The following is a 53,923-nucleotide window of genomic DNA, read 5'->3' on the forward strand; positions in this document are numbered from 1 at the left end:
GCGCAGGGGTTTATCGGCGTGGTGGCGGGTTCCCAGGCGCTGGTGGCGGACGCCATTCACTCCCTTTCCGATCTGGTTTCGGATTTCCTCGTGTTGTTCGCCGGGCATCACGGCAGCAAGGATCCGGATACCGATCACCCGTACGGGCATCAGCGCTTCGAGACCGCGGCGTCGCTGGCGCTGGGGGCCATCCTGCTGGCGGTGGGGGTGGGCATGCTCTGGGCGGCCATCGGCAAGATCCAGCATCCCGAARGAGTGCAGCCGGTGAAGGCGATTGCGCTATGGGTGGCCATCGCCACGCTGATCTTCAAGGAACTGCTGTTCCGCTACATGCTCCGCGTGGCGGAGCGCGTGCGCTCGAGCATGCTGGTGGCCAATGCCTGGCATGCGCGGTCCGATGCGGCGTCGTCGCTGGTGGTGGCGCTCGGCATCGGCGGGAATCTGCTCGGTTATCACATCCTGGACCCCGTGGCGGCCATCGTCGTCGGGCTGGTGGTGGCGCGCATGGGGCTGCAGTTCGGCTGGACGGCCCTGAGCGACCTGATGGACCGCGCCGCCGATGAYGACGTGGTGGCCGCCCTGCGCGCCGCCATGCTCGACACCCCCGGGGTGCTCGGCCTGCACGACCTCAAGACGCGCAAGATGGGGGATATGGTGCTGGTTGATGTCCACCTGGAGATCCGCGCCGACCTGACCGTGGAGCGCGGTCACGCCATCGCTACCGAGGCCCGCCGCCGCGCCATGCTGCGCGACGATGTCCTTAACGTGATGACCCACGTGGACCCGGTGCCGGCCCCGGACCCGGCCCCCTCGTCAGCGCAGGTCGCTGCGGCGGTAGAGGCTCAGGCCGACCGCCAGGAAGGCGAGCATGCCGGCGCAGCTCCGGTTGATCCACTGCACGGCGCGCGCTGACAGCGTGCGCATGGCGTGGCGTCCGCCGTACGCGTAGATCGACATCATCAGGATGTCCATCAGCGCGGCGATGACCGCCAGGATCGTGTATTGCAGCGCCACCGGCTTGTCCGCGTGGACGAACTGCGGCACGAAGGCCGAGGTAAACAGCAGCGTCTTGGGGTTGGAGAGCGCCACGAATAGCGCCCGGAAGAACGCCGCCCGGCCGCTGGCCGAGGCCGCGCCGGAGGTGGCCACCAGCGCCTGCGTTGGCGCGCGCCACATCCCCCACGCCAGGTAGAGCAGGTAGGCGGCGCCCATCCACTTGATGATGGTGAACCACTGCTCGGACGCCAGCAGCAAGGCGCCCAGCCCGCAGCCGACCGCGCCGATCAGGATCAGGTCGGCCAGCGCCGCGCCGGCGATGCCGCAGGCGGCCACCCGCATGCCCCGCGTGGCGCCGTTGCTCAGCGCGAGCAGCATGGTCGGGCCGGGCGTGACCATCACGGCGGCGACCGCAATCAGGTAGAGAAAGAGGGTAGTGGCATCCATCGCGGGGGCTCCTTCGGCAGCGAACCGCCAGTGTGCCCCGATCCCTGCCCGCATGCACGGGCCCTGTGGACATCTTCGCTACGCCTTGGGGACAACCACATGGATTGCCTGTGGCCTGCCTGGGGGCCGCATGTGGGCSGTATACGGATATCTCGGCGGCGTGGCGGGGGATGAAACCGGGCGCGAGGCGGTTGTCCACGTATACGCGGTGCGCCGCCCCTAGGGTTGTCTTTTTTCCAAGCCCCTGACGGGAAAGGGAAAAACCGGCTTATCAACGGCCAGGGGCGACGTTTACCTACTACTACTATTTATGTATACGTAAACAATATCTGTATACGTATACGCACCGTTGCCGAAACAGAAAAGCGCTGTGGATGGATCGGCTTCCAGCCAGCCTTCCGGCGAGGATCAGCGCGGCACCTTGAAGGCCTTGCGGGCCTTCAGCACCTCGGCGCGGGTCGCACAGCCTTCGAAATGATCGTTGACCAGGCCCATGGCCTGCATCAGCGCATACATCGTGGTCGGGCCGACGAACTTCCAGCCGCGCTTCTTCAGGTCCTTCGAGAGCGCCACGGACTCCGGCGACGTCGTCATCTCGCGCAGCACGGCCGGCGTGACTTTCTTCGGCCGCGACTTCGGGTCCGGCTCGAACTTCCAGAAATAGGCCGCCAGCGAGGGTTCGGTCTTCAGCAGATCCTGCGCGCGCTGGGCGTTGTGGATGGCGGCCTCGATCTTGCCCCGATGGCGGATGATGCCGGCGTCGCCCAGCAGCCGCTCCACGTCGCGCTCCGTAAACCGGGCGACCTTGTCGATCTCGAAATTGGCGAAYGCCTTGCGAAAATTCTCACGTTTACGCAGGATCGTCAGCCAGCTCAGCCCGGACTGGAAGCCCTCCAGGCACAGTTTCTCGAACAGGCGCCGATCGTTATCGACCGGGAAACCCCATTCGTGGTCGTGGTAGTGGCAATAATCCTCGATCGTCCCGCACCAGCTGCAGCGTACCCGGGGCTGTGAGGCGGTCTCTGTCGATGTCATGCGTGAAGCTCCTGATGGGGTGGACGGCGCGCGCTGGCGCTTTGGCTGGGATCATGCCCGCACCTGCGGATTTGCGGAAGCCGGAATCGGACATGTAAAGCGGACACAAAAAGCGGACACAAAAAAGGCCAAYCCGAGGGTTGGCCTTCTGACTTTCTACGACCCTGCAGCGCGCTCAGGCGAGCCGCTTGCCCGTGCGGTCGTGCATGAACGCCAGCGCCACGATGCTGATCATCGCGGCGGCAATCACGTAGTAGGCCGGCGCAAGCTTGTTTTGCGTCGACGTGATCAGCCACGTCACGATCAGGGGGGCGAAGCCGCCGAAGATCGTCACGGCGAAGTTATAGGCCAGCGAGAGGCCGGTGGAACGCACCTCGGTCGGGAACTGCTCGGCCAGCACGGCCGGGGCCGGGCCGGTGAACGCGGCCAGCAGGATGCCCAGCACGATCTGCACCTGGAGCAGCGTGGCCGTGGTCGGCGACACGTTGAGCCAGTGGAACAGCGGGTAGGCCAGCGCGCCGATGGCCACCGCCACCACGGTCAGCATGCGCTTGCGGCCGACGCGGTCGGACAGCATGCCCATCAGCGGGCACAGCACCAGGATGATGGCGCCGCAGATCGCGGTCGACTGGAACGTCGCGCCCAGCGGCAGGCCGAGCTGCTGCTTGGCGTACGACGGCATGTAGAACACCAGCACGTAGGTGCAGACCGTCCAGAGGATGGTCACGCCCAGGCCGGCCAGTACTTCGCGCGGATGGTCGCGCAGCACCTGCGAGAGCGGCGAGAACTTCACATTGTTCTTGCGACGTTCGGCCTGGCGCGCCTCGAACTCGGGCGGCTCTTCCAGATGCGAGCGGATGTACATGCCCACGGGACCGATCAGCAGCCCGAACAGGAACGGAATGCGCCAGCCCCAGGCATCGATCTGCTCCGGGCTCAGGCCATTGGTCACCAGCGCACCCATCRCCGCGCCGAGCATGAACGAGATGCCCTGGCTGGCCTGCTGCCAGCTGGCATAGGCGCCGCGCTCCTCGTCCGGTGCGTGCTCGATCAGGAACGCCGTGGCGCCCCCGACCTCGCCGCCGGCCGAGAAGCCCTGGATCAGCCGCGCCACCACGATCAGCGCCGGGGCCCAGAGGCCGATGCTGTCGTAAGTGGGCGCCAGGCCGATGATGGCCGTGCCGAGCGCCATCAGCAGGATGGTCAGCGTCAGCGCCGCCTTGCGGCCGACACGGTCGGCGTAGACGCCGAGCACGATGGCGCCCACGGGCCGCATGAAGAAGCCCACGCCGAAGGTGGCTACGGTCAGCAGGAACGAGGTGAGGTCGTCGCCGGTGGGGAAGAACAGCTTGGCGATGATGACCGCGAAGAAGCTGTAGACGGTGAAATCGAACCATTCCAGGCCGTTGCCGATGGTCGCGGCGAGGATCGCGCGTCGTCGGGTGGCTTTGGACAGGTCATTGGCAGTGGCAGCTGTGACGGACATTACACTTTTCTATGACGGTGAAAACAGCCGCCATCTTAAGCGAATCCTTACATTTGCCGGGTTTGCGTGTGCGGTTGGGAGGGATCAGGTACCGCCGTGACGGCGTCATTCTGCGCCGGCGGGGCCGGTTTCTTGCGCGTGAACCACAGCCAGAGCGCGCTGGCGATCCAGCCGGTGACGAAGACGGTGTCGCCGGCGTGGTTGAACAGTGCGGGGGCCAGCGGCGTGCCGAAGACGGCGGCCAGGGTGTCCGCCGGCAGCCGCGCCACGATCCACAACACCACGGCGGGCCCGCTGCCATAGACGCCCGGCTGCCACCACAGCGCGTGGGGCAGGGCGTGAAGGGGAGCGTGGGGCTTGAACACGATGTTCGCCGGTGGGCCGGTCCGAGGCAGCTTGGGGAGGCGATCCGGGGATCGCAGGCTTTTCGCCATCATAGGCCCAATCGCCATATGCCTGCCGTCAGGCGCGGGCCTACGCTGTCGGCCTGTGTGCGCTATCCAACGCGGTGGCGAGGCGGGTGTGACGCGCACGGTCCCATGTTCAGAAAATTTGCACGAGGTATCCGCAATCSGGGTRCGCCGGGGGCGGCCATTGTTGCCAAACTTCATGCAGTTGGACAAAAGGATTGAAGGCCATGAGCACGCTTCCCGCCATTTACGTGTCACACGGATCGCCGATGCTGGCGATCGACCCCGGCCCCACGGGCGCCGCATTCGATGCGCTGGGCGAACGCCTGCGCGCGCGCCAGCCCAAGGCGGTGCTGGTGATCTCGGCACACTGGATCTACAGCACGCTGGTCGTCGGCACGCGCACGCGCCAGGAGGCGTGGCACGACTTCGGCGGCTTTCCGCGCGAGTTGTACGCGCTCCGCTACGACGCCCCCGGCGCCCCGGACGTGGCGGCCCGGGTCAAGGTGCTGGTCGAAGCCGCCGGCGTGGMGGGCGTCTGCTACGTGGCCGAGGGCGCCGATCGTCCGCTCGACCACGGCGCCTGGATGCCGATGCGTCACTTTTTCCCGGACGCCGACCTGCCGGTCCTGCAGCTTGCGCTGAACCCGTACCTGAGCCCCGCCACGCAGATCGAAATCGGCCGTGCGCTGGCACCGTTGCGCGATGAAGGCGTGATCGTGATCGGCTCGGGCAGCTTCACGCATAACCTGCAGGAAGTGTTCGGCGGCGGGCGCAAGGCCCAGCATGGCCCGGAGACCGAGCCCTATGTCGACGCATTCCGCGATTGGATGAAAGACGCGCTGGACGAGGCGCTGGCCACCGGCGATACCAGCCGGATTGCCGGCTATCGGGACAACGCGCCATTCGCCCGCCGCGCGCACCCGACCGACGAACACCTGCTGCCGTTCTTCGTGGCGCTGGGCGCGGCGCTCGGCCCGGCATCCAAGGCCGATGGGCAGGCCCAGGTGGACCGCATCGCGGACGAGGTCACCTATGGCGTGCTTGCCATGGACACCTTCGTGTTCGAGGGGCAGGGCGCGGGCAGCGCCCCCGCTCGGCAGGCCGCCTGATCTTCCTTCGGGCTAGCGCGGCGTGAGATACCGCCGCGCGGCGCGCGCCCCGAATAGCGCGATCACCCCCATCGTCACCGCCACCACGGCCAGCCCGAAGCGCAGGTTGGCCAGGTGCGCCACCCCGCCGATCAGCACCGGCCCCAGCAGCAATCCCACATAGGCGAAGCGCGCCACGCGCGCGATGCCCTCGGCAGCGGTCACGCCGGGCAGGCGCGACGCCGCCACGAAGAAGATCGGCACCATATTGGCCGCGCCCAGCCCCATCAGGCTGAAGCCGATGAGCGTCGGCACCGGCCACGGCGCCGCGATGGCCAGCGCGATGCCGGCAAAGCCGAGCCAGGCGCTGCCGGTCAGCGTGCGGGCATCGCCAAAGCGCGCGCGCAGCAGGTCGCCGCCAAAGCGCCCACAGGCCATGCCGCCCGAGAACGTGGCGTAGCCAAAGCTGATCCAGCCGAGCGGGGCTTCCGCCACATCGCGCATATAGACCGCCGTCCAGTCGTACATCGCCCCTTCGCCGACCAGCCCGAGGAACGCCATCAGCCCAAGCAGCCAGAGCGCGCGGGAAGCGTGCGCGCGATGGTGATGGTCGGTCGTCGGCATGGCCGGATGATCGGCCAGCAGCCCGCCCGCAACGCCCACGGCGGTCAGCGCCGTCATGGCCGCGATCATCGCCGCATGGGCCAGCGGCGGCACGCCCAGCGTCAGCATCAGTCCGCCGAATGCCGCCCCGGCCATGCCGCCGAGGCTGAACATGCCGTGCAGGGCCGACATCACGGGCCGGGGGCGGCTGGCCTCCACCGTGGCGGCCTGCGCGTTCATCGACACGTCGAACGCGGCGTTGGCCATGCCGAAGAGGAGCAGCATCGGCAGCAGCAGCGTGAAGGCAGGCATGGCGAGGATGCCGAGCGTGCAGAGCGCGAACGCCACGCCGCCCAGCATCGAGGCCCGCCCGCTGCCCAGCCGCGCCACCCAGCGGCCGACCGGGCCCATCGCCAGGATGGCGCCGCCGGCCACGGCCAGCATGGCGAAGGAGAGCATGGCGTCCGATAGCCCGAAGCGCGCCTTGATGGTCGGGATGTGGACGCCCCAGGTGGCGAAGGTGGCGCCGTTGACGAAGAACAGCGCCATGGTGCCGCGCGTGGCGCGGGAGACATCGCTCATGCGGCGGCCTCCGGGCGCAGCAGCCCGCGCTTGTGCAGGGCGAAGCCGAACGCCAGCAGCGCGCCCACGGCCAGCGCCACCATCACCCACAGCATCAGCCAGTAACCGCCGGCGGCGCGCCACAGCAGCGCGCCGAACCACGGCGCGGCGGCCTGCATGATCAGGACCGGCGTCATCATCAGCCCGTTCAGCGTGGCGTAGTGGTGGCGGGAGATCAGCTCGGGCATGGCCATCGCGCGCAGCATGGTGTTGACGCCATTGGCGCAGCCATAGAGCACGGCGGCCAGCATCAGCCAGTAGCCGTGGCCGAGCGCGAAGCAGAGCAGCCCGGCACCCATCAGGCAGTAGACAGGCATCGACAGCCGCACCGGGTGGTGGATCGGCAGGCGCGCCATGGCCAGCCGGCCGGCCACCTGCGCGGGGCCGATCAGCGCCGCCACGATGAGCTGCTGTCCCACCGGCATGCCCTTCTCGGTCAGCATCGGGATCAGGTGCGCGCCGAGCAGCGAGGCGACTACGGCCGTCGCCGTGAAGGCCAGCACCACGGCCCAGAACACGGGCTGGCGCAGCGTCAGCCGCGCGATGCCGGGCCCGCCGGCGCCGGCAAGTGGCCCGCCAGCCTGCGCGGACGCGTAGGTGGCATGCGCCGTGTAGCGCAGCCGCGCATGCAGGGGCGCGCAGACGAACAGGTTCAGCGCGGCGAAGATCACCAGCGTGCCGCGCCAGCCCAGGTGCAGTACCAGCCACTGGCCGAGCGGGATAAAGATCGTGCTGGCGAAGCCGGCCAGCAGCGTCACGTGGACGATCGGCTTCTGGTAGCCATCGCCATACGCCTGSCGCAGCACCACGAAGGCGGGTTCATAGAGCGTGGACGCCATGGCCAGCCCGAGCGGAATCCACATCAGCAGGAACATCGTCGGCGAGGGCGACCACGCCCACAGCAACAGGCCGATGGCCGCCAGCACGGAGCCGCATCCCATCACGTTGCGCGCCGGCACGCGGTCCAGCAGCCGGCCCACGGCGAACGAGCACAGCGCCCAGACCAGCAGCCCGAGCGAGAACCCGCCGGCCAGGAACGGCTTGCCGAGGCCCAGCGACTGGTGCATCGGGTCGATGAAGACCGTGAACGTGAAATAGAGCGTGCCCCAGCTGATGATCTCGGTCAGGCCGAGCGTCCAGACGATATGACGGGGCGGGGGCGCAGCGGTGGGTACGGCGGGGGCGTCGATGGTGGTCATGGCGCGCCCGGCGCAGGGCGGGGGCGCGCCGGTGGCGATGCGATGGATGAAGCGGGAATTGTATCGGCGTGACGGGCGAATGCCTACGTCAGTGCACTTGCTCAGGGACTGCCATCGCCGGGCAGGTTGGGCGGGCCTTTCAGTTCGACGGTGTTGCCGTCCGGGTCCTTCACATAGATCGACGGACCGGTGCCTTCGGCCCCGTAGCGCTGTTCGACCGGCCCGGTATCRACGTRATGAATGCGCAGATGCTCAAATATCGCCTCCGCATCGAACGGATCGATACGCAGGCAGAAATGGTCGAGGTTGCGGCCCTCTGCCCCCGGTCCCGCGCCGCCGGCACGGCCGATCGGGCCGTCCAGCGAAACGAGGTCGATCAGCCCGTTGCCGGCGCGGAGCTGCGTCAGGCCGATGGCGGTCTGCTCAAGCTCCAGGGTGCAGCCGAGCACATCGATATAGAACCGCACGAGGCGCGGCACGTTGGCGGTGCGCAGTACGAGGTGGTCGATGCCGGCGATGCGGAGCATGGGCGGTCAGCCAGGATCAGGCGTGGAGGCCGTCGTACTCGATGACCTTGAGGCTGCCCAGATCGACGTTATCCACACAGCGCACGTTCACGGCGGCGGTGGGATTGCCCTTCGGGTCGGTCGCCTCGGCGTAAGGGCCGCAGCCGCAGACCGGGCAGAAGCGATGCGCGATCTTCATCGTGTTGAAGCGGTAGGTGGTGGCGTGCTCGTCCGGCGTCTTGAGCCGGAACTGCGCCTTGGGCACGAACCAGAGCAGATGCCCGCGCCGGCGGCAGATGGTGCAGTTGCACTGCAGCACCTGCGTGATCTCGCCATCCGCCTCGAAGGCGACGCGGCCGCAGTGGCAGCTTCCTTGATACGTGGTCATGGGGTCTCCTTGTCGGGGTCTTCCGCCCGATCACTGGTCCGGAATCAGCCGCTTGCCCAGGCTGACGGCMGCATCCCGGCCATAGCCGAGCTTCGCGTAGAACGCCATCACGGCGTCGTTGCCTTCGCGCACCTGCAGGTTGATCTTGGGGCAGCCGCGCTCGATCAGCAGCGCCTCGGCGCGCGCCATCAGCATACGCCCATAGCCGCGCCCCTGGCAGGCGGGCGCGACGGCGAGGTAGTAGACCCAGCCGCGATGCCCGTCGAAGCCGATCATCGCCGTGGCCACCACGTGGGCATCGACCTCGCCGACGAGGAACAGCTCGGGCTGCTCGGTCAGCTTGCGCGCGATGTCGCGGTGGGGATCGTTCCAGGGGCGGGTCAGGCCGCAGGCTTGCCACAGGGCAACCACGGTGGATTCGTCGGCGGGGCGGTAGGGGCGGATCTGCATGAGCGGAAGTAGAGAACAGGGGAAGACAGGGTGAACCCCAGTGTACCGAAAGCGACAGTCATCTACCCGACACACTTCCGGTTTAAATTTTCATTCGAACATCTAACATGATCGAATGAGCCTAACTCCGCGACAACGTGAAATCCTCGACTGGCTGCGCGATGCCAGCGAACTCAGCACCGACCAGCTTGCCGATCGCTTCCAGGTCAGCACGCAGACGATCCGGCGTGACATCAACGACCTGAGCGAACAGGGCCTGGTGCGGCGGCTGCATGGCGGGCTGAGCCTGCCGGCGGGCCAGCGCAACCTCAGTTTTTTGCAGCGCAGCACGGCGCAGATCGAACGCAAGCGGCGCATCGCCCATGCGGCCATCGCACTCGTGCCGGACAACGCCACGCTGTTCCTCGGCTACGGCACCACGGTGGCCGAGTTCGCGCGCGCGTTGCCGGCCGACCGGCCGCTGCGCGTGGTCACCAACAATCTGGACGCCGTGCACGCGCTGGCCGAGAAGCCCGCCATCGAGACCTGGGTGGCCGGCGGCCGGCTGCGTCCCGGTGACCGCGACGTGATGGGCAGCGCCACGCTCGACTTCATCCGCCGCTTTCGCGCGCATCTGTCGATCTGCGGCGCGGGCGCGGTGGATGCCGACGGCAGCCTGTTCGAGTTCCACCCGGACGAGGCGGAGTTCACCCAGGTGCTGTTCGCCAACAGCCACGTCCGCGCGGTGCTGGCCGACAGCAGCAAGTTCCTGCGCGACGCGCCCTGCCGCGTGGCCACGCTCGCCCAGATCGACCATTTCTTCACCGATGAGGAAGCCCGCACCGACGCTGGCGCGGACCTGCCCGCGCTGTGCGAACGCGCGGGTGTCTCGCTTCATATCTGCTGACGCAATCGACGACCCATACGCTGATAAGAACCCATGGCCTACCTGCGACTCGACAACCTGCAGCAGCGCTTCGGCGAGCAACACGTGCTCCGCGGCATCGACCTCGACGTGGCGCGTGGCGAGTTCATCGCGCTGCTCGGCGCCTCGGGCTGCGGCAAGACCACGCTGCTGCGGCTGATTGCCGGAYTGGACCGGCCGAGCGGCGGGCGGATCTGGTTCGATGGCGCGGACGTGACCGACGTGGACCCCGCCGCGCGCCACCTGAGCATGGTGTTCCAGTCGTACGCGCTGTTTCCGCACYTGAGCGTGGGCGAGAACATCGTCTTCGGCCTGCGCGCGCGCAAGCTGCCGCGCGAGGAGCAGGCGGCGCGGCTCAAGCAGGCCGCCGACATGCTCGGGCTGGACAAGCTCCTCGCGCGCAAGCCGGGTGAACTCTCGGGCGGGCAGCGGCAGCGCGTGGCGCTGGCACGCGCCATCGTCTCGCATCATCCGGTCTGCCTGATGGACGAGCCGCTCAGCAACCTTGACGCCCAGCTACGTGCCGAGATGCGCGCCGARCTGCGCAAGCTYCAGCGCGCGCTCGGGCTGACGGTGATCTACGTCACCCACGACCAGGTGGAAGCCATGAGCATGGCCGACCGCATCGTGCTGATGCATCAGGGCGAGATCGCCCAGGTCGGCACGCCCGAACAGCTCTACGAGCAGCCAGCCACGCCGGTCGTGGCGCGCTTTATCGGCCAGCCGCCGATGAATTTGCTGCGCGTGCCGGGGCTGGACGGGCTGGTGGGCATTCGTCCCGAACACATCGCGCTGGCGGCGACGGGCACYGCCGGCACGGATATTCACGATGGCGTCGTCGCGCGCAGCGAATATCACGGCGCAGACACGCTGATCGAGGTGCAGGTCTACGAGCAGCCCGTGCTGGTGCGCCATCCGGGCCGGCTTGCGCTGCAGACCGGCAGCCGGCTGGCGCTGGAATGGCCGGCCGCACGCGCCCACCGGTTTGCCGCGTGAGGGGCYTCCCTCCATCCCCATGACTTTCCCGATGTTTTGATTCGTCCTTCACCAGGAGCCTTCATGTCGTTCAAATCCCGTGGCCTCGCCCTCGCGCTGGGCGCCGTTCTCTCGATGGCCGCGCTCGGCGCGGCGGCACAGACGCAGGTGACCATGTACTACCCGGTCTCGGTCGGCGGCCCGCTGACGCAGGTGGTAGACAAGCTGGTCGACCAGTTCCAGCAGGCCAACCCGGACGTCAAGGTCAACGCCATCTACGCCGGCAACTACGACGACGCCCGCACCAAGGCGCTGGCCGCCCTCAAGGCCGGCACGCCGGTGCAGACCTCGGTGCTGTTCTCGATCGACCTGTTCGAACTGAAGGACCAGAACGTGATYCGSCCGTTCGACGACTTCGCCACCACGCCGGAAGACAAGGCGTGGCTCCAGAGCTTCTACCCGGGCCTGATGGACAACGGCCGCGCCGACGGCAAGACCTGGGGCATCCCGTTCCAGCGCTCGACCATCGTCATGTTCTACAACAAGGACGCCTTCAAGCAGGCCGGCCTGGATCCGAACAAGCCGCCGCGTACCTGGACCGAGATGCGCGAGGCTGCTGCCAAGCTGGTGAAGCAGGACGGYGGCGCCACGTCGCGCTGGGGCGTGATGATTCCGTCGACGGGCTACGCCTACTGGATGTTCGGCGCGCTGGCCAAGCAGAACGGCGCCACGCTGATGAACGCCGCCGGCTCGCACACCACCTTCGACACGCCCAAGACCGTGGAGGCGCTCCAGTACTGGACCTCGCTGGCCAAGGACGGCCTGAGCCCGAAGGGCCTGATCGAATGGGGCACGCTGCGCCAAAACTTTGTCGAGGGCAAGACGGCGATGATGTGGCACTCCACGGGCAACCTGACCGCCGTGCTCAAGGATGCCAAGTTCGACGTGGGCGTGGCCCCGCTGCCGGGCAACCCGACGGGTGGCTCGCCCACCGGCGGCGGCAACTTCTACCTGTTCAAGAGCGGCAGCGAAGCCGAGCAGAAGGCCGCCTACCGTCTGGTGCGATTCCTGACGGCGCCGGAACGTTCGGCCGAATGGAGCGTGGCCACCGGCTACATGGGCGTGAGCCCGGCCAGCTACGAGACGCCGACGCTCAAGAGCTACGCTGCCAAGGTGCCGCAGACGCTGGTCGCGCGTGACCAGCTCCAGGTGGCGACGGCGGAACTGTCGACGCACCAGGCGGGCCGCGTGCGCAAGGTGCTCGAGGACTCGCTCCAGTCGGCCATCACCGGCCAGCAGGAGCCGAAGGCCGCGCTGGCCGGCGCCCAGGCGCAGGCTGACCGCATCCTGAAGCCGTACCAGCGCTGACGCGGCGGGCCCACCGTGAACGACATCCGCCACGCCATGACTTCCCGATCCTTCGTCTCCAGGCCGGCCGTCCATGCGTGGCTGATGTTGCTGCCGGCGCTGGTGCTGCTGGCGGCGTTCACCTACTGGCCCATCGCGGGCAGCGTCTGGGAGAGCCTGCACACGCAGGCGCCCGGCGTCGATCCGATGTTCAGCGGCGCGGACCAGTTCGCCGCGCTGCTGGACGACCCGGTGTTCCTGCAGGCGCTGCGCAACAACTTCTGGTACGCGCTGGTCACGGTGCCGGTCTCGGTAATGCTGGCGCTGGCGATGGCGCTCTGGGTCAAYGAGCGCTTCGCGGGCCGCGGCCTGCTGCGGCTGGCCTTCTTCACGCCGACCATCCTGCCGATGGTGGCCGCCGCCAACGTCTGGCTGTTCTTCTACGCGCCCGACATCGGCCTGTTCAACCAGCTGCTCGGCGCCGCCGGCATCGCCGGCCGCAACTGGCTGGGCGATGTGGAGACCGTGCTGCCCGCGCTGATGGTCATCACCATCTGGAAGGAGGCGGGCTTCTTCATGATCTTCTACCTCGCCGCGCTTCAGTCGATCTCACCCGAACAGCGCGACGCGGCGCGCATCGAGGCGCCGTCCGCCTGGTACCGGCTACGGCGGGTCACCCTGCCGCTGCTGGCGCCGACCACGCTGTTCGTGGTCGTCAACGCGCTGATCAACGCGTTCAAGCTGGTCGATCACCTGTTCGTGCTCACGCGCGGCGGCCCGAACAACGCCAGCACGCTGCTGCTCTACTACCTCTATGAAGTGGCGTTCAAGTTCCAGGACATCTCGTACGCCTCGGCGCTGACGCTGGTGCTGCTGGCGCTGCTGGCCCTGTGCTCGGCGCTCCAGTTCTGGTTCTCCCGCAAGCGGGTCCATTACCGATGACGATCGCTCCTCCCCGGTTGTTGCTTCCCGTGGCCGGCTGGCTGGCCGGCCTGCTGTGGATCGCCCCGTTGCTGCTGATGTTCTGGGCAGCCTTCCACCCCGATGGCGATGCGCTGCGCCTGTCCTTCGACACCCGCTGGGGCTTCGGCAACTTCCCCGCCGCGTGGCGCGTGGCGCCGTTCGCGCGYTACCTCGTCAACACGTTCTGCATYGTCACGCTGCTGCTGGTGCTCCAGCTGCTGGTGTGCACGCTGGCTGGCTATGCGCTGGCGCGGCTGCGCTTCCCGGGCCGGGGGCTGGTGTTCGCCATCGTCATGCTCCAGCTGATGGTGATGCCGGAGGTGCTGATTACCGAAAACTACGTCAGTGTGGCGCGGCTCGGGCAGGTGGATCACTACCTCGGCGTGGCGCTGCCCTACATCGGTAGCGCGTTCGGCATCTTCCTGCTGCGCCAGACCTTCATGATGGTGCCGCAGGAGCTGGAGGACGCGGCGCGCATCGAGGGSCTGGGSCGGCTGGCGATCCTGCTCAAGGTCTACGTGCCGCTGGCCCGGCCCACCTACCTGGCCTATGCGCTGGTGTCCATCAGCTATCACTGGAACAACTTCCTGTGGCCGCTGGTGATTACCAACACCGAGGCGAGCCGCCCGGTGACSGTGGGCATGGCGCTGTTCGCGGCGCCCGAGACCGGTGTGGACTGGGGCGTGCTGTCCGCCGGCACGCTGCTGTCGATTGGCCCGCTGCTGGTCGCCTTCCTGCTGTTCCAGCGCCAGTTCATGCAGTCGTTCATGAACGCCGGCATCAAGTAGCCCGGCAAAACAGGCCCCGCGCGAGGCGGGGCCCGGGCGCGATCAGTGGTTGCGCCAGCGCTGCACCATCACCCTTGAAGAAGTAGCGGCGGTCCGTGGCGCCCTGCGGGTCGGCGCCGATCACGATCGGGCTGGTGTTCAGACCCACGCCGCCCGTCACCGAGACCGACGGGGTGCGCTCGACGTTGTTGACCCAGAGCCGCACCGCGCCGTCGCCGTCATAGGCGCCGACGATGAAGTAMGAATCCGTGCCATTGAGCGAGGACAGCGGCACGGTGGCGTACTGGTAGCCGCCGTTGACGTAGACGCCGAAGCGCAGCAGCGTGCCCGCCTGCTCCAGCGCGAAGCCGCCCGCGTCGCTCTTGGCAAGGATCGCGGCGGTGGCGCCCGAGGTCAGGTCGTCGAAGTTGACCACCGCGCTGACCAGGAAGCCGCCGTTGGTGTCGTTGTCGGCCTGCCAGGTCGTGACCGACTGCGCGCCGGCAAACACCATGCTSCCGCCCACGCGGTCCTCATCGGACGTGACCGACAGCACTTCCAGCGTCGGCGTGGTGCCGCTCTGGGCCACCGCGTAGTTCGTCGGGCCGGTGCGCTTGTAGGTCAGCGGGTAGGCGGTCTGGGTGAGCGTGTTCATGTGCACCAGCGACGTGGCTTCGGTGATCAGCGCCCGCGCCGAGGTAGCCAGCGGCGTGGCGCCCCGGTCGTAGTCCGAGGTGATGAAATCCACGTCCTCGCGCAGCGCCGACAGGTACAGTTCGCCCAGGCGGGCCGGCGTGGTGTAGACGCCCACGCCGAGGCCGAGCAGCTTGGCCTGATCGATCGCGCCGAACAGGCTCGCCATCCGGTATTCGAGTTCCACGCCCTGGAAGCCCAGGCTCTTGGCCGTGCGCATGCGGTTGCGGATATCGCTCTCGATCAGGGCATGGAAGCGCACATGGTCGCGGATGCTCGCGAATTCCGACTGTGCCAGCAGCGCCTGGGCGCGCACCAGATGCTGGTGGCGGTTATTGCCGTCCATAAACGCGCGCAGCATGACCGGCCGGCCCGCCGTGGCGTAGCCCCAGTCGCGGATCGCGCGCAGCACGCCGAGCATCAGCGTGTCGCTGGCGGCGGCCGTCGAGTAGCCCTCCTTGATTTCGAGGAACAGCATGCGGTCGCTCTGCTGCAGCGCGGTATTGGCCAGCGCGCTGGCGAAGGTGCCCACGGCGGACTCCGAGTCGCTGTGCTCGACATAGACCTGGCCATCGGCGTGCAGGGTCAGGTCGAACTCCACGAGGTCGAGCCCCCGGTTCAGCGCCATCGACACTTGCGTGGTCGTGGCGGCATTGCTGGCGCCGTAGCAGTTATGGCAGGACAGCGCGACCGTGTTGCCGAGCGGCGAGACCGGCAGGCTGCGGGACACGCCGGTCCAGTAGCCSGCGAACGCCGGCGAGAACACGGCCGCGAGCAACAGCCCGGAACATGCGCGAATGAAACGTCGAAACACCAGCGTAGTGGACGGCATGCGAACCTCGCTTTGAAGGTGGAAACGGCGATTGGAACTGCGAAAAGTGCCGCGTGATGCCCGGCTGGGCGGCGGCAATGCGGATTGTTCCGGCTGACCGTGTCAGCGCCGTGACGCTGTTGCGGTGGCGATACGCAAGTCGCCAAGATTCACTTGAACATTGATAGACGAAAAAAAGGGCAGGTGCCAGCGATTGCCGACACCTGCCCCTGCTTACCTCMGCGCGATCAGGCGGCTTGCTGCCCCGCCTCCGGATGCTTGAACTGCGCCAGCAGCTTGGCCCACCGGCCGCGCACCGCGTTGAGATTGTTCTCCTTCACGTGCCCGAAACCGCGGATATCGTCCGGCAGGTTCGCCAGCGCAATCGCGGTGTCGTGGTTCGCGGCGGACAAGCCTTGCGCCAGTGTGTCCAGCAGCGCCCGGTATTCGCCGATCAGCGCGCGCTCGGTGCGCCGTTCCTCGGTCTTGCCGAAGATATCGAGCGCACCACCGCGCAGCCCCTTCAGCCTGGCCAGCAGGCGGAACAGCGTCATCGTGGACGGGCCGAAGCGGCGCTTGACCAGATGCCCCTTGTCGTCGCGCTTGGCCATCAGCGGCGGCGCGAGCCAGAAGTTGAGCTGGTAGTCGCGGCCGGGCTCGCCTTCGAACTGGGCGCGCAGTTTGTCGAGGAACACCGGGTCGGTGTAGAGCCGCGCCACYTCRTACTCGTCCTTGTACGCCATCAGCTTGGCCAGGTTGCGCGCGGCGGCCTCGGTCAGCGGCAGCGGCTTGCCGGCGCCCACCATGGCCGTTTCGGCCGCGCGCACGCGTTGCACGGCGTCGCGGTACTCGGCGGCATAGGCGGCGTTCTGGTACTGGGTCAGCAGGTCCACGCGGCTCGCGATCAGCTTCTCCAGCAGCGTGCCCGAAGACGTCGGCAGCTTCACCACGTCCGCCCCGTCCATGGCCGGCTTGAGCTTGCCGGTCAGCCCCAGCACCTGCGCCGGGTCGTGCGCCATGTGGCGGCCCCAGTCGAACGCGGCCTTGTTCTTGTCCACCGACACGCCGTTCAGTTCGATGGCGCGCTCCAGCGCCTCCAGCGTCAGCGGAATCCAGCCCTTCTGCCAGGCAAAGCCGAGCACCAGCGGGTTGGTGTAGATGGCATCGCCGATCAGCGCCACGGCCAGCGCACTGGCGTTGATGAACTCGCACTGCTCGCCCACGGCGGTGCGGATGTCCTGCTCCGCCGACAGGCCTGGGAACTGCCACTTCGGATTCTTGATGAAGTCGGCGGTCGGCGTCTGCGCGGTGTTGACCACCGCGCGGGTGCGGCCCGCCTGCGTCTTCGAGATCACTTCGTCGTTGGCCGAGACGATGGCATCGCAGCCGATGACCAGATCCGCCTCGCCCATGGCGATGCGCGTGGCATGGAGGTCATCGGGCTTGGCGGCAATCTGCACGTGGGACAGCACCGCGCCGCCCTTCTGCGCCAGTCCGGCCATGTCCAGCACCGTCACGCCCTTGTTCTCGAGGTGCGCGGCCATGCCGAGCAGGCCGCCAATCGTCACCACGCCGGTGCCGCCCACGCCCGTGACCAGCACGCCGAACGGGTGGTCGAGCGATGGCAGCGTCGGCTGGGGCAGCACCGGCAGGCTGTCCATCGACAATCCCCGCTCCCGGGGCTTGCGCACCTGCGCGCCTTCGGCCGTCACGAAGGACGGGCAGAAGCCGTTCAGGCACGAGAAGTCCTTGTTGCACGACGACTGGTTGATCTGGCGTTTGGTGCCCAGCTCGGTCTCGAGCGGCTCCACCGACAGGCAGTTCGACTTGACCGAGCAGTCGCCGCAGCCTTCGCACACCGCGTCGTTGATGAAGGCGCGGCGGGCCGGATCGGGGAAGGTGCCGCGCTTGCGGCGCCGACGCTTCTCGGTGGCGCAGGTTTGGTCGTAGATCAGGATGGTGCAGCCCGGCACTTCGCGGAGTTCACGCTGGATGCGATCCAGCTCGTCCCGATGRTGGACGGTGAGCCCCTCGGGCAGCTTGATCGCGCCGTTGTACTTCTCGGGCTCGTCCGTGACGATGACGATCTGCTTCGCGCCTTCGGCGGAGACCTGGTAGGCGATGTCGCGCACCGAGAGCTCGCCGTCGACGGGCTGGCCGCCGGTCATCGCCACGGCGTCGTTGTAGAGGATCTTGTAGGTGATGTTGACCCCCGCCGCGATCGACGCGCGGATGGCCAGCAGCCCCGAGTGGAAGTAGGTGCCGTCGCCGAGGTTGGCGAACACGTGCTTGTCGCCCGCGAACGGCGCCTGGCCGATCCAGGCCACGCCTTCGCCGCCCATCTGGCTGAAGGTGCTGGTGCTGCGGTCCATCCACACGGTCATGTAGTGGCAGCCGATGCCGGCCAGCGCGCGCGAACCCTCGGGCACGTTGGTTGACGTATTGTGCGGACAACCGGAGCAGAACCACGGTTTGCGCTCGGCGGTCACGCGCGGCGTGGCCAGCGCGCGCTCCTTGGCCTCGATGACCGCCAGACGGGCGGCGATGCGGGCGCGCACATCGGACGGCAGGTCGAACTTTTCCAGCCGCGTGGCGATAGCCTTGGCGATGATCGCCGGCGACAGCTCGTAGTGGGCCGGCAGCAGCCAGTTGTTCTGCGGGATCGACCATTCGCCGCCCGCGTTGTCGCGCTCGTCGAACTTGCCGTACACCTTGGGGCGCACGTCGTCGCGCCAGTTGTACAGCTCCTCCTTGAGCGCGTATTCCATGATCTGGCGCTTTTCCTCGACGACGAGGATCTCCTGCAGCCCCTCGGCGAACTTGCGCGCGCCGTGCGCCTCCAGCGGCCATACGCAGCCCACCTTGTAGAGGCGGATGCCCAGGCGCGCGCAGGTCTCGTTATCGAGGCCGAGGTCGGACAGCGCCTGGCGGGTGTCGAGGTAGGCCTTGCCGGCGGTCATGATGCCGAAACGCGCGTGCGGCGAGTCGATCTCGATCCGGTCGATCTTGTTGGCCCGCACATAGGCCAGGCCGGCGTACCACTTGTAGTCGAGCAGGCGCGCTTCCTGTTCCAGCGGCGGATCGGGCCACCGGATGTTCAGGCCGCCCTGCGGCAGGATGAAGTCATCGGGCAGCACGATCTCCACGCGGTGCGGATCGAGTTCGACCGAGGCCGACGATTCCACCACGTCGGTCACGCACTTCATGGCCACCCAGAGGCCGGAGTAGCGGCTCATCGCCCAGCCGTGCAGGCCGTAGTCGAGGTATTCCTGGACGTTGGACGGRTARAGCACGGGCAGGCCGCAGGCCTTGAAGATGTGCTCGGACTGGTGCGCCAGCGTGGAGGACTTGGCCGAATGGTCGTCACCGGCCAGCACCAGCACGCCGCCGTGCTGGCTGGAGCCGGCGGAGTTGGCGTGCTTGAAGACRTCGCCGGTGCGGTCCACGCCCGGGCCCTTGCCGTACCACATGCCGAATACGCCATCGAACTTGGCATCCGGATACATGTTGACCTGCTGGGAGCCCCAGACCGAGGTGGCGGCGAGATCTTCGTTCAGGCCAGCCTGGAAGACGACGTTGTGCGCTGCAAGATGCTTCTTGGCTTTCCAGAGCGACTGGTCGAGCGCGCCGAGCGGCGACCCGCGATAGCCGGAGATGAAACCGGCAGTGTTCAGACCCGCGGCGCGATCCCGTTCCTGCTGCAGCATCGGCAGCCGTACCAACGCCTGCGTGCCGCTGATATAGATGCGGCCGCGTTCCAGCGTGTACTTGTCTTCGAGGGAAACGTTCTCTAGCGCGCGACGAATGGCGTCGCTGACCGGCGGGGTCAGGGGGGCATTCATAAGTGCTCCTCTATGGGCATGCTGTCGGGATCACCGACACATCAGTTGTGGGCAACCTTCCGGGGCCTCTTGTGGAGGCGTGGGAAGGCCGTGTCTCTGCGCGGCATGGTAGCACCCGCGTTGCGCGCGCGGTACCTTGCTATGCAGCATAAACCGGGCCAGCTACCCCCGTGATTTCCCGTAGGCACGGGCTTTCAGCGTGTACACTGCGTTGCATCCAGGCGGCCCCGACCGCCCGCTCCGGGCGGCGCCGGCTGCACCGCAACCCCCTATCGACACATGACAAATTCCCCTCGCCAGGGCGCGACCCTGGCTGTGCTGATYGACGCCGACAACGCGGCGCCCGCCATCGTGGAAGGCCTGCTGGCCGAAGTGGCCAAGTACGGCGTGGCCGCCGTGAAGCGSATCTACGGCGACTGGACCAAGCCCAACCTGGCCGGATGGAAGGAGCGACTGCTGTCGCACTCGATCCAGCCGATCCAGCAGTTCCGCTACACCGTGGGCAAGAACGCCACGGACAGCGCGATGATCATCGACGCGATGGACCTGCTCTACACGGGCCGCTTCGACGGGTTCTGCATCGTCTCCAGTGACAGCGACTTCACGCGGCTGGCGTCGCGCATCCGCGAGCAGGGGCTGATCGTCTACGGCTTCGGCGAGCGCAAGACCCCCAAGCCGTTCGTGACGGCCTGCGACAAGTTCATCTATTCCGATGTGCTGCGCGCGGACACCGATACCGACGTGGAAGCCGAGGGCGCCGTGGCCCCGGCACGCCGCCGCAACACCCAGGAGCTGCGGCAGGACTCGCGGCTGGTGCGCCTGCTGCAAAGCGCCGCGCAGGCGGTGTCCGACGAGGACGGCTGGTCGACGCTGGGCGGCATGGGCAACCACATCGCCAAGCAGGCGCCGGAATTCGACTCGCGTAACTATGGGTACGGCAAGCTGTCCGAACTCGTGGCATCGACCAACCTGTTCGAGGTGGAAACGCGCAACGGCGGGAACAACAAGACCATCTGGGTGCGGCTGAAAAAGCGCGCCAAGGGGGAGGGCGGCCAGCCGGGGCAGCAGTCGGGCCAGCAGGGTGGGCAACAGGGTGGCCAGCAATCGGGCCAGCAGTCTGGGCAACAGTCGGGTCAGTCCGGCCAGTCCGGCCAGTCCGGCCAGCAGCAGCGCCCGCAGCAAAACCAGTCGAACCAGCAGGAGCGCCGCCCGTCGCCGCCGCCGCTGCCGGCCACCACGGTGGCCCAGGCCGTGCCGCCGGTGGAAACGCCCGCGCCAGTGGTCGAAATCGACGCCATCCCCGAGCCGGCCCCGGTCTTCTCGGCGGCCTCCGAGGACGAACCGGCCGGCTCCGCCTCGACCCTGATCCCGGAAGCCGTGGAACCCCCGGCTTCGTCACGCGGCAAGCGCGCCAAGCGTCCCGAAGTCGCCCTGAGCGACACCCCGTGGCCAATCGACCAGTCAGTCTTCGCCGCCCCGGGCACGACGGTGCTGTCCGCCCAGGTTGTCGAGGAACCCACCGAGCCCGCCCCGGCCCCCGCCGAGGAAGCCCCGAAGCCCGCCGACAAGAAAGCTCCCGCAAAGAAAGCCGCCCCGCGCAAGCGCGCGCCGGCCAAGAAGGCGGTGAAGAAGGCAGCGGAGTAAGGTAGTGAGGGGAGGGCGGCCGGCTTAACGAAGCCGGGCCGCTCGCCCACGCCGGTCCAGCATCCACCTGCGCGCCAGCCAGGTTCCGATCACCACCGCCACGAATGACAAGGCGAGGTGGACCAGGAGTTCCAGATCGTCGCCAGCTTCGCCGTCCCAGAATCCCGGGACATGGGTGAATATCCAGAACCAGAACGACTCCGGGAATGGGAAGATGGCCGCAAGCCAACGCAGCCAAACGAAGGTTAGCGCGAGCGTGGCAAAAACCGTCCACACGGCCAACAATAGCCACCGAGCCAAGGTCTTCATCTGACGATCACCCTGCCATACGCCTTGAGCGTCGTCCCCGGCACGGGGTGTTGTCGCTGGGCTTTGAGGAGCGAGCGGAGGTGGTGGTAGCCCATGTGGCTCTCGACGGTAATGCACCCTTTGCTGATGCCTTGGCCGCCCTTCGGATGGAGGCGGAATTCGCCGCGCCGTATGGCGGTGCAGAAGGCTTCGTCATCTATCTTGCCGTCAACAGCATAGAGAGCGAACCATTCGTTCTTGTTCCGAAGCGAATCTCTGATCGACCCGAGCATGCCTCCGGATTGCCGATCAACGACGTAGTAGGTTCCGCGGGGAATCGGACCTGTACTTGCATAGCAGGAAAATTCGGGTCGATTCTTATGGTGATCCAGGCCWGAAAACGCTGGAAAAGCCAGAGCGCCGCAGCGCAGCGCACTCATTTCCTTGCCATTCAGTTCAAAGGTGCATTCGAGCATGGTCGTTCTCCATCGAAGTCTCTCAACCGTGAGAGCACGAAGGAGGCTACGCCTGGGGCCTTGCCGCGAACATCATACGAGTTCGAAACTCAGCGCATCAGAGGGCTGCGCGCTTGAGCAGGCGGGCGCGGGGAGCTAACCGCCAGCCGTGGCTATGCCTTCGGGGTGCTTCCCTCTCCCCGTGGGAGAGGGACCGAGGGAGAGGGCAGGCGCATCAACGAAGTCCGGCCATGCGCCGGCGCCGGGCCAGCACCCATCTGCGGGTCAGCCAGGTTCCGATGACCACCACCCCGAACGACAGCCCGAGGTGGATCAGCATGACGAGGTCGTGGGACGATTCACAGTCCCCGAACTCAGGGAACTGGGTGAACATCCAGACCCAGAAAGCTTCCGGAAATGGGATGAGGAACGAGACCCAGTGGAACCACACGTAGGTCAGGCCGAGCGTCCCCACGATGGTCCACAGGCCGAGCAGCAGGTAGCGGATAAGCGTAGTCATTTCACCTCGCAGGCAGTAGAGCCCACGAGGCTAGCGACTCCGTATCGCCGCGACCATCGTACGAGTTCGAAACTCAGCGCACCAGCTGATTGATCTCGATAATCGGCATCAGCACCGCCAGCACGATGAGCGCTTACCGGCCGTCTAATGTCGGCGCAGTGATGTGTTGGATCGACGCAGGGACCGGAACCGTGCAAGGCGGCAAGCCGCCCACGTCCCGATAGCGACCACCACGAACGAGATGCCGAGGTAAATCAAAATGGCGAGATCGTAAGCYGATTCACCGTCCCAGAACCCAGGCGTATGGGCGAATACCCATACCCAAAAGGTATCGGGCAAATGGACATAGCGCCCAAGCTCGTGGATCCAGAGGTAAGTCAGGCCCAAAGTCGCGATGAGCACCCAAAGTATCAGTAGAAGATAGCGCGCGAACCTTGTCATTTGACGACCACCTTTCCATATGCCAAATGTTTGGTTCCCGGAATGGGACTTAGCTTCTGTCCCTTCAGCAGCCCCCGCAGCCGGTGGAAATCCATTGGATTGTCTATCGTGATGCAGCCTTTGCTGATTCCGAGGTCGCCCTTGGGATGAAGCCGGAAGTTTCCCCGCTTCACGGCGTTGCAGTAGGTGTAGTCGTCGATCTTGCGGTCTATTGCGTACAGGGCAAACCAGTCGCCTTTCCCGCTCCAAGCATCCCTGATCGGACCAAGCAGGCCTCCCGATTGCCTGTCAATAATGAAATAGGTGCCGCGTGGAATTGGCCCCGAGTCCAAGGTGCACATGAATTCCGGGCGATTTACGTGCGTCGCCAGGCCTGAAAACGCTGGAAAAGCCAGAGCGCCGCAGCGCAGCGCACTCATTGCCTTGCCATTCAGTTCAAAGGTGCATTCGAGCATGGTCGTTCTCCACCGAAGTCTCTCAACCGTGAGAGCACGAAGGAGGCTACGCCTGGGGCCTTGCCGCGACCATCGTACGAGTTCGAAACTCAGCGCACCAGCTGATTGATCTCGATAATCGGCATCAGCACCGCCAGCACGATCAGCAGCACCACCACGCCCATCGTCAGAATCAGCAGCGGTTCCAGCAGGCTGGTCAGGAACAGCGTGCGGCGTTCCAGTTCCTGGCTTTCGCCGATGGCGGCGCGTTCCAGCATGATCGGCAGGTTGCCGGTGGCTTCGCCGGAGCGGATCAGGTGGACCAGCACCGGCGGGAACTGGTTCTGCGCGGCCAGCGCGCGGGCCAGCGAGGCGCCTTCGCGCACGCGGGTGGTGGCGTCGTCGACGTTGGTTTTCAGCGCGAGGTTGGTCAGCGTTTCGCCGGCGGCCTGCAGGCTGCGCAGGATCGGCACGCCGGCAGAGACCAGGATGGCCAGCGTGCTGGCGAAGCGCGCCGTGTTGTAGCCCCGGATCAGCTTGCCCAACAGCGGGGCGGTCARCAGCCAGCGGTGCCAGGCCAGGCGGACGTCCGGCTGGCGCAGCACGCTGCGGATGACCAGCGTGGCCACCGCGATCACRGCCAGCGCCGCCCACCACCAGTTCCGTACGAAATCCGACAGCGCCAGCATGACRATGGTCAGCGTCGGCAACTTCTGCTTGGTGTTGGCGAACACGCTCACCACCTGCGGCACCACATACGACAGCAGGAAGATCACGATGGCGAAYGCCACCACCGTGACGATGGCGGGGTAGGTGAAGGCCAGCCGGATCTTCGAGGTGAGCTGGTTGCGCGTCTCGATATAGGTCGCCAGCCGTTCCAGCACCACGCCGAGGTGGCCGGAGTGCTCGCCGGCCGAGACCAGCGCGCGGTAGATATCGGGGAAGTCTTTCGGATGCTGGGCCAGCGCCACGGAGAGCGAGCTGCCGCCCATCACCTCGGCGCGGATGCCGGCYAGCAGTTCGTGCAGGTACTGGCGCTCGGCCTGATCGGCCAGCGCGCCCAGCGCCTCGTCGAGCGGCAGGCCGGAGACGATCAGGCTGGCGAGCTGGCGCGTGAACAGCGCCTGCTCCTGCGTGGAGAGCCGGCGCACCAGGACGCTGCTGCCGGTGCGCGGCGCCAGCCCGGCGCCGGCCAGCGGATCGACGGTGATCGGCGTCAGCCCGCGCGCGCGCAGTTGCGTGCGCGCCTGCTTGGGGCTGTCGGCCTCGATGACGCCGCGGTCGGCGCGGCCGGTGGCGTCGGCGGCTTCGTAGCGATAGGCGGGCATGCGGTGCGGCTCCCGGCTATTCGCGCGTCACGCGCAGCACTTCTTCGAGCGACGTGGCGCCGCTGTCGATCCAGCGCTGGGCATCGGCCCGCATGGTGTGCATGCCCTTGGCCAGCCCCACCTGCTTGATCTCGGATTCGGGCTGCTGGCGGTGGATCATGGTCTGGATGTCGGCATCCACGGTCAGCAGTTCATAGACGCCCATCCGGCCCTGATAGCCCGAATGGCCGCACTTGTCGCAGCCCACGGCGTGCCACACGCGCTGGAGCGGCTTGCCCTGCGCGTGCAGGATCTCGGCCTCGGCGGGTGTCACTTCGATCACTTCCTCGCGCTTGCAGTGCGGGCACAGCCGGCGTACCAACCGCTGCGCCAGCACGCCGAGCAGCGACGACGACAGCAGGAACGGCTCGATCCCCATATCGACCAGACGCGTCACGGCCGAGGCCGAGTCGTTGGTGTGCAGCGTGGCCAGCACCAGGTGGCCGGTCAGCGAGGCCTGCACGGCGATCTGCGCCGTCTCCAGGTCACGGATTTCGCCGATCATCACCACGTCCGGGTCCTGCCGCAGGATCGCGCGCAGGGCCTTGCCGAATGTCATGTCGATGCGGGGATTGACCTGGGTCTGGCCGATGCCGTCCAGGTCGTACTCGATCGGGTCTTCCACCGTCATGATGTTGGTGGTGCGCGCGTCGAGCCGCGACAGTGCCGCGTACAGCGTGGTGGTCTTGCCGGAACCGGTCGGCCCGGTCACCAGCACGATGCCGTGCGGCTGGCGCACGAGGTGATCGAAGCCGCCCAGCGTATTGGGCGCCATGCCAAGCTTGGCGAGGTCCAGCCGGCCGGCTTCCTTGTCGAGCAGACGCAGCACCGCGCGCTCGCCGTGGCCGGTGGGCAGCGTGGAGACGCGCACATCCACCGGCCGGCCGCCCACGCGCAGCGTGATGCGGCCGTCCTGCGGCAGGCGTTTCTCGGCGATGTCGAGCTGCGCCATGATCTTGATCCGCGAGATCAGCGCGCCGTGCAGCGCCTTCTTGGGCCGCACCACGTCGCGCAGCGTGCCATCCACCCGGAAGCGCACCACRGACGACGACTCGAACGGCTCGATATGGATATCCGAGGCCTGCTCGCGCGCGGCCTGGGTCAGCAGGGCGTTGATCATGCGGATGATCGGCGCGTCGTCCTCGGACTCGAGCAGGTCTTCCACGGCGGGAATGTCCTGCATCAGCCGCGACAGGTCGACTTCGCCCTCCACCTCGCCCACCACCTGGGCGGCGCTGCCGTCCTGGCGGTTGTAGGCATCGGAGATCGCCGCGATCAGCGCGTCCGGCTCCAGCACGCGCAGTTGCAGCGCGCCGTGCACGCGGGCCACCTCGGCCAGCGCCTGTGGCGCCGTGGCGCGGCTGACCCAGACCTCCACGCCATCGGGGCGCTGGTGGGCGATCAGCAGCGGCGCTTCGCGCGAAAACGAGTACGAGACCAGCCGCGCCGCCATCGGCGAGGGCGGCTCGAGTGGTGCAGGTGCCGGTGCCGACGGTGCCGGCAGGGCGGTGTTGTCGATAGTTTCGGTGGCCATGGTTAGCCTTTAACCGGCGCGTGGCGTATCGGTGGCTTGCGAGCCCTTGGAGATCGGGCGCGGCGCTGCCTGCGGGGCCGGCGACGGCGCGGCAGGCAGGGTCGGGTCCAGCGGCAGCGGGCTCTGCACCGGCCCGTTGTAACGCGGATCGACGAACGGCGCGCCCGGCGCGTCCGCCGGCGGCAGCACTGGGGTGTCCTTGTCGCGTACGAACATGTTAGGCGAGACGAAGCCCTGCTGCTGGCCGCGGATGTACTCGTAGCGGTCCTGCGTCAGGCGGTCGGTGGCCTGTGCCGTGCGCATGATGTACGGGCGCAGGAACACCAGCAGGTTGGTCTTCTTGCGGTTCTTGTTCTCGTAGCGGAACAGGGCGCCGAGGTAGGGAATGTCGCCCAGCAGCGGCACCTTCTGCACGCCGTCGCCGTAGCTGTCCTCGATCAGGCCGCCCAGCACGATGATCTGGCCGTCATCCACCAGCACGTTGGTCTCGATCGAGCGCACGTTGGTGGTCGGGCCCTGCGTGGCGTTGATCGTGTTGGCCACCACCGACGAGGACTCCTGGTAGATCTGCATCTTCACCAGCCCGCCGTCCGTGATCTGCGGCCGCACGCGCAGCGTGATGCCGACGTCCTTGCGGTCGAAGGTCTGGAACGGCGTGACCGAGGCCGAGCTGCCGGTCTGGGCGTAGGAGCCGGTCGTGATCGGAATGTTCTGGCCGATCAGGATCTTGGCTTCCTCGTTCTCCAGCGTGATCAGGTTCGGCGTGGAGAGCAGGTTCACGCTGTCGTTGCTGCCGAGGGCGCGCAGCAGCGCGCCGAGGCCGATGGCCTTGTTGACCACGCCCAGGTTCAGGCCGCCGATGTCCGGCACCAGCTGCGTGGCGGCCGCGATGCCCGCCGTGCTGTCGTTGTTGATGGCCGCGATGGCGCCGGTCAGGTTGATGATGTTCTTGCCGCCCGAGCCGAAGTTCGTGCCCGCGAAGCCGATGGCGTTGCCACCCGAGTTGATCAGGCCCTGCCACTGGATGCCCAGTTCGCTGGCCTGCGTGGCGGTCACTTCCACGATCATCGACTCGATGTAGACCTGCGCGCGGCGCGCGTCGAGGTCGTCGATCACGGCGCGCAGGTTGCGGTAGACCGGYTCGCTGGCGGTGATGATCAGCGCGTTGGTGGTCGGGTCGGCCTGGATCGTGCCGCCGGTGGTCGGCTGCTGGTTGACCGCGAACGACGACGAGAAGGCATTCGAGCCGCCGCCGCCGAAGCCCGAACCGCCCGASGAGCCCGAGCGGCCATAGCCGCCGCTGCTGGACGAGCCGCCGCCGTACTGGCCGCTCTGCGTYGACGCCTGGTTCTGGAACGCGCCGGACGTGGCGGTGTTGGCGCCCGCGCCGGCCGCCCCGCCCTGCTGCGTGGAGCTGGCGAAGCTGGTGTCGGCGGCGACGATGGCGCGCAGCGTGGCCGCCAGCTTSACCGCATCGGCGTTCTTGAGCGGCACCACCCAGATATTGCCGGGGCGGGCGTAGGGCTGGTCGAGCTTCTCGATCAGCTGGCGCGCCTGCTGCACGCGCGCGCGGCTGGAGGCGCGGATCATCAGCGAGTTGGTGCGTGGCTCGGCCACGACCGAGGTGCGCAGGCTGGCATCGCCCCCGGGGGCCGCGCCGCCGCCGGCGCCGCCGGAGGCCGACGGGTCGAGCAGCCGTTGCAGGACCACGGCGGCGTCGCTGGCGATGGCGTTCTTCAGCGGAATCAGTTCGACTTCGCCCGACGCCGGCGCATCCACGGCGGCGATGATGCGGGCCAGCCGGCGCAGGTTGTCGGCGTAGTCGGTAATGACCAGCGTGTTGTTGGCCGGGTAGGCGGTGATCGTGTTGTTCGGTGCGATCATCGGGCGCAGCACCGGCACGAGGTTGTTGGCGGACTCGTAGTTGAGCCGGAACACCTGCGTGACGACCTGATCACCCCGGCTCGAGCCGGCGCCGATCACGGTGGGCGAGCCCTGCAGCTTGGCGTCGGCCTCGGGCACCACCTTGGTGAAGCCGTTGCTCTCTACCATCGCATAGCCCTGCATGCGCAGCACCGAGCCCAGCGTCTCCAGTGCCTGCGCGCGCGACACCGGCTGCTCCGTCACCAGATTCACCGTGCCCTTCACGCGCGGATCGATGACGAAGTTCTTGCCCGTGGCCTGGCCTACCGCCTTGACCACCGAGTCGAGGTCGGCGTTGACGAAGTTCAGCACCACCTGGTCACGGTTCTGCGTGCGCGGCGTGATGTCGTTGGGCTGCGGCGGCTGGCCCTGGCCCTGGGCCCACAGCGGGGCAGGGGCCAGCAGGGACAGGCCGCACAGCAGCGCGGTGGCGCGGGCGCAGGCGGTACGGAGAAAGCGGTGGTGTGCGTGCGTTGTCATCATGGTTCTAGGCGTGCTGCGCTCGGTCAAGGGCTAGTGGTGGCTCAGAAGCGCAGCCGTGTCACGTTGTTCTCATGTCTACCCAGCAGGCTCAACAGCCCTGCCAGTTGCGTGGCGGCGTCGGGGTCGGTACGGGCCGTGCCCTCGAAGCGTGCCTGCCGGCCCAGGGTGCCGCTGCCCTCCAGGTACAGCGGTCCGGCCGTGGTCTTCAGTTGCAGCTTGCCGTCCACGCCGGCCAGGTCCACTTCGGCGCGATAGCTGCCGAGTGGACGTAGCCGGCTCACGGCGGAGGACACCTGGTCGAACTGCAACGTCAGGTGCCCGAAAGTCTGGCTGCCGGTCTTCTTGTCGCCGAACTGGCCGCGCAGCGCGGACCAGTCGATCCGCATCTGGCCGTCCGGCCGCAACGTGTTGAACGGGGCGCCGATGCCTTCCAGCAGCGCGGCCGGCAGGCGGATGGCGCCGGCCTGCGCGGTCCAGCCGGTCGGTGTCACAGCCAGCGTCACCGGGGCCGCCATGGCCTCGGTGTGCGCCAGCGCCACGCGCAGCGTCCCGACCAACAGCGGCCAGCCCGCCACGTTCCATTCGAGCCGGCCCGGCAGGACCGTCGCGGTCTGGCTCCCCGCGCCGGCGGAGAGCGCCAGCGTGGCGCTGCCGTGCCAGATCGTGCCGGCCGCGTCGGCCAGYAGTACCCGGCGCTGCGTGCGGCTGGCCACGCTCTCGGCCAGCCATGCGGCGGGCGCGCAGGCCGCTACCGTCACGGCTACCGTGGCGACGCCCAGCAGCGCCCAGCGCACGCGCTTCCAGCCACGCGCCACGGGCGCGCGCCGGCGCGTCAGACGCAGCGATTCCAGCCGGACCATCAGTTTCGGCCGCCCGAGCCGGGGCCTTGCAGTGTGGCGGTCACGTTGACCAGCGCCGTCGCGCCCACGTAGGCGATACGGGCATCGACCACCTTGAGCCGCTGCTGCGCGCGTACGTCCTGGAGCCAGCCGGCCACTGCGCCGAACGGTACTTTATCGAGTTGAAGCTGCACGGCATTGTCGCCGGTCGGCGCCAGCCTGGTCGGCTTCAGGCCATGCTGGCCCATGCTGTCCTGCAGCGCCTGGGTCAGGGCATCGCCGCGCAGCGTGGGGGCCGGGCTGGCGGCCAGGCCGCGTGCCTCGTGCGCCAGCGTTTCCATCTCGGCAAGGTCCGCGCGCATCTGCGGCAGATTGCGATTCAGGCGGGCGCGGCCATCGGCGGCCGGTTCCCACAGCAGCAGGTAGCCGAAGACGAGCACCAGCAACACGGCGCCGCCGCCGAGGATGGCCTGCTCGCGCGGGTTGCGGGCGTTCCAGAAGGCGTCGAAGCGTTCGCGCCAGCGTTCCGGCACACGCGGTTTCAGGCGCGCGAAGCGGGCGGAGAGGGCGCTGGGCCGGGCGGAGGGACGCGACATTTTCATGATGCGGCCTTCACGGTCCAGCGCGTGGCGCCCTGCGGGGGCGAGCTGCCGCCGCGCGCGGCGTCCGGCGGATTCTTGTCTTCTTCCATCTGCAGGCCGGTCTGGCGCACCGCGTTGCGCAGCGCGCCGGTGTTGGTGCCGGGTTTCAGCGTCACATAGAGCGTGCCCGCGCGGTATTCCAGCGCCAGCAGCGCATCGGGCGGCAACTGCTGGGCGCCGCGCGCGAAGCCATCGGCCAGCGGCAGGAAATCGCCCGGCACGCTACGCCCGCTCGCCGTGCGCAGCTGTTCCACCTGGCGGCGCATCAGCAAGGGCGGCTCGGCGATCTGCGGCACATTGGGGAAGGCGGTGTGGAGCAGGTCCGCCTGCGCGGCCTCGACCCGCTTCGCCTCGTTGCGCAGCAGCAGCCACTGGATATTCACGCCGATGATCTGCACCAGCAGCAGGCCGATGGCCAGCGCCACGGGCAGGCGCCACGCGCGCAGGTTCCAGCGATCCATGCGGCCCTGCGCGAATTCGAACTGGGCGAGGTCGAGCTGGGGATTCTGCAGGCAGTCTTCGGCGCCAACCAGCCAGAGGCGCCAGGCATCGGAAATCCGCGAGGCACGGGCGACCGGCGGCTGCGCGTGGAGTGCCGGCACCGGGGCGTGCGCGYGCGCCGTAGCGTCGCCATGCCATTGGCCGGCCGGAGCCAGCGCCTGCCAGGCCGCCAGCGCGGCATCGCCCAGCATCAGGCCGAAACCCTCGTACTGGCCGGTGCGGGCCGTGACCTGCCACATGCGCGTCGCTTCCGTCGTGGCGGTGGCCGTGACGTCGAGCAACGAGGCGGATTGCGAAAGTGCYGTGGCAGCCGCCTCCACGATCARCGTGGCMGGCTGGACTGGGGCGGTGGGCTTCGATGCAGCCACGGCAGGCGCCGGTTGGGCAGCGCCGGCACCAGCCAGCACGGGCTCGGGCGCCTCGGCGTCGGCCGGCACCGCTTCGACCGGTTCCGGCAACGGCAGGCAAAGCTGCGCGGCCACCACGTGGCGGCGGCGGTGCTTGTGTTCGGCAAAGTTGTCGAGCGCGGCGCGCATCCAGGCGCGGTCCGTCACCATCAGCAGGCGGCGGCGCGCGCCACGGGCGGTCGCCGTCGGGTCCAGCGCCGGCCCGAGCGCGATATGGCAGGGGGCGGCGTCCGTCGCCAGCATGTCCTCGACCAGATTCGGCAGGGCCAGCCGCAGCCGCGCGGGCGGCAGCGGRGGCACCATCGCCGTGGTCAGCAGCACGTCTGAGGCGGCCACGATCAGCACCAGGCGGTCCGCCGCCGGCATGTCGGCGGCCAATGCGTGGCCTTCGCGCAACAGTTCGGGGGCGTGGGGCAGGCCCGGGCGGCGGCTCTTGTCCGCCACCGGCGTGCGGACCAATGCAAAAGCCATGGCGCCAAACTGCCACGGTTGCGGCTGGTCGTGCGGCCGTTGCGGCAGGCGGACGTAGAGGGTGGTGCTCAAGGGTTACCTAAATGGAATCGCTCGGTCGGGGTGGGGCGGCGCGGCAGGCCGCCCGGGTTCGGCGCAACAGCGTACCTTGCCTGTGTGACTAAAGCACGTCAATACAGTCCTGTCTGAATCTGGTCTCGACGTTTGTCCGACATTTATGGAGCATGCCGCACCCGGGGGTGCCCGCATGACTCAGGGCGCCTCCGGCAGGCGGTCGGTGTCGCGCACCCAGAGTACACGGGTGGTGTTGCCGCTCCCGAGCGTGGACGCGCGCTGGACCAACGACACCTGCAGCCGCCGCGCGCGCTCGTGCCGCACCAGACCATACACCAGGAAATAGTGGGTGCTTACCTCAAGCGCTTCGCCGGCGGTGCTGCCGGCCTGCGGCGCGACGGCGCGCAGCTGCGTGCTGATGTCGCCSGTATTGCGGAAGTAGGCGCGGTCGCGCTGGCGCACCAGCTCGCGGGCGCGGTCCAACGGCAGCTTGTCGATGGCGGCGGCCAGTACCTCGGGCTCGGCCGTGTTGGCATTGATCTTGGTCCGTTCGGGCAGGAAGGCGATGAACGGGTCCAGCGCGGCCACCATCTCCGGGTTGTAGCCGGGAATGGCGAGCAGGTCGGCGGCGGTGTCGGGCGGGCGCGGCACGGGCTGGCCGTCGGGCGACGCCCCGCGTGCCGCGCGTACCAGATACTGCGCGGTCGGCTCTGCCAGCGACGGATTCATGCCGAGCGTTTGAAGCAGGCGGCGGTAAACCAGCAGCGAGGGCAGGTCGATCTCCACCACGCGCCCGCTGCCCGAGGCGTTCCAGATATAGAGGTTGTTGAGGTTGAAGCGCGCCTGGGCATCGACGATGCGGCCAGACAGGAACGAGGTCTCCCCGGCCTGGTCCGTGCGCAGCCCGGCGCCGAGGAAGTCGGACAGCCGCGTCTCCGCCACCGGCACCGACCACGGCTCGCCGAGATAGTCGACGTTGGAGCGGCGCTGGTCGTCGCGCAGGATCAGCCGCGCCCAGTCCACGGCCGCGCGCTCGATCCACGCGGCCTGCGCGGTCAGGCGCTGGTTCTCGATCGACCGGATCTGCACCTGTTGGCGCCACAGCATGCCGGAGACGATGACCACGGCAAGCGTCACCATCAGCAGGGCCGTGACCACGGCGGCGCCGCGCTGGTGGGTACGGTGGCGAGGGAGGGCAGGGCGCGCGTTCATAGGCCGGTCATGCAGACTTTCTGGAACCGGCGTGGCGCGTCGCCATCGCCCATCTTTGCCAGCACGGTCAGCTCCAGCGCGCGCAGCGTGGCATTGCCGTTGATGTTGGCGGGGCCGGCGTCCGCGTCGCTTGCGCCAGCGGTGCCGGCTGCGGTTGCGGCCTGCGCCGCCGCGCTGTCGATGGCGCTCTGCTGCATCAGCGCGGCCCGCACCCGGCCGTTCTCGGCCTGCCAGCCGGCCGGCTCCACCCAGACCCGCGCGGCCAGTTCGGCCGTATCGGGCAGCAGTGGCCGCACCTGGGCGCCGCCGGGCGCGCCCTGGCGCAGGTTCACCATCGCACCCTGCACCGCGTTGCGTGAGAGCGCGGGGCGGCTGGCCATACGGACCAGCGTGTTGTTATCCACACGGTAGACCACCACCTGCCAGGCGGTGGGCTGGCCTTCGTCGCGGCGGTCGCGCACCAGCATCARCTGGTTGGCGCCGAGTTCCACGGGGCTGGCCTGGAGCTGGGTGGGATTGGCCAGGTGCTCGCAATCGGACTGGAACTGGCCGTAGAGCACCTTCAGGGCGTCGAGGCGTGCGTCGTGATCGGTCAGGCGTTCGCGGCTGCGCGTCAGGGAATCCAGCGCACGCCAGCCAATCACGGCCATCACGGCCAGCAGGGTGATGGCGACGAGCATCTCCAGCAGCGTGAAGCCGCCACGCCGGCTGCGGGGGGAGGGCCGCTCAGAGGACGCCGCGCGTTTCATTGGGAACCAAAGTGACGAGCCAGGCCAGCCTGACCGATTTGTCGGTGGCCGACGGGTACACGGCAATTTCCACGCGCCGGAACGACGGATTGGGGGTGCCCGAGACCGATTCCTCGCACCAGAGCGGGGTGCCGCCCTGCGGGCAGTCGTAGCCGCGCGTGCCGGGTTCAGGCCAGGTCTTGGAGAGCCGCAGCGTGGCGAAATGGTTCTCGGCGCTGAATTCGGCCAACATGCGCGATTGCAGCGCGGCGCTCGACTCGGTCATCGAGCCCATCGCCCGCATGGCGGCCGTGAGCGCCACKGCGAGGATGGTCAGCGCCACCAGCACCTCGATCAGCGTGAAGCCGGATCGGTATTGCTGGCGGAGGGTCGATCGGGAGGCAGGGCGGCGGCTCATTGCGGCACCGTGGCCTGGTAGCGACCGCTGCCATCGCCGGTGATGTCCACGCGGATGTCGCCGCGCGTGAGGACCAGCCGCTGCGGCTCGTCCACCAGTTCGCGGCCGAATACCAGCCGCTGCGGGCCGGTGCCCACGCGCCGGCCGCCTTCGACGATCATCACGCTGTCCAGCCCCAGCCGCCAGTGGCCGGGCGCGAAAACATCGGCGCGCATCGGCACCCAGCCTTGCGGGGTGGATTCCAGGAAGCGCCAGCCGCCGGCATCGCCCTCCCAGGCCAGCGGGCGGGCGCCCAGTTGGGCGTCTTCCTGGGCGAGTTCGAACAGGCGGGCGATGCGCTGGCCGTCATCGAGCACACGGCCCCGCTCATTGGGCGAGGCATTGACGGCCACCAGGGAGATGACGATGCCGGCGATCACCATGACCACCAGCAGTTCGAGCAGCGTGAAGCCGGCGGGCCGGCGGCGCTGCGGGCAAGGGCGGCGCGGGAGCAAGGCGGGCGTCGCCGGGRCCATGTCGATGAAGGGGCAGGAGGCGGGAGGACTTATTCCCAGTTGCCGATATCGGCGTCGTTGGCGCTGCCGCCGGCCTGGCCGTCGGCGCCAAAGCTGAACACGTCGATTTCGCCGCGCACRCCGGGGTTCAGGTACTGGTAGGCATGGCCCCAGGGGTCTTTCGGCAGCTTTTCGAGGTAGCCGCCGCCCTTCCAGTTGTTCGGCACCGGCTCGGTGGTCGGCTTGCTGACCAACGCCTGCACGCCTTGCTCGGTGGTCGGATAGCGGCCGTTATCGAGGCGATACAGCTTGAGCGCCTGCATGATCGACGAGATATCCTGGCGCGCGGCCACGATACGGGCTTCGTCCGGGCGGCTCATGATCTTGGGCACCACCAGCGCTGCCAGCACCCCCAGGATGACGATCACCACCATGATTTCGATCAGGGTGAAGCCGCGGGCACGGCGCTGGCCATGCGGGCGGGCAGTGGCGGGCGTGCGGGTGGAGGAGAAGTTGGCGAATCTGCGCATCGTGGTGTCTGGCCTTATGGGGATGGACATTCCGCGCCTGACGGGCAGGCACGGCCGGGTATGGCCAGAAAGTATAACCCCCATGGCGTGACTGTTTCGTGTGGGGTGTGGCGTAGCCGGCAGGCATGCATTTATATCTTGCATCTTCAATGCATCTTATCTAGTATTTCAACCACGATGCAACTGACCCGTTTTTCCGACTATGCGCTGCGCCTGCTGATGTATGTATCGCGGGCGGATGGCACCCGGCCGATCACGATTGCCGAGGTCGGCCAGCAATTCGACATCTCGCACAACCACCTCGTGAAAGTGGCCGCGCGGCTGTCGAAGCTCGGCTGGATCACGGCCACGCGTGGCCGCCACGGCGGCCTGCAGCTTGGGCCGGGTGCGGAACGGCTGTCGGTGGGCACGATCCTGCGCGAGCTGGAAGGGCACAAGTCGGTGGTCGACTGCGCTGATCCGCCGTGCGCGCTCAAGGGCAACTGCCGGCTGAAGCTGGCGCTGGACGAGGCCGAGGAGGCCTTCTACCGCGCGCTGGACGGCGTGTCCCTGGGCGATGTCATTGGCAGCCGTACCGCCGAGTCGATCATCACCCTGCATCGTAATTTCCTGAACCGGCGAGCAGCCTGACGGTTCCGGGACATCAGATCCCGGACCCCCGAGCCATGCGCCGGTTTTATTGTGCGATAAAACATGCATCTAGTATGCATGATAATTAATCGGAGTTTTCCAAATGCTGTCGGCAGCTTCCCGCCCCTACATCGATGCCAGCGTTCCCGTGCTGCGTGAGCACGGCCTTGCCATCACGACGCACTTCTATCGAGAAATGTTCGCCGCGCGGCCGGAACTGACCCGGCTGTTCAACATGGGCAACCAGGCCAATGGCGCGCAGCAGCAGTCGCTGGCCTCCGCCGTGTTCGCCTACGCCGCCAATGTGGATCGCGCCGACGTGCTCGCGCCCGTGGTGGAGCGCATYGTCCACAAGCACGTGGCCGTGGGTTTGACCTCCGCGCACTACCCGATCGTCGGCAAGCACCTGCTCGAAGCGATTGCCGCCGTGCTCGGCGACGCCGCCACGCCGCCCCTGATGGCCGCCTGGGACGAAGCCTACTGGCTGCTGGCCGGCGAACTGATCGCCGCCGAAGCACGCCTCTATGACCGCCACAACGTGAAGGCGGGCGAGCTGCAGGCCGTACGCGTGGTGCGCCGCGAAAACGAAGGCGATGCCGTGGTCGCGCTGACCCTCGCCGCCGAGGATGGCRCGCCGCTGCGCGACTTCGCGCCGGGCCAGTACATCAGCGTGGAAGCCAATTTTCCCGATGGCGGCCGTCAGCTGCGCCAGTATTCGCTCTCCGCCGAACGTGGTGTGGCGACGTGGCGCATCTCGGTCAAGCGCGAGGCCGGCAATGCCGAGACCCCGGCCGGCGCCGTCTCCAACTGGCTGCATGACACCGCCCGTGTTGGCACGACGCTGAACGTGAGCACGCCGTGGGGCGACTTCGCGCCCGCGCTGGCTGGCAACACGCCGATGGTGCTGATGTCGGCCGGTATCGGCATCACGCCGATGATCTCGGTGCTGCGCACGCTGGCGCTGGAGAACCCGAACCGTCCGGTGTTGTTCGCCCACGCCGCGCGCCATGGCCGTCACCATGCCCATCGCAAGGACCTGGCCTGGGCGCGCGAACGCATGCCCAACCTGCGTACCCATATCAGCTACGAGACGCCCCAGGACGGCGACGTGGCGGGGCATGACTACGACCACGTCGGCACGCTGCCGATCCACGCGCTGCTGACCACCGAGGAAACCTCCGCGTTCCAGGACGGCCAGGTCTATATGTGCGGTCCGATCGGGTTCATGCAGGCCCAGCGCCTGGCGCTGATCTCGGCGGGGATTCCKGTGGGCCATATCCATCGCGAAGTGTTCGGTCCGGACCTGCTGGACGACCTGCTCTGACCCGCTGACTGACAGCCGACACACGCGTCTGGTACGCTAGGCGATCTTCTTTGATCGCCGGCGTGCCGGCGTACTGTCTCGTGGCCACCCTTTCCCGGTCTCCGCTTCGCTTCGACCTCTCCGCTCCCTGGCTGCCCCGCGTCGCGGGGCTGTTGCTATTTGTGGCGCTGTGCGCGCTGGTGACGCACTGGGTGCTCGCGTTCAGCGCGATGCGCACGATCCCGGTGCCCAAGAGCGCGCGTGTGGCGCAGACGGAGGCAGTAGAGACGGGCGCCGTGGCTACGCTGTTCGGCGGCAGCGCCCAGTCGGGCGTGCGTGACGTGCAGTTGATCGGCGTGGTGGCGGACCTCGATGGCGTGGGCCCGGCCGCCGCCATCCTTTCGCTCGATGGCGGGCCGGCCAAGTCCGTGCGCGCCGGGACGTCGCTGTCGCCGCAGATCAAGCTGACCGAGATCCATGGCCGCAACATCGTGATCGAACGCAACGGCGTGCGGCAGGAAATCGCGCTGCCGCTCCAGACCGGCGTCAGCGCCGGCAGCCGTGGCACCGCGCCGGCGGCCCCGCCTTCCGGGGCTGCCGCGCCGCTCTCCACGCCGCTGCAACCGCCGGCCAACCTCGCACCGCCGCCGTCCGTGACGGCTGGCGCGATGGCGCAACCGGCCCAGCCACCTCAGCAGCCCTATCAACCGCCGCCGCCGCAGACCATGCAGCCGCAGCCCCAGGTGGCGCCGGCCCAGATGGCTCCCGGCGGCATGCCGGAYGCGCCTGGCGGCGGCTGACCCGCCACCGTTTCAAACCATTGCGCAATATTGGCCTGTCTTTCGCCTGTTTACGCGAGTCATCCTTTCTGTGAGGCCCGTAACATCGTATTAAAAGTGCCAACTTTGCGAGATCGTCTGCGTTCTAATCCGTACATGCCCAACATGACGAAAAGGAGCACAGACATGCAACGGACTCACACGACGCACATCCTGAAGAAGCTGGCGGCCGCCTCGGCCATGGTCGTGGTCGCGGGCGCCGCTTTCGCCCAGGCCACCACGCCGGCCCCGGCACCGACCACCCCGCCGGCCGCCCAGGGCCCGGCAGGCGCCCCGCGCGGCGACATGGGCCGTCACCACGGCGGCCCCGGCCACCATGGCGGCATGTGGCTGAAATCGGTCGATACGGACGGCGACGGCGCCATCTCGAAGGCCGAGGCCGACGCGATGTTCGCCAAGATCGATACCAACAAGGACGGCAAGCTCGACAAGTCGGAACTGGCGGCCTACCGCAAGGCGTCGATGGAGGAGCATCGCGCCAAGATGCGCGCCGAGTTCGAAGCCAAGTTCAAGGCGGCGGACAAGAACAACGACGGCGCGCTGACCCGTGACGAGTTCAAGGCCGCGTTCCCGCGCATGGCCAACCGCTTCGACACGATCGACGCCAACCGCGACGGCAAGGTGACTACCGCCGAAGTGGAGTCGAGCATGAAGAAGATGCGCGACGAACACATGAAGCACCACGGCGGCCCTGGCCGCAGTCCGGGCGCCTCGGCCCCGGCGGTGCCGTCGAGCAGCGGCGGCTAAGCCTTCGCCACCCTGCTGGAAAGCGCGACCTTCGGGTCGCGCTTTTTTTTGCCTCAGTACCTCGGAAAGTGCCGAAGTTGGCACCATCCTTGCCTCTCCGGGGCGCACCGCCGGCGCACGTCGAGGGCGGTTCAGGCGGATTCCTCATCAAATAAATTGCGTAGTTGTGCCTGACTTGCTAAATTTGCGCAAAAAAATTGCCGACAAATATACTGCGGAGCAACAAAACGTGAGCAAGGTGGAGCTGGACAAGATCGACCGCAAGATTCTGGAGGTCCTGCAGACCAACGGGAGGCTGACCAACCTGGAAGTGGCCGAGCGCGTGAACCTGTCGCCGAGCCCATGCCTGCGCCGGATCCGCCGCCTCGAGGAAATCGGGGTGATCCGCCAGTACGCGGCGCTGCTCGAGCCCAACAAGATCGGGCTGGGGCTGCTCGCCTATATCAATGTGCGGCTGGAGAAGCAGGGCGGCACGCCCAAGGGCAAGGCGCCGCTGGACCTGTTCCGCGCGGCCATCCAGAACTGGCCCGAAGTGGCCGCGTGCCACGCCATGACCGGCGAGATGGACCTGCTGCTCAAGGTCTATGTGCAGGATATGGAGCACTTCGCCCGCTTCATGCAGGAGCAGTTGCTGGCCCATCCGTCGGTGATCGATGTTCGTTCGAGCTTCGCGCTGGAGTCGATCAAGGACACCACGGCGCTGCCGGTGGCCGGCGACTGATCGACGAAATCGGCTCGTAAACGCAATCGACGCACCACCAGGGTGCGTCGATTCGTCTTGCGATTCGTGCGATAACGGGCCGAGCCGTCAGATCACGTGCTTCTGCGGCAGCAGCGAGCGCCAGAAGCGCAGGCCGAAGCGCCGTGCGTCGCGCAGGTTGCGGCGGACCATGTAGTCGAGGTCGGCCACCTGTTCGTCGAGCGCCTCGGTCAGGCGGCTCACGGTGTCGGCGGGCGGCAGTTCCAGGTAGGCATCGGCCTCGCCATAGGCGTATTGCACCTTCATGCCGGCCTTCTTGGCGATGTGCATCATCGCTGCATTGCGCGACAGGCAGTGCATGTACAGCGTGCGGACATTGGTATTGCGGCCATGCATTGCGGCACGCTCGAACAGCGCGCTGCCGATGCCCCGGCCCCGCGCGCTCTGCGACACCGACACGCCGAACTCGGCCACGCGGCCCTGGGCGTTGTCGCGCAGGTTGGCAAAGTGGCCCACGCCGATCAGCACGAGGTCTTCGTCATAGACGCCGAACACGGTGTCGTGGTCGAAGTCGATGCTGTCGACGTAGCCTTCGATCACATGGTCGCCAACGGACTGGCCAAAACGGAGCAGGCGATCTTCCTCGCCCAGGGCGAGAAAATGCTTGAGCAGGCGCGAGCGGTGATGCGCGGCCAACTCCCGCACCAGAACGGTGGGGCGATGTCCGGAGCGGCTGGCGGCACTGGCCTCGGCGGCACGGCGAAGATCTTCATCGGTTACGGCACCGACGGCCTTGCTCAGTTCGAGCGGGTTCACTTTGGTTTCCTCTTGCTGCGATCAGTATGAAAATAGCACCCACACAGTGAATGCCCAGCCACTTTTGGCGTATCTCGGGGCAAACACTAGGTTGCTGCAATGCGAAAAGTATTGTAGTGGATTTGTCAGGGTCGCGTAAGCTTTCGGGCGCAATGGTCGGCGCAGGAAATTGCATCAGACTGTGACGGCCAAGAAAATCCCGTAAAATCAAGCGGTTGCCGGAGAGGCTACAACGTCATATGGGTGACGGTGTGGATTTGCTGCAACGCCGCACACTTCCAGCGCTCTGTGGTGATCAGACGCTAACCGGAATCTTCGCCTTGCCACCCTCCATGCATGAGCCCCCCATCGTTGTGATCTATGCGCATCCCGCGCCCCGCCGTTCCCGCGTCAACCGTCCGCTCGCCGAGGCGCTGGCCGCCCTGCCGCACGTGGCCGTGCGCGAGCTTTACCGGCTTTATGTGGATTACGACATCGACGTCGTGGCCGAGCAGCGGCTGCTTTCCACCAGCGAGACGGTCGTCCTGCAATTCCCGGTCCGCTGGTACAGCGTGCCCGCGCTGCTGAAGCTCTGGATCGACGAAGTGCTCGAGCCCGGCTGGGCCTACGGGCCAGGCGGCACGGCGCTGCGCGGCAAGTCGATGCTGGTGGTGGTCAGCACGGGCGGCCACGCCGATGCCTACGGGCCGGACGGCTCCCACGGCCATCCGATTGCCGATTTCCTGCTGCCGCTCGAGCAGACCGCCGTGCTATGCGGCATGACCTGGCTGCCGCCGGTGGTGCTGCACGATGCCAACAACGCCGATCCGGAGGCCATCGCGCTGCATGTCGAGCATGTGGCCCGGCATCTGGCGCCGCCCGAGCCGGTACCGCCCGAGGTGGCCTCGGCCGATGAAGTGCCGTCCGAGGAGCCGGAGGACGCGCCATGAACCAGCATGACTTCCTGATTGCGCTGCTGGTGTTCCTGGTGGCGGCCGTGGTGGCGGTGCCACTGGCGCGGCGGCTTGGCCTCGGCGCGGTGCTCGGCTACCTGATCGCCGGCGCGGCCATCGGCCCGTTCGCGCTGCGGCTGGTCACCAATGTCGAGTCGATCCTCCATTTCTCGGAGTTCGGCGTCGTGATGATGATGTTCGTCATCGGCCTGGAACTGGAGCCGCGCAAGCTCAAGAACCTCAAGAAATCGATTTTCGGCTACGGGACGACGCAGCTCGCGGTCTGTGCCGTGGTGCTGGGCATCCTGGCCGCGCTGCTGGGCGCGCCGTGGCAGGTSGCGCTGGTGGCGGGGCTTGGCCTGGCGCTGTCTTCCACGGCCATCGCGTTCGCCACGCTGGCCGAGCGGAACCTGATGGGCACCCCGGCTGGCGCGGCMAGCTTCGGCATTCTGCTATTCCAGGATATYGCCGCGATCCCGATGATCGCCTTGCTGCCGCTGCTGGCCGCCGATGCCGTCGGCGCGGTACCGCATGGCCCGCCAGCCTGGCAGACCGCCGGCAAGGCGGTGGCCGTGATGGCGCTGCTGGTGGTGGTGGGCCGCTACCTGGTGCGCCCGGTGCTGCGCTTCATCGCCCGCACGGACATGCGCGAGATGTTCACTGCGTTCGCGCTGCTGCTGGTGGTTGGCATCGCGCTGATGATGGAYGCGGTGGGCGTTTCCATGGCRCTCGGYACCTTYGTGGCCGGCGTGCTGCTGGCGGATTCGGAGTACCGCCATGCGCTCGAGGCCGATATCGAGCCGTTCAAGGGCCTGCTGCTGGGGCTGTTCTTCATGGCAGTGGGCATGTCGATCGACTTCGGCGTGCTCAGCGAGTCCCCGGGGCAGGTGCTGGGCCTCGTGCTGGGCTTCGTCGCGGTCAAGACGCTGATTCTGGCGCTGCTGGCGCGCCGTTTCGGCATCTCGCGCGGCCAGTGGCTGCTGTTCGGGCTGCTGATCTCGCAAGGCGGCGAGTTCGCCTTCGTGGTGTTCGGCGTGGCCGCCCACGCGGGCCTGCTGCCGCCGCATATGGAGGCGCTGCTGGTGCTGGTCGTGGCCTTGTCGATGGTGGCCACGCCGTTGCTGCTGCTGGTCTTCGACCGCCTGATCGCGCCGCGCCTGCATGCGCTGTCGCGCCGTAAGGACGACGCGATCCCGCCGCAGCACAACCCGGTGCTGATTGCCGGCTTCGGGCGCTTCGGCCAGATCGTCGGCCGCCTGCTGTACTCGCAGGGCATTACGGCGACGATTCTCGACCACGACCCGGACCAGATCGAGTTCCTCAAGGGCTTCGGCTTCAAGGTGTTCTATGGCGACGCCACCCGCGTGGACCTGCTCGAGGCGGCCGGCGCCGGCACGGCCCAGATCCTCGTGGTGGCCATCGAGGGCATGGAAGACAGCCTGGCGCTGATCGACCGCGTGCGAGCGCGCTTCCCGCACCTGAAGATCTACGCACGGGCGCGCCACGTCTCGCACGTGTACCAGCTCAAGGACCGCGGCGTGGAGATCTTCGAGCGGGAGATGTTCGAGGGTTCGCTGATGATGGGCCGCCGCGTGCTGGAGGGGCTGGGCATCGATCCGGCCGACGCGCGCAGCGTGGCCTTGCGCTTCCGGCGTCACAATATCCAGGCGATCGACCGTTTCTACCCGCACTACCGCGACCAGACCAAGCTGGTATCGCTGGCGCGGCAGGCGCGCGACGAACTTGAGGAAATGTTCCGCCAGGACCGCGAACAGCGGCAGAAGCAGGAAGACGCGGAGTGGTCCTGATTCAGGGCTGGGCCGGCGCGCTGCGTGCCAGCCCGTCGGCCAGCCCATTGGCCAGGCCGTTGTCGAGCAGGTCCACGACCATCTCGGCGAACTGGCCGTAAGACAGCTTGCCGCCCGGCTTGAGCCAGGTGAAGGTCCAGTTGATCATGCCGAACACGGTCATCGCCAGCGCGGTCTGGTTCTCGCGCGTGACGCGCGCCGGGTAGGCCAGCCGCAGCTTGCGGGAGAAGGCCGCYACCACGTCGCGCTCGCGCTTCAGGATCAGGTCGCGCTGTTCGTCGGCCAGGAACTTGACGTCGTTGATCAGCGCGATGTGCCGAGTTTGAGACGTTTCGTATTCGGCGAGGAAGGCGCGTAGCAGATCGCCGAAACTCTCGGCGTCGGTACGGCCCTGACGCTCGCTCTCGGCTTCCACCTGGGTGACGATCAGCATCAGCTGGCGCGTGTAGCGGTCCAGCAGGTCGAACAGGATCGCTTCCTTGCTCTCGTAATAGTGATAGAGCCGCGCCTTGGACGTGCCGCAGGCCGCCGCGAGGTCGGCCATCGACGTGCTCGGGTAGCTGCTGGCCGCGAAGGCGGCGGCGGCCAGGTCCAGGATCTGCTCGCGTTGTGCCTCGAAATCGGGCGCCTTGGTTCTTGCCATGGGCCGCTTATTCCGCGCTCGCGCTGAGGGGGTTGCGGCGCAGTTCGCAGGTCTGGAGCGAATCGGCGTTGCCGCGCAGCATGAGCTGCCCGGTGCTGATGAGCTCCCGGCAGCGCCAGAACACGAACCAGTCGCTCGCCAGCAGGCCTTCGATGGCGCCCATGACGCTGGCGACCACCTCGGCGGCCGGCTTCCAGTCCTCGGGCGCGCGCTCCAGGATCACGTCGTCGACGTTATGGTAGGCGGCCGGCACGAGCGTATTGCCCTTCCAGAGCCGCACGTCGGCGTTCTCCTTCACGTTCTGCTGCCACTCGTAGCCCAGCCGGCCCAGCCGCAGCACCGAGACCGGCGCGATGGTCGAGAACCGCCGCGCCAGCCGCGCGGCCGGGTACATGCCGATGGCGGCGAGGTTGCCCTGGGCGGGTACCTCCAGTTCGCGCAGGTCCATCGACACTTCATTGATCCGCTGGGGCGCCTGGTACAGGTGGAAGACCACCCGGCGCAGCATGAGCTGGTCGGAGGCGCTCTGGCCGTGCCAGATGGCGACCTCCAGGTCGTCGCGGCGTAGCGCCTGGAGCTGGTCCAGCGCCTGGCGCATCTCGGCCGCAAAGTCGATATCGGTATGGGGCGCCACCCGCTGCCAGAAGCCGGAGCGGATCAGGCCGGTGCTGTCCACATCCGCGATGGGGCCGACGGCCAGGTCGTCGCGCAGGACGACCACCGGATCGGGACGGGCCGCCTGGGCCAGGGCCTGGCGCAGCGTGTTGCCCGCAACATCGCCGTTGACGACATGGATATATTGCATGACCGTGATTGTATAGGGTGCGACGTGTCCCGGCGGAACCCCGGCCGCCATCGGTCCCGCCGTTGGCGAACGGCCCTGTGGCGGACGATGCGACGCATGGAGCGTGTCCCGCCATTGTAATCACGGCGACAGTCGTGCCACCAGCAACAACTAGCGTTCGTCGTAGCTGACCACCACCCGGGGCGTGAGCGCGCGCGCCTGGCAGGTGAGCACGAACCCTTTTTCCATCTCCCACGGCTCCAGCGTGTAGTTCTTCTCCATCTCGACCTTGCCYTCGAGCACCTTGGCGCGGCAGGTGCAGCAGACCCCGCCCTTGCAGGCGTAGGGCAGGTCCAGACCGGCTGCCAGCGCGGTGTCCAGCACATTGGCGTCCTCCAGCGGCAGGCGCATCTTGTGCTGCTTGCCGTCCAGCACGACCACCAGTTCGGCGGTGCCGGCGTGGCTCGCGTGGTGTTCCGTCGACGTTTTACGAGGCGCGGACGCTAGCGGCACGCCAAAGCGTTCGGCGTGGATCTGGTGCGGATCCAGGCCCGCTTCCTTCAGCGCCGCCTCCACTTCGTCGATCATCGAGGCCGGGCCGCAGACAAAGGCGGCGTCGATATCGTCGACGGGAATCAGCGTTTCCAGGAAGGCGGCCACCCGGGCGCGGTCGAGCCGGCCGTGCAGAAGATCCACCTCCTGTGGCTGGCGGGACAGCACGTGGTAGAGCGTGAAACGGGACAGATACTGGTTCTTCAGATCCTCCAGCGCCTCGGAGAAGATGATGCTGTCCACGCTGCGGTTGCCGTAGACCAGCGTGAAGCGGCTGCGCGGCTCGCGCGCCAGCGTGGTACGGATCAGCGACAGCACCGGCGTGATGCCGCTGCCGGCGGCAAAGGCCACGTAGTGGCGCGCGGCGGCGGTGTCCAGCGGCACGTGGAAGCGGCCATCGGGCGTCATCACCTCGAAGACCTGCCCGGGCGCCACGGTGTCGTGCAGCCAGGTGGAGAACACGCCGTCGTCCACCAGCTTCACGGCYACGCGCAGTTCGCCGCGCTCGTCGTAGTCCTGCACCCCGCAACAGATCGAATAGGAGCGACGCACGTCCTTGCCGTCGACGGGAGCCTTCAGCGTGAGGAACTGGCCCTGCGTGAAGCGRTAGGCGTCGCGCAGCGGCTCGGGCACCTCGAAGGCGATCGACACCGTGTCGGACGTTTCCGGGCGTACCTGCGCCACGCGCAGCGGGTGGAACTGTGGGGTCATCGCGTGTCTGCCTCTGGCTTTCTGGACTTAATACGGCTTGAAGTAGTCGAACGGCTCGCGGCAGTCCAGGCAACGGTGGAGCGCCTTGCACGCCGTGGAGGCRAAGCGCGATAGCTCCTCGGTRTGCGTGCTGCCGCAATGGGGGCAGSCGATGGCCGGGGTTGCGTGGGGTAGGGCGCGTGGGACAAAGCGCAGCGGCCTGACCGTCGCGCTCGCGCCGATCTCGCTGTCTTGCGATCCGCAACGCCCCGGCGGGGCGATGCCGTACGCGCGCAGGCTGGCGCGGCCGGCCTCGGTGATCCAGTCAGTGGTCCAGGCCGGCGCCAGCACCGTGCGCACACGCCACGGCGCCAGTCCGGCGGCTTCGAGCGCGCGGCCCACGTCTTCCTCGATCTGGGACATGGCCGGGCAGCCGGAGTAGGTCGGCGTGATAACCGCCTCCAGCGTCGCGCCATCGTCGGCCAGCCGTACGTCTCGCAAAATGCCGAGATCGCGGATCGACACGACCGGGATTTCGGGGTCCGGCACGGCCTCCAGCGCGGCCCACGCGGCGGCGAGGCGTTCGTCGGCCGAGCGCGGGCCGGTCGCGGTGGCGACGGGGAAGGCCGGTGCGAAGGGGGAGGTGACAGTCGACGCCATCCGCATGACCGGACCCCCGCCTACCACTGCGCGCCGGGGTGGGCGCGTGCCAGCCCCTGCATTTCGGCCAGCAGGTAGCTCATGTGTTCCGAATGCACGCCGAGCTTGCCCGTGGAGACGAACGCCGAGGGCGCCGGCAGGCGCAGCGTGGCGTCCTCCAGAGTGGCGTGGACGATGGCCTCCCAGGCGTCGCGCAGGCTTGCCGTCGGCACGGCCACGCCCTGGTCGGCGGCGGCCTGCTCGACTGGATCGGGCGCGAAGCACTCRTTCATATAGGGCAGCAGGTGGTCCAGCGCGCGCTGCATGCGGACGTGGGACGCATCGGTACCGTCGCCCAGCCGCACCACCCATCCCGCCGCATGCTGCAGGTGGTAGCGCGCCTCCTTGGCCGATTTGGCGGCGATGGCGGCCAGCCCCGCGTCCTGGCTGGTCTCCAGCGCGGGCCAGAGTGCGGCCATCAGCGCCCCGTATAGGAAATTTCTCATGATGGTGACCGCGTAGTCGCGCTCGGTCCGGGCCGTGCCGGCCAGCGGGCCGGTGTGCGGCAGCTCCAGCAGCGTCCAGTTGCGGAACTCGCGTTCCTCGCGCCAGTACGCGTACTCGTCCTCCTGGCGCGCGCGGCCGGTGAGCCGGCCTTCGAGTTCGCCGGCATGGGCGTACAGCAGCCGCGCCTGGCCGATCAGGTCCAGGCTGATGTTGGCCAGCGCGATGTCTTCTTCCAGCGCCGGGCCATGGCCGCACCATTCGGCGTTGCGCTGGCCCAGGATCAGCGCGTTGTCGGCCAGCCGCAGCACGTACTGCAGCGGCGCGGTGCGGGCGAGGTCGTGGGAGCTGTCGAGGGCGCGATCGTCGGCGACGAGGGTCTGCGTCATGGTGCCGGCCTTACATATGGTTGACTTCGTCGGGGAGCTGGTAGAACGTCGGGTGCCGGTAGATCTTGTCGGCGGCCGGATCGAACAGCTCGGCCTTCTCCGCCGGCGCGCTGGCCGTGATGGCGGACGAGGGCACCACCCAGATCGACACGCCTTCCTGCCGGCGCGTGTAGACATCGCGAGCCATGTGCAGCGCCTGCTCGGCGTCTGCGGCGTGGAGGCTGCCGCAATGCTTGTGCTCCAGTCCCTGCTTGCTGCGGACGAACACTTCCCACAGCGGCCATTCCTTCTTGCTCGGGTGCGTCTCAGGTGTCGATTGCGCCATGTCTGTCTCCTTGGGCGGCGGTCAGGCGGCTTCGCGCTGCGGTCGTTCGGCGCGGCGGCGGGCGTGGGCCAGCGCGGCCTCGCGCACCCAGGCGCCGTCTTCGTGCGCCTTCACGCGCGTGGCCAGCCGCTCCTTGTTGCAGGGGCCGTCGCCATTGATCACGCGCCAGAATTCGTCCCAGTCGAGTGGGCTGTAGTCGTGGTGGCCGCGCTCGGCATTCCATTTCAGGCCGGGGTCGGGCGGCGTCACGCCCAGCACCTTGGCCTGCTCGACGGTGGCATCGACAAATTTCTGGCGCAGGTCGTCGTTCGAGATCCGCTTGATGCCCCAGGCCATGGTCTGGCCGCTGTTGGTGGAGGCGGCGTCCGGCGGGCCGAACATCATCAGCACCGGGAACCACCAGCGGTTCACCGCGTCCTGGACCATCTCGCGCTGGGCATCGGTGCCGCGCATCATGGCCAGCAGGGCGTCGAAACCCTGGCGCTGGTGGAACGACTCCTCCTTGCAGATGCGGATCATCGCGCGCGCGTACGGGCCGTACGAGCAGCGGCACAGCGGAATCTGGTTCATGATCGCCGCGCCATCGACCAGCCAGCCGATCACGCCGACGTCCGCCCAGGTCAGCGTCGGGTAGTTGAAGATCGACGAATACTTGGCGCGGCCGGTGTGCAGGGCATCGACCAGATCATCGCGCGAGGCATTGAGCGTTTCGGCCGCGCTATATAGATAGAGGCCGTGGCCGCCTTCGTCCTGCACCTTGGCCAGCAGGATGGCCTTGCGCTTGAGCGACGGCGCGCGGCTGATCCAGTTGCCCTCCGGCAGCATGCCGACGATCTCCGAATGCGCGTGCTGCGAGATCTGGCGCACCAGGGTCTTGCGGTAGGCGTCGGGCATCCAGTCCATCGGCTCTATCTTGCCGTCTTCCGCCATGCGCGCGTCGAACGCGGCCTGGCGCGCGGCGAGGCCGGCATCCTGCGGCCCGCCGAGCGGCGTGACCGTGGGCTGGGCAGGCTGGCCGGGCAGGTCGAGACTCTGCGTGTACATAACGTCTCCTTCTGATGGGTGGCCGCGCGGTGGTTGTTCTTGTCGAGGCTGGACGGCGGCGGCGGGTCTGCTCACTATATATATAAACCGACCGGTCGGTCAATTTAATGGCGTATGGATGGGTGCGCGTGATGGGTGATCCGCCTATCCCATTTTCAGAATCGGCTCATCACGTGGGTTTGGCGCCACGTGTAGTATCGGATGTAGCGGTCGCGGCACGGCTGCGGCGCTTCTCTCTTCTATCGGAGGACAAGGCAATGACTAGCACGGCTTACAACCGGATCGTGGTGGCGGTGGATGGCAGCAGCACGTCCGACCTGGCCCTGCGCGAGGCCCTGCGGGTGGCCGGCGGCGGCTCGACGATCCTGGCGCTCTATGTGGTGGACAACGGCGTGATGCTGTTCGACGCGGGCTACTACGACCCCACGCAGATCGAGCGCGCCTTCGCGGACAGCGGCAAACGCGCGCTGGAGGCGGCCGGCAAGGTGCTGGGCGACGCCGGTGCGACGTTCGAGACGAAACTGGTGACGGAGCCTGCCGTGGCCGGCGACATCGCCGGATCGATCAATGAAGCCGCGCGCCAGTGGGGCGGGGACCTGCTGGTCATCGGCACCCACGGCCGGCGCGGCGTGCGGCGTATCGTGCTCGGCAGCGTGGCCGAGGCGGTGATCCGTCAGGCGACGATGCCGGTGCTGCTGGTACGCGGGCAGGCGGCCGAAGGCTGATCGATCAGTCCGCGAAGCGGAAATGCCCGCTGCGCAGGACGATCTCGCGCGCCTTGGTCAGCTCGAACAGGATTTCCGCCAGATGCTCAATGCGCTGGCGGTGACTCGTGAACGCGGCGCGCAGGTCGTCTTCGCGCGGCGACTGGGCGCCACAATGGTTCTCGAGCGCCTCGGCGGTCACGGAATACTGCGATGAATTGCCATTGACCGTAGCGGGGCACGATAGCGTCAGACTGGCGGCGCAGTAAGACGGAACGCTGGTCGGGAAGGAGATTTGAGCCATGGCGCACCTCGTACTTGTCGGGAACGGGGAAACGGCGGATATCCAATCATTCTAGGATAGTTGCGAGCGCCTGCCCGAACGCCGAAATGCCGGGCTATCTCATCCCGCCTTGACCCCGCGCAAGCGCGAGCGCGTCGCCAGCGCCTGTTCCGCCACCAGGGTGCGCAGCCTGGCGACCGTGTGATGCGCGGCATCGATATGGTTGTCCGCGTAGCCAGCCTGTTCCGCCAGAAATCGGTCAAAGGGCGGATCGGCGGGCGTTAGCGGTGCCAGCCGGGCCGGCGCCACCGCTGCCGTCACGCCGGTGTGACCCGGTCGGACGGCCACCTCGGCCAGTCGGGCCTCCAGATCGCCAAGCAGTGCCTGCACGGCCGGCACGGGCTTCGTGTAGATCTCCCCCGATTCGGTGCCGGCACGCAGCAGCCCTGCCAGTGCGGCCATTCGCCGCGCTGTGGCATGCAGGGTGCGATGAGTGACCGCCAGCGCCGGATCCAGTTCGGCCGCACATTGGGCGAGCGTGTCCTCGGCACGGGTGGAGGCGCGGCCGGCAGCCACGCGCAGCGCCTCGAGCCGGGCTGGCGCCGCCGACAGCGCGCGCGCCGCGCTGATCGAGGCGCGGAGGTAGACCGCGTTGACCGYGAGCGCATCCAGGCTGTGGCGGAACGCGCGCGACAACTCCGCACGTGGCGCCAGCACTACATAGCTGGCCAGCGCGATCAGGCAGCCGATGGCCGTATCGGCGCCGCGCAACGCCGCCACGTGGCTGCTGCTGGCGGCGGGCTCGCCGAGCCAGGAGAACAGGATGACCGCTGGCGTCAGGCAGAACGCGAACGCGCCGGCATTGCCGGCCAGCCGCGTCGCATAGGCGGCGGCGAGGAATACCGCGCTGATGCCGAGCGCCAGCGTCGGCGTGGGGTGCATCAGGCTGATGCCGCAGGCCAGCAGCGCACCGCCCAGCGAACCGGCAAAGCGCAGAAACGAGATCTGCCGGGTGGTTTGCAGGCGCGGGCTCAGCACCATGATCACGGTGACGGCCACCCAGTAGCTGTGATGGACCTGCCAGATCTGCGACGGCAACAGGCTCAGCCCGCCCGCCAGCGCCAGCCGGAGCGCGTGGCGCGACACCCGGGCATCGCGCGCGGCGAGGTCGGCCAGCGTATGCGCCAGGCGATCGAGCATGGCCGTGACGCCGGTATTCGGCCAGACGAAGCGCTCGCGCCATCGATCGAAACCGGGGTGCTGGGCCAGCGCGGCCAGGGCGGATTGGTAAGGGGGCGGCGCGGAGGCATTGGGGCGCTGCGCCACGAGGCCACGCAGGTCGCGGGTCAGCATCGCGCTCAGTGCCGGCAGGTCCGGGGCATGACGGGCGAGGGCCTGGCGAACCTGCTCCTGCGTATCGGCGAGGCAGCGCGCGGCATAGGCCAGCGGCAGGCCGTGGGTGTCGCCGGCGCGCTCGCGCAGTTCGCCAGCGACGATCAGCAGGGCGAAGATGGCGTCGGCCACCGCCACGGCGTAGGCGTAGTGGAGCAATCCCAGCGGGTCTCGCAGGCCACGCCGGGCGGTCACGGCGGCGCGCGCCGCTTCGATACGAAGGCGGATTTCCTGCTTATGTGGCGTGCTGTCGTGGTCGGGCGCGGTAGTCGCCAGGAAATCGGCAAAGCGCAGCAGGGCGTCGTAGACGGCGACTACCTCCGTCCGCGGCCGGGTGTCGCGCTGGGAGGGAATCAACAGCAGGCAAACCAGGCAGGCAAAGACGCCGCCTAGCAGGTAGTCGACGCTGCTCGTCCACGCGTAGGTGGCGATCGGTAAACCTTCGGCCGGCTGCAGGCAGGCGGCGATGAGCACCACATAGAGCAGCTTGAAGCACAAAGCGGCTGCGGGGCCGCGTAGCTCGACCAAACCGGCCACCAGCCCTGCGGCTAGCACCACGAGCAGTGCCAGCAGCGGCGACCCCGAAAGGCTCGCGCCCAGTGCGCTGGCCAGCGCACCGCCGATGCCCACGGTGCCCAGCGCACGCATGCGGGCGGCCGCCGTGCCTTGGCGATCAGCCAGGCAGGTCCAGATCGATGCCGTTGCCGACCAGAGATAACCGTGTTCGCCAGTCAGCCAGCCGGTACCGGCCAGCGCCAGGAAAGACAAGGCGTAGACGATGCCACGCCGCAGGTAGGCGGTATCGGGCCAGTATCGGAGAAGGCGCGCAGCGGTAGGCATCGCAGGCAAATTAGGAGAGCGGCGGGGTGTCAGGGTTATTGCTGATGCCACTCTACGATGCTGATTGGTGCATCGCAACAAAGGTGTGGGTTTTCTGCGATTTGCGCGGCAACTGTGCGCGCTTGCACCACGACGGGGAAAAGTGACGCTGACCGGTGCAGATGTCACATTCGTGATGTAGACCGATCAAAAACCGCCTATCGATCTGAGGATTCCACAGATTTTGGGCAAAAAAAACCCGCGCAAGTGATGCGCGGGTTGGAATCCACCGAGGTGGTGGAGGAGACAGACTTCACTATACACAGGTTGTTGCGACGCACCAAGTCCCGCGTTCRAGAATGACTTCAAAAGCGCACAATCACGTTGCATTGGGACAACAGCGCTATCGAAAGAGGTAGGCGATCCACACGGCGGCGGTCATGCCGACCACATCGGCGAACAGCGCACAGCCCAATGCGTGACGGGTATTGCGCACATTGACGCTACCGAAATAGACGGCCATCACATAGAAAGTGGTCTCGGTCGAACCCTGGATGATCGCCGCGAGTCGGCCCTGGAAGGAGTCGACGCCGTAAGTGCTCATCACATCGACCATCAGCCCGCGCGCGCCGGCGCCGGACAGGATCTTCATCAGGCCGACTGGCAGCGCGGGAACGAAGTCGGTATTGAGTCCCAGCCACGCGAATCCGGCCGACAGGCCCTGCATGAGCACGTCCATGCACCCCGAGGCGCGGAACAGTCCAATCGCCACGAGGATCGCCACTAGATAAGGAATGATCTGCACCGCGACGCCGAAGCCTTCCTTGGCGCCATCGATAAAGGCGTCGTAGACATTGACCCGCCGCACCGCGCCGCAAACCAGGAACAGGGTGATCAGCGACAGGATGAAGGCGCTGCCGGCGAGCGCGGCCAACTGGCTCACCTGATCCGGCGGCGCCTGCCGCAGCCAGACGAACAGCCCCCCGACAGCCGCCGCCGTGATCGCGAACGCGGCCAGCACGGCGGGTTTGAGCAGGTTCAGTCGCTGCACCCAGGCCACGGCCAGCAGCCCGGCCAGGCAGGAGACGCCGGTGGCGAGCAGCGTCGGCAGGAAAATATCGGCCGCATTGAAGCCGGTGAGCCCCTGCTTGACGGCCATCGCCTGGCGGATGGCGATGACCGACGTGGGAATCAACGTCAGCCCGGCCGTGTTCAGGACGATGAACATGATCTGGGCGTTGCTGGCGGTGTCCGGCTTGGGATTCAGCGTCTGCAGCTCGCGCATGGCGTTGAGCCCGAGCGGGGTGGCGGCGTTGTCCAGGCCGAGCAGATTGGCGGACACATTCATCATCATCGCGCCCTGTGCCGGGTGGCCCTGCGGCACGCCGGGGAAGAAGTGACGCAGCAATGGGTTCATGGCCCGGGCGAAGAGATCGACCACGCCGGCCCGCTCGCCAATCCGCATGATGCCAATCCAGAGGCACATGACGCCGGCCAGCCCAAGAGAAATCTCGAAAGCGGTGCGCGCGTTGTCAAACAGGCTGGCGAGCATGGCCGGGAAGACCGCCGTGTCGCCGTGAGCCAGCCGCACGCAGGCGGCCAGGAAGGAAATCAGGAAGAATCCAAGCCAGACGAGGTTCAGTGCCATCGACGTATGAGAGGCCAGTGAGAAGCTTCGCCTTGCCTGCTTACTAAAAAGCAGGCGGCGAAGCTTCGCATCATAGCGTGCGGATTACGCCAGGTCGGCGCCGCGCTTGGCCAGCAGGTCGCGCAGGATGCTGCGGTGACAGTGAGATTCGTCCTCGCAATAGCAACCGAGCGAGAAGTTCGTCTGATGGGACAAGGCTGCAAGGAGATCTAGCGTGCGGCTGGCATCGGGCTCGGCCATCTCGGCACGGTACTTCTTCTCGAAGGCACGCCACGCCTTGCCGTCCGTGGCGGCCTGGGCCTGCGCGACGAGGTCCGTGGATGGTGCAAGCGCCGGGTACCAGACATCGTAATAGTCACGGCAGGCGAACTCAGCCTTTGGCACCCCGCGCGGCGGCCGTCGCACCGTGCCCATGCGCAGCCCCTCATCCTCGGCGCGCGGCGATCCTAATCTCACGATACGGATGGTCATGGTTTCCTCGTTTTGTGCTCTAAACGGCACCTGAGATGAACTTGAGAATTATTTTGCGAAATCGCTTGCCAGCCTGCCATCAGTCGCCTACTATTCGTCCCCTCGCAACACAAACCGCGCTGCAAACGCAGCAGCGACAAGGGTTGCGGGGTTGATGGGTGGTYGGGCTGAGGAGTTTTCCAGCGCTGACCGCRGCGAAAAAAACTTCGCTGACCTGTTGACGAAACGCAGGTTGTTCTTCATAATCTCGTTTCTCTGCTGCGACGCAAACGACGCAGCGCAGACAAGCAGTACCGCCCCCGGCAAAGCCGGTGTGGCCAGTTCTTTAACAACCAAACAACCG

55 protein-coding genes are annotated in these 53,923 nt (G+C 67.5%); 16 read left to right on the forward strand and 39 right to left on the reverse strand.

All coding sequences use genetic code 11. The annotated features are described in order from the left end of the window. The coding region (locus AB4Z27_RS23450; RefSeq protein WP_441645379.1) for a cation diffusion facilitator family transporter at positions 1 to 912 on the forward strand (912 nt) is incomplete at its 5' end. Here the strand turns inward: AB4Z27_RS23450 and AB4Z27_RS23455 are convergent. From AB4Z27_RS23455 to AB4Z27_RS23470, 4 genes are all read right to left on the reverse strand, one after another. Then, on the reverse strand, positions 814 to 1,443 hold the full coding sequence (locus tag AB4Z27_RS23455; RefSeq protein WP_092300131.1) for a LysE family translocator: 630 nt from the start codon (positions 1,441 to 1,443) through the stop codon (positions 814 to 816). The two genes, AB4Z27_RS23450 and AB4Z27_RS23455, sit on opposite strands and share 99 nt — an antisense overlap. A 408-nt stretch (positions 1,444 to 1,851) precedes the next feature. Next, complete coding sequence (locus tag AB4Z27_RS23460) at positions 1,852 to 2,478, reverse strand: DNA-3-methyladenine glycosylase I (protein ID WP_092300128.1); 627 nt, start codon at positions 2,476 to 2,478, stop codon at positions 1,852 to 1,854. A 175-nt stretch (positions 2,479 to 2,653) separates the two neighbouring features. Beyond that, positions 2,654 to 3,964, reverse strand: coding sequence for an MFS transporter (locus tag AB4Z27_RS23465; RefSeq protein WP_441645380.1), 1,311 nt, complete (start codon positions 3,962 to 3,964; stop codon positions 2,654 to 2,656). A 47-nt stretch (positions 3,965 to 4,011) separates the two neighbouring features. Continuing rightward, positions 4,012 to 4,287, reverse strand: coding sequence for a hypothetical protein (locus AB4Z27_RS23470; protein WP_369823533.1), 276 nt, complete (start codon positions 4,285 to 4,287; stop codon positions 4,012 to 4,014). Positions 4,288 to 4,601: 314 nt separating this feature from the next. Here AB4Z27_RS23470 and AB4Z27_RS23475 point away from each other — a divergent pair, with 314 nt between their 5' ends. Beyond that, positions 4,602 to 5,486 (forward strand): dioxygenase family protein, encoded by an 885-nt coding sequence (locus tag AB4Z27_RS23475; protein WP_441645381.1) that lies wholly within the window; start codon positions 4,602 to 4,604, stop codon positions 5,484 to 5,486. A gap of 12 nt (positions 5,487 to 5,498) precedes the next feature. Here the strand turns inward: AB4Z27_RS23475 and AB4Z27_RS23480 are convergent, their stop codons facing one another. The 5 genes from AB4Z27_RS23480 to AB4Z27_RS23500 all read right to left on the reverse strand — a co-directional run bounded on the left by AB4Z27_RS23480 (position 5,499) and on the right by AB4Z27_RS23500 (position 9,232). Beyond that, on the reverse strand, positions 5,499 to 6,650 hold the full coding sequence (locus AB4Z27_RS23480) for an MFS transporter (RefSeq protein WP_255370961.1): 1,152 nt from the start codon (positions 6,648 to 6,650) through the stop codon (positions 5,499 to 5,501). Next, positions 6,647 to 7,888 (reverse strand): MFS transporter, encoded by a 1,242-nt coding sequence (locus AB4Z27_RS23485; protein WP_441645382.1) that lies wholly within the window; start codon positions 7,886 to 7,888, stop codon positions 6,647 to 6,649. The genes AB4Z27_RS23480 and AB4Z27_RS23485 overlap by 4 nt, the downstream gene beginning before the upstream one ends. Before the next feature lie 101 nt (positions 7,889 to 7,989). Beyond that, positions 7,990 to 8,415, reverse strand: coding sequence for a VOC family protein (locus tag AB4Z27_RS23490; protein WP_441645383.1), 426 nt, complete (start codon positions 8,413 to 8,415; stop codon positions 7,990 to 7,992). A gap of 16 nt (positions 8,416 to 8,431) precedes the next feature. After that, entirely contained in the window at positions 8,432 to 8,782 is a 351-nt protein-coding gene (locus AB4Z27_RS23495) for a GFA family protein (RefSeq protein ID WP_092300112.1), read from the reverse strand. Between the two features lie 30 nt (positions 8,783 to 8,812). Then, positions 8,813 to 9,232 carry a GNAT family acetyltransferase gene (locus tag AB4Z27_RS23500; protein ID WP_092300109.1) on the reverse strand — a complete coding sequence of 140 codons (420 nt, stop codon included), beginning with the start codon at positions 9,230 to 9,232 and terminating at the stop codon, positions 8,813 to 8,815. Between the two features lie 115 nt (positions 9,233 to 9,347). On the opposite strand from AB4Z27_RS23500, the gene AB4Z27_RS23505 reads away from it, so the two are divergent. The 5 genes from AB4Z27_RS23505 to AB4Z27_RS23525 all read left to right on the forward strand — a co-directional run bounded on the left by AB4Z27_RS23505 (position 9,348) and on the right by AB4Z27_RS23525 (position 14,209). Continuing rightward, a complete protein-coding gene (locus tag AB4Z27_RS23505) occupies positions 9,348 to 10,118 on the forward strand; it encodes a DeoR/GlpR family DNA-binding transcription regulator (protein ID WP_092300106.1) in 771 nt (256 codons plus the stop codon). Positions 10,119 to 10,151: 33 nt separating this feature from the next. Then, positions 10,152 to 11,132: an ABC transporter ATP-binding protein gene (locus AB4Z27_RS23510; protein ID WP_092300103.1), complete on the forward strand. Its 981-nt coding sequence runs from the start codon at positions 10,152 to 10,154 to the stop codon at positions 11,130 to 11,132. A gap of 63 nt (positions 11,133 to 11,195) precedes the next feature. Then, positions 11,196 to 12,479, forward strand: a complete 1,284-nt coding sequence (locus AB4Z27_RS23515) for an ABC transporter substrate-binding protein (RefSeq protein WP_092300100.1) — start codon at positions 11,196 to 11,198, stop codon at positions 12,477 to 12,479. 36 nt (positions 12,480 to 12,515) lie between these two features. Next, positions 12,516 to 13,400 (forward strand): carbohydrate ABC transporter permease, encoded by an 885-nt coding sequence (locus AB4Z27_RS23520; protein WP_441645384.1) that lies wholly within the window; start codon positions 12,516 to 12,518, stop codon positions 13,398 to 13,400. Then, entirely contained in the window at positions 13,397 to 14,209 is an 813-nt protein-coding gene (locus AB4Z27_RS23525; protein ID WP_092300097.1) for a carbohydrate ABC transporter permease, read from the forward strand. Before AB4Z27_RS23520 ends, AB4Z27_RS23525 begins: the two co-directional genes overlap by 4 nt. On the opposite strand, the gene AB4Z27_RS23530 is transcribed toward AB4Z27_RS23525, so the two are convergent. Both AB4Z27_RS23530 and AB4Z27_RS23535 read right to left on the reverse strand, forming a co-directional pair. Further along, positions 14,202 to 15,713 carry a LamG-like jellyroll fold domain-containing protein gene (locus AB4Z27_RS23530; RefSeq protein WP_441645385.1) on the reverse strand — a complete coding sequence of 504 codons (1,512 nt, stop codon included), beginning with the start codon at positions 15,711 to 15,713 and terminating at the stop codon, positions 14,202 to 14,204. The genes AB4Z27_RS23525 and AB4Z27_RS23530 overlap by 8 nt on opposite strands. Positions 15,714 to 15,940: 227 nt before the next feature. Then, entirely contained in the window at positions 15,941 to 19,534 is a 3,594-nt protein-coding gene (locus AB4Z27_RS23535; protein ID WP_441645386.1) for an indolepyruvate ferredoxin oxidoreductase family protein, read from the reverse strand. Between the two features lie 279 nt (positions 19,535 to 19,813). Here AB4Z27_RS23535 and AB4Z27_RS23540 point away from each other — a divergent pair, with 279 nt between their 5' ends. Continuing rightward, the gene (locus tag AB4Z27_RS23540) at positions 19,814 to 21,178 is read left to right on the forward strand and encodes an NYN domain-containing protein (RefSeq protein ID WP_441645387.1); all 1,365 of its coding nucleotides are present in this window, start codon (positions 19,814 to 19,816) and stop codon (positions 21,176 to 21,178) included. A 24-nt stretch (positions 21,179 to 21,202) separates the two neighbouring features. On the opposite strand, the gene AB4Z27_RS23545 is transcribed toward AB4Z27_RS23540, so the two are convergent. From AB4Z27_RS23545 to gspG, 15 genes are all read right to left on the reverse strand, one after another. Beyond that, the gene (locus AB4Z27_RS23545; RefSeq protein ID WP_092300085.1) at positions 21,203 to 21,487 is read right to left on the reverse strand and encodes a hypothetical protein; all 285 of its coding nucleotides are present in this window, start codon (positions 21,485 to 21,487) and stop codon (positions 21,203 to 21,205) included. Then, the gene (locus AB4Z27_RS23550) at positions 21,484 to 21,942 is read right to left on the reverse strand and encodes a DUF2778 domain-containing protein (RefSeq protein ID WP_092300082.1); all 459 of its coding nucleotides are present in this window, start codon (positions 21,940 to 21,942) and stop codon (positions 21,484 to 21,486) included. The genes AB4Z27_RS23545 and AB4Z27_RS23550 overlap by 4 nt, the downstream gene beginning before the upstream one ends. 214 nt (positions 21,943 to 22,156) lie before the next feature. After that, entirely contained in the window at positions 22,157 to 22,441 is a 285-nt protein-coding gene (locus tag AB4Z27_RS23555; protein ID WP_144201992.1) for a hypothetical protein, read from the reverse strand. Positions 22,442 to 22,878: 437 nt separating this feature from the next. Further along, positions 22,879 to 23,337, reverse strand: coding sequence for a DUF2778 domain-containing protein (locus tag AB4Z27_RS23560; RefSeq protein ID WP_441645388.1), 459 nt, complete (start codon positions 23,335 to 23,337; stop codon positions 22,879 to 22,881). Between the two features lie 89 nt (positions 23,338 to 23,426). Further along, positions 23,427 to 24,644 (reverse strand): type II secretion system inner membrane protein GspF, encoded by a 1,218-nt coding sequence (gene gspF / locus AB4Z27_RS23565; RefSeq protein WP_092300069.1) that lies wholly within the window; start codon positions 24,642 to 24,644, stop codon positions 23,427 to 23,429. 16 nt (positions 24,645 to 24,660) lie between these two features. Next, the gene (gene gspE / locus AB4Z27_RS23570) at positions 24,661 to 26,217 is read right to left on the reverse strand and encodes a type II secretion system ATPase GspE (protein ID WP_255370960.1); all 1,557 of its coding nucleotides are present in this window, start codon (positions 26,215 to 26,217) and stop codon (positions 24,661 to 24,663) included. Between the two features lie 9 nt (positions 26,218 to 26,226). Beyond that, entirely contained in the window at positions 26,227 to 28,620 is a 2,394-nt protein-coding gene (gene gspD / locus AB4Z27_RS23575) for a type II secretion system secretin GspD (RefSeq protein WP_092300396.1), read from the reverse strand. A 44-nt stretch (positions 28,621 to 28,664) separates the two neighbouring features. After that, positions 28,665 to 29,483, reverse strand: coding sequence for a type II secretion system protein N (locus tag AB4Z27_RS23580; RefSeq protein ID WP_441593809.1), 819 nt, complete (start codon positions 29,481 to 29,483; stop codon positions 28,665 to 28,667). Then, the gene (locus AB4Z27_RS23585; protein ID WP_092300063.1) at positions 29,483 to 30,064 is read right to left on the reverse strand and encodes a type II secretion system protein M; all 582 of its coding nucleotides are present in this window, start codon (positions 30,062 to 30,064) and stop codon (positions 29,483 to 29,485) included. Before AB4Z27_RS23585 ends, AB4Z27_RS23580 begins: the two co-directional genes overlap by 1 nt. After that, positions 30,061 to 31,554 (reverse strand): type II secretion system protein GspL, encoded by a 1,494-nt coding sequence (gspL, locus tag AB4Z27_RS23590; RefSeq protein WP_441645389.1) that lies wholly within the window; start codon positions 31,552 to 31,554, stop codon positions 30,061 to 30,063. Before gspL ends, AB4Z27_RS23585 begins: the two co-directional genes overlap by 4 nt. A gap of 180 nt (positions 31,555 to 31,734) precedes the next feature. Further along, positions 31,735 to 32,748 carry a type II secretion system minor pseudopilin GspK gene (gene gspK, locus AB4Z27_RS23595; RefSeq protein ID WP_092300057.1) on the reverse strand — a complete coding sequence of 338 codons (1,014 nt, stop codon included), beginning with the start codon at positions 32,746 to 32,748 and terminating at the stop codon, positions 31,735 to 31,737. Continuing rightward, positions 32,745 to 33,497 (reverse strand): PulJ/GspJ family protein, encoded by a 753-nt coding sequence (locus tag AB4Z27_RS23600; protein WP_092300054.1) that lies wholly within the window; start codon positions 33,495 to 33,497, stop codon positions 32,745 to 32,747. Before AB4Z27_RS23600 ends, gspK begins: the two co-directional genes overlap by 4 nt. Continuing rightward, positions 33,475 to 33,894 carry a type II secretion system minor pseudopilin GspI gene (gene gspI / locus AB4Z27_RS23605; protein WP_092300051.1) on the reverse strand — a complete coding sequence of 140 codons (420 nt, stop codon included), beginning with the start codon at positions 33,892 to 33,894 and terminating at the stop codon, positions 33,475 to 33,477. The genes AB4Z27_RS23600 and gspI overlap by 23 nt, the downstream gene beginning before the upstream one ends. Then, on the reverse strand, positions 33,891 to 34,409 hold the full coding sequence (locus AB4Z27_RS23610; RefSeq protein ID WP_441645390.1) for a prepilin-type N-terminal cleavage/methylation domain-containing protein: 519 nt from the start codon (positions 34,407 to 34,409) through the stop codon (positions 33,891 to 33,893). Before AB4Z27_RS23610 ends, gspI begins: the two co-directional genes overlap by 4 nt. Before the next feature lie 29 nt (positions 34,410 to 34,438). After that, a complete protein-coding gene (gene gspG / locus AB4Z27_RS23615; protein WP_092300045.1) occupies positions 34,439 to 34,918 on the reverse strand; it encodes a type II secretion system major pseudopilin GspG in 480 nt (159 codons plus the stop codon). A 177-nt stretch (positions 34,919 to 35,095) separates the two neighbouring features. On the opposite strand from gspG, the gene AB4Z27_RS23620 reads away from it, so the two are divergent. From AB4Z27_RS23620 to AB4Z27_RS23640, 5 genes are all read left to right on the forward strand, one after another. Beyond that, the gene (locus AB4Z27_RS23620) at positions 35,096 to 35,548 is read left to right on the forward strand and encodes an RrF2 family transcriptional regulator (RefSeq protein WP_092300042.1); all 453 of its coding nucleotides are present in this window, start codon (positions 35,096 to 35,098) and stop codon (positions 35,546 to 35,548) included. A gap of 103 nt (positions 35,549 to 35,651) precedes the next feature. Continuing rightward, a complete protein-coding gene (locus AB4Z27_RS23625) occupies positions 35,652 to 36,872 on the forward strand; it encodes a globin domain-containing protein (RefSeq protein ID WP_441645391.1) in 1,221 nt (406 codons plus the stop codon). 80 nt (positions 36,873 to 36,952) lie between these two features. Next, positions 36,953 to 37,651, forward strand: a complete 699-nt coding sequence (locus AB4Z27_RS23630) for a general secretion pathway protein (RefSeq protein ID WP_255370959.1) — start codon at positions 36,953 to 36,955, stop codon at positions 37,649 to 37,651. 165 nt (positions 37,652 to 37,816) lie between these two features. Further along, positions 37,817 to 38,437, forward strand: a complete 621-nt coding sequence (locus tag AB4Z27_RS23635; RefSeq protein ID WP_092300036.1) for an EF-hand domain-containing protein — start codon at positions 37,817 to 37,819, stop codon at positions 38,435 to 38,437. A 229-nt stretch (positions 38,438 to 38,666) separates the two neighbouring features. Next, a complete protein-coding gene (locus tag AB4Z27_RS23640) occupies positions 38,667 to 39,158 on the forward strand; it encodes an Lrp/AsnC family transcriptional regulator (RefSeq protein ID WP_092300033.1) in 492 nt (163 codons plus the stop codon). Positions 39,159 to 39,245: 87 nt separating this feature from the next. On the opposite strand, the gene AB4Z27_RS23645 is transcribed toward AB4Z27_RS23640, so the two are convergent. Continuing rightward, positions 39,246 to 39,953 carry a GNAT family N-acetyltransferase gene (locus tag AB4Z27_RS23645; RefSeq protein WP_092300030.1) on the reverse strand — a complete coding sequence of 236 codons (708 nt, stop codon included), beginning with the start codon at positions 39,951 to 39,953 and terminating at the stop codon, positions 39,246 to 39,248. Positions 39,954 to 40,285: 332 nt separating this feature from the next. On the opposite strand from AB4Z27_RS23645, the gene kefF reads away from it, so the two are divergent. Beyond that, positions 40,286 to 40,882, forward strand: coding sequence for a glutathione-regulated potassium-efflux system oxidoreductase KefF (kefF, locus tag AB4Z27_RS23650; protein ID WP_255370958.1), 597 nt, complete (start codon positions 40,286 to 40,288; stop codon positions 40,880 to 40,882). Beyond that, complete coding sequence (gene kefC, locus AB4Z27_RS23655) at positions 40,879 to 42,693, forward strand: glutathione-regulated potassium-efflux system protein KefC (protein WP_092300028.1); 1,815 nt, start codon at positions 40,879 to 40,881, stop codon at positions 42,691 to 42,693. The genes kefF and kefC overlap by 4 nt, the downstream gene beginning before the upstream one ends. Before the next feature lies 1 nt (position 42,694). On the opposite strand, the gene AB4Z27_RS23660 is transcribed toward kefC, so the two are convergent. The 7 genes from AB4Z27_RS23660 to paaA all read right to left on the reverse strand — a co-directional run bounded on the left by AB4Z27_RS23660 (position 42,695) and on the right by paaA (position 48,263). Further along, positions 42,695 to 43,336, reverse strand: coding sequence for a TetR/AcrR family transcriptional regulator (locus AB4Z27_RS23660; RefSeq protein ID WP_092300025.1), 642 nt, complete (start codon positions 43,334 to 43,336; stop codon positions 42,695 to 42,697). A gap of 7 nt (positions 43,337 to 43,343) precedes the next feature. Further along, positions 43,344 to 44,141 (reverse strand): DUF1835 domain-containing protein, encoded by a 798-nt coding sequence (locus AB4Z27_RS23665; RefSeq protein ID WP_092300022.1) that lies wholly within the window; start codon positions 44,139 to 44,141, stop codon positions 43,344 to 43,346. Between the two features lie 150 nt (positions 44,142 to 44,291). After that, positions 44,292 to 45,383: a 1,2-phenylacetyl-CoA epoxidase subunit PaaE gene (paaE, locus tag AB4Z27_RS23670; RefSeq protein WP_092300019.1), complete on the reverse strand. Its 1,092-nt coding sequence runs from the start codon at positions 45,381 to 45,383 to the stop codon at positions 44,292 to 44,294. 27 nt (positions 45,384 to 45,410) lie between these two features. Continuing rightward, entirely contained in the window at positions 45,411 to 46,022 is a 612-nt protein-coding gene (gene paaD / locus AB4Z27_RS23675; RefSeq protein WP_441645392.1) for a 1,2-phenylacetyl-CoA epoxidase subunit PaaD, read from the reverse strand. 20 nt (positions 46,023 to 46,042) lie between these two features. Next, complete coding sequence (gene paaC, locus AB4Z27_RS23680; RefSeq protein WP_441645393.1) at positions 46,043 to 46,894, reverse strand: 1,2-phenylacetyl-CoA epoxidase subunit PaaC; 852 nt, start codon at positions 46,892 to 46,894, stop codon at positions 46,043 to 46,045. Between the two features lie 10 nt (positions 46,895 to 46,904). Further along, positions 46,905 to 47,219, reverse strand: a complete 315-nt coding sequence (paaB, locus tag AB4Z27_RS23685) for a 1,2-phenylacetyl-CoA epoxidase subunit PaaB (RefSeq protein WP_092300010.1) — start codon at positions 47,217 to 47,219, stop codon at positions 46,905 to 46,907. A gap of 21 nt (positions 47,220 to 47,240) precedes the next feature. After that, a complete protein-coding gene (paaA, locus tag AB4Z27_RS23690) occupies positions 47,241 to 48,263 on the reverse strand; it encodes a 1,2-phenylacetyl-CoA epoxidase subunit PaaA (protein WP_441645394.1) in 1,023 nt (340 codons plus the stop codon). A gap of 257 nt (positions 48,264 to 48,520) precedes the next feature. Here paaA and AB4Z27_RS23695 point away from each other — a divergent pair, with 257 nt between their 5' ends. After that, entirely contained in the window at positions 48,521 to 48,988 is a 468-nt protein-coding gene (locus tag AB4Z27_RS23695) for a universal stress protein (RefSeq protein WP_092300003.1), read from the forward strand. Between the two features lie 4 nt (positions 48,989 to 48,992). Here the strand turns inward: AB4Z27_RS23695 and AB4Z27_RS23700 are convergent, their stop codons facing one another. The 5 genes from AB4Z27_RS23700 to AB4Z27_RS23720 form a co-directional block, all read right to left on the reverse strand. Further along, positions 48,993 to 49,271 (reverse strand): DUF1488 domain-containing protein, encoded by a 279-nt coding sequence (locus AB4Z27_RS23700; RefSeq protein WP_441645395.1) that lies wholly within the window; start codon positions 49,269 to 49,271, stop codon positions 48,993 to 48,995. Positions 49,272 to 49,370: 99 nt separating this feature from the next. Next, a complete protein-coding gene (locus AB4Z27_RS23705; RefSeq protein WP_441645396.1) occupies positions 49,371 to 51,482 on the reverse strand; it encodes an FUSC family protein in 2,112 nt (703 codons plus the stop codon). Between the two features lie 382 nt (positions 51,483 to 51,864). After that, complete coding sequence (locus AB4Z27_RS23710; RefSeq protein WP_092299994.1) at positions 51,865 to 53,109, reverse strand: nucleoside recognition domain-containing protein; 1,245 nt, start codon at positions 53,107 to 53,109, stop codon at positions 51,865 to 51,867. 84 nt (positions 53,110 to 53,193) lie between these two features. Continuing rightward, complete coding sequence (locus AB4Z27_RS23715; protein WP_092299991.1) at positions 53,194 to 53,580, reverse strand: DUF488 domain-containing protein; 387 nt, start codon at positions 53,578 to 53,580, stop codon at positions 53,194 to 53,196. A gap of 90 nt (positions 53,581 to 53,670) precedes the next feature. Then, on the reverse strand, positions 53,671 to 53,923 hold a 253-nt coding region (locus AB4Z27_RS23720), incomplete at its 5' end, for a hypothetical protein (RefSeq protein WP_441645397.1).

The organism is Cupriavidus sp. KB_39, from assembly GCF_052114485.1.
Classification (GTDB): Bacteria; Pseudomonadota; Gammaproteobacteria; order Burkholderiales; family Burkholderiaceae; genus Cupriavidus.

Coding starts and splice junctions, on each gene's coding strand:
- AB4Z27_RS23455 (WP_092300131.1), bottom strand. CDS start 1,443: ATGGATGCCACTACCCTCTTTCTCTACCTGATTGCGGTCGCCGCCGTG.
- AB4Z27_RS23480 (WP_255370961.1), bottom strand. CDS start 6,650: ATGAGCGATGTCTCCCGCGCCACGCGCGGCACCATGGCGCTGTTCTTC.
- AB4Z27_RS23495 (WP_092300112.1), bottom strand. CDS start 8,782: ATGACCACGTATCAAGGAAGCTGCCACTGCGGCCGCGTCGCCTTCGAG.
- AB4Z27_RS23505 (WP_092300106.1), top strand. CDS start 9,348: ATGAGCCTAACTCCGCGACAACGTGAAATCCTCGACTGGCTGCGCGAT.
- AB4Z27_RS23545 (WP_092300085.1), bottom strand. CDS start 21,487: ATGAAGACCTTGGCTCGGTGGCTATTGTTGGCCGTGTGGACGGTTTTT.
- AB4Z27_RS23555 (WP_144201992.1), bottom strand. CDS start 22,441: ATGACTACGCTTATCCGCTACCTGCTGCTCGGCCTGTGGACCATCGTG.
- AB4Z27_RS23560 (WP_441645388.1), bottom strand. CDS start 23,337: ATGCTCGAATGCACCTTTGAACTGAATGGCAAGGCAATGAGTGCGCTG.
- AB4Z27_RS23585 (WP_092300063.1), bottom strand. CDS start 30,064: ATGAAAATGTCGCGTCCCTCCGCCCGGCCCAGCGCCCTCTCCGCCCGC.
- AB4Z27_RS23620 (WP_092300042.1), top strand. CDS start 35,096: ATGCAACTGACCCGTTTTTCCGACTATGCGCTGCGCCTGCTGATGTAT.
- AB4Z27_RS23635 (WP_092300036.1), top strand. CDS start 37,817: ATGCAACGGACTCACACGACGCACATCCTGAAGAAGCTGGCGGCCGCC.
- kefF (WP_255370958.1), top strand. CDS start 40,286: ATGCATGAGCCCCCCATCGTTGTGATCTATGCGCATCCCGCGCCCCGC.
- AB4Z27_RS23665 (WP_092300022.1), bottom strand. CDS start 44,141: ATGCAATATATCCATGTCGTCAACGGCGATGTTGCGGGCAACACGCTG.
- paaB (WP_092300010.1), bottom strand. CDS start 47,219: ATGGCGCAATCGACACCTGAGACGCACCCGAGCAAGAAGGAATGGCCG.
- paaA (WP_441645394.1), bottom strand. CDS start 48,263: ATGTACACGCAGAGTCTCGACCTGCCCGGCCAGCCTGCCCAGCCCACG.
- AB4Z27_RS23695 (WP_092300003.1), top strand. CDS start 48,521: ATGACTAGCACGGCTTACAACCGGATCGTGGTGGCGGTGGATGGCAGC.
- AB4Z27_RS23700 (WP_441645395.1), bottom strand. CDS start 49,271: ATGGCTCAAATCTCCTTCCCGACCAGCGTTCCGTCTTACTGCGCCGCC.
- AB4Z27_RS23710 (WP_092299994.1), bottom strand. CDS start 53,109: ATGGCACTGAACCTCGTCTGGCTTGGATTCTTCCTGATTTCCTTCCTG.
- AB4Z27_RS23715 (WP_092299991.1), bottom strand. CDS start 53,580: ATGACCATCCGTATCGTGAGATTAGGATCGCCGCGCGCCGAGGATGAG.